Genomic DNA, 55,969 nt, shown 5'->3' with positions numbered 1-55,969 from the left:
GGTCGGCTGGGCGCTGGCCGCGATCGTCTACACGGTGGTCTTCTCCTTCGCCGGCGACGACCTGGCCTGGCGCATCATGTTCTGGACCGGCGCCCTGCCCGCGCTCCTCGTGGTGTGGCTGCGCCGCCGGGTGCACGACGCGCCCGAGGCGACGGCGGTCCGCGAACAGAGCCCGCAGCGCGGCTCGTTCAGGGCGATCTTCCGCCCTGCCCGGGACGGCGATCCGGGCCTGCTGCGTACGACGGTCTTCGCCGGGCTGCTGTCCACGGGCGTGCAGGGCGGCTACTACACGCTGGCGACCTGGGTGCCGACGTACCTGAAGACCGAGCGCGGACTGTCCGTCGTCGGCACCGGCGGCTACCTGACCTTCCTGATCTCCGGCGCCTTCCTCGGCTACCTGACCGGCGGCTACCTGACCGACCGGCTGGGCCGACGCCGCACCATCTGGCTGTTCGCGCTGCTCTCGGCGGTCTGCGTCCTGGCCTATGCGAACATCCCGCAGGGCGCCAACACCCTGCTGCTGGTGCTCGGTTTCCCACTCGGCTTCTGCATGTCGGCGATCTTCAGCGGCTTCGGCTCCTACCTGAGCGAGCTGTACCCGACGGAGGTGCGCGGCACCGGGCAGGGCTTCACGTACAACACGGGCCGCGCGGTGGGTGCGGTCTTCCCGACCCTGGTGGGCTTCCTGGCCGACGGCTGGGGTGTGGGCGGCGCGCTGGTCTTCGGTGCGATCGGCTACGGGCTCGCGGCGCTGGCACTGCTCGGGCTGCCGGAGACACGCGGGAAGGAGCTGGCGTGATGCGGGCGGACCGCAGCGGTGACCGGCCCGTGGCCCTCGTCGACGCGCACGCGCGCGCGTGGCGGCCGCAATCCGCGCGGGCCCGCTTCCGGGAGGGCCTGGCGGGCCCCACGGCGGGTGTCGCGGCGGGCCACACGCAGGCGAACCTGATCTCGGTGCCGGCCGACTGGGCCTACGACATGCTGCTGTTCTGCCAGCGCAACCCGAAGCCCTGTCCGGTGCTCGACGTCACGGACGCCGGTTCGCCCACGACGGTACTCGCGGACGGCGCCGACCTGCGCACCGACCTGCCCCGCTACCGGGTGTGGCAGGACGGCGAGATGGTCGGGGAACCCACGGACGTACGGGCGCACTGGCGGGACGACCTGGTGTCGTTCCTGCTCGGGTGCAGCTTCACCTTCGAGTGGGCCCTGGCAGGCGCGGGCGTCCCGATCCGGCACCTGGACCAGGGCCGCAACGTGCCGATGTACACGACCGACCGAGCATGCCGCCCGGCGGGCCGGCTGCGCGGACCGATGGTGGTGTCGATGCGCCCGGTGCCGCCCGAGCACCTGCGGGCCGCGATCCGGGAGAGCAGCCTGCTGCCGGCCGTGCACGGCGGTCCGGTGCACCACGGCGATCCCGGGGTCCTCGGGGTCGAGGACCTCGGCCGGCCCGACTTCGGCGATCCGGTGGATGCCGCACCCGGCGACATCCCGGTGTTCTGGGCGTGCGGGGTGACCCCGCAGGCGGCGGTGATGGCCTCCCGGCCGCCGTTCGCCATCACCCACGCCCCGGGCCAGATGTTCCTGACCGACGCCCGCGACGAGCAGTACCGGATCGCCGGCGTCGACTGACGGCGAGCGGTGCACCCGACACGAGGACCGGAGACACGGAAAACCATGACTGCGATCGATCTGAACGCCGATCTCGGCGAGGGCTTCGGCCGCTGGCGGCTGACCGACGACGAACAGCTGCTGTCCGTCGTCACCAGCGCCAACGTGGCCTGCGGATTCCATGCCGGGGACGCGGCCACCATGCGCCGGGTGTGCGAGCTGGCCGCCGAGCAAGGGGTGACGATCGGCGCGCAGGTCTCCTACCGGGACCTCGCCGGGTTCGGGCGGCGCGCGATGGACGTGCCGCCCGCCGAACTGACGGCCGAAGTGGCCTACCAGATCGGCGCCCTGGAGGTGTTCGCCCGCGCGGCCGGCGCGCGCGTGGCGTACGTCAAGCCGCACGGCGCCCTCTACAACCGGGTGGTGCGCGACGAGGAGCAGGCGCGCGCGGTGGTCGACGGCGTGCTCCTGGCGGACGCCTCGCTGCCGGTGCTGGGCCTGCCCGGCTCACGCCTGCTGGCGCTGGCCGGGAAGGCGGGCCTGCCCGCCGTCACCGAGGCGTTCGCCGACCGCGCCTACACCGACGGGGGCACCCTGGTGCCGCGTGGCCGGGACGGCGCCGTGGTGACCGACCCGGACGCGGTCGTGGAGCGCTCGGTGAGCCTCGCACGTTTCGGCGCGGTGATCGCGCACTCCGGCGCGCGCATCCCGATGCGCGCCCGCTCGCTGTGTCTGCACGGCGACACGCCCGGCGCGGTGGAACTGGCCCGCCGGGTGCGCGAGCAGCTGGTGGCGGCAGGTGTGCGGGTGGAGGCCTTCGCATGAGGGCGCTGCCCGTCGGCGAGGACGCGCTGCTCGTGGAGGTCTCCTCGGGTGCGCAGGCGCAGGCCCTGCACGAGGGGCTGCTGCGCCTGCGCGCCGAGGGCTCGCTGACCGTCCGCGAGATCGTTCCGGCGGCGCGCACCGTCCTGCTCGACGGCCTGGACGACCCGGTCCGCTGGGCATCCGAACTGACCTCGTCCTACACGCCTCCCGCTCCCCCGCGCGTGCGTGAGCTGATCGAGCTGCCCGTGCGCTACGACGGTCCGGACCTCGCCGAGGTCGCAGCCCACTGGCGGATGTCCGAGCGCGAGGTGGCCCGGATCCACGCGGGCACCGAGTTCACGGTGGCCTTCTGCGGGTTCGCGCCGGGCTTCGGCTACCTCACCGGACTGCCCGCCCGGTACGACGTCCCGCGCCGGGCCACTCCGCGCACGGCCGTCCCGGCCGGTGCCGTGGCGCTGGCGGGGCCGTACACGGGCGTGTACCCGCGTTCCTCACCGGGCGGCTGGCAGCTGATCGGCACGACGGAGGCAGTGCTGTGGGACCACGCGCGCGTACCGGCCGCGCTGCTCTCCCCGGGCACACGCGTGCGCTTCACACCGATGGAGGGTGCATGACGAACCGGCCGTGCTCGCTGCGCGTTCCCGTGGAGGACGCATGACCGACCGTGCGCTCGTCGTCGTGCGGGCCGGGGCGCTGACCACCGTGCAGGACCACGGACGGCCCGGGTACGCGCACCTCGGTGTACCCCGCTCCGGAGCGCTCGACCCGCACACGGCCGCCCTGGTCAACCGGCTGGCCGGCAATCCGCCGGACGCGGCCGTTCTGGAAACCACGCTCAACGGCTGTGCGCTGCGCCCCCGTTCGAGGGTGACGGTGGCGGTCGGGGGCGCGCCGTGCCCGGTGACGGTGGGCGGCCGCCCGGCGGCGTGGGGCGCCCCGGTGGTCGTACCCGCCGGTGAGCTGCTGGAGGTGGGAAAGGCCGCGGCCGGCGTGCGCAGCTACGTGGCCGTCTGCGGCGGCATCGCCGTGGAGCCGGTCCTCGGCAGCCGTGCCACCGACCTGCTGTCCGGCCTCGGCCCGGCGCCGCTGGCGGACGGCACGGTGCTGCCGCTCGGCGCCCCGGCGGGCCCGCCCGCGCGCGTGGACGTCGTCCCGCAGCCGCGGCCGCCGGCCGAGCTGGTGCTCCGGGTGGCCCTGGGGCCGCGGGACGACTGGTTCACGGCGCGCGCGGTCCGGGACCTCACCACGCGCGCGTACCGGGTGTCCTCGGCGAGCAACCGTATCGGCCTGCGCACGGAGGGCCCCGCGCTCGAACGGGCCCGGCCCGGTGAACTGCCGAGCGAGGGCATGGTGCTCGGCGCGGTCCAGGTCCCACCGGACGGCCGTCCGGTGGTGTTCCTGGCCGACCACCCGACCACCGGGGGCTACCCGGTGATCGCCGTGGTCCGCGCAGCCGACCTGTCCGCCGCCGCACAGGCGGTGCCGGGCACCCCGGTCAGGTTCGTGGCCGCACGGCGCCGCGGAGCCTCGACGTCGTCGGCGGTGCCCGGCGGCTGACCGGCCACCGGCAGGGCGGCCAGTGCCGCGGACACCGCGGCGCCGGCGCGCAGGTCGAGGCGCGCACTGGTGCCCCGCGCGCGGTGCCTCATCTCGTCGGCGGCCAGGTGGAGCAGTTGCGGCAACAGGTCCTTGCACCGCCTGATCACCCAGGCGGTGCCCGCGGTGGCCAGCCACAGCAGGCTCGCGGACCTCGTCGGGGCGGGGAACTCCGGCTGGTCGGAGGGCGGCGCGCCCGTGCCCATGCCCGCCTGTGCGAGCAGGGCGTGGAAGCGGACGGCCAGCTGCCGGTGACCGCGCTCACCCGGGTGCAGCCGGTCCGCGCTCCACAGGGTGCGATCGGTGAGCCACTCGGCCTCCGAGGCGTGCAGATGGACGGCCCCGTACCGGTCGGACAGCGCGTGGACCACCGCGTTGACGGCCCGCTGCCGGCGGGCCAGCGGGCGGGCCAGAGCGGCCGGCAGCCGCAGCATCGCGCCGGGATCGGGCAGACAGGCGGTGAGCAGGGTCGCCCCCTGTCCGGTGAAGGCCGCGTACACCTGGTCGAGCCGGGCGGCGACCGCGTGGATGTCGAAGGTGGCGCGCAGGGTGTCGTTGACGCCGATGACCACGGCCACCAGGTCGGGGTGGAGCGCGAGTCCGGCCGGAGTCTGCCGCTCCAGCACGTCCCGCGTCTGGGCCCCGCTGACGGCGAGGTTGGTGAACTCCACGCGCCCGGCGTCCGGGGCGAGGCCACCGGCCAGCAGCGCGGCCCAGCCCCGCCGGCCGTCCCCCACGGGATCGCCCACGCCCTCGGTCAGCGAGTCGCCGAGGGCCACGAAGCGGACGGATCTCATGCCACGCCCTCCCGGGCGGCGGGACGGACCGGGGTGGCGTCGCGCCTGAGCACCTCCGTGTCGTGGGCCGCCAGGAAGGCCTCCACGGCCGCCGCCCACCCGAAGCACTCCGCACGCGCGCGTGCCGCCTCCCGCCGCTCGTGCTCGGGGCGCGACAGGAGCATTTCCACGGCGTCCGCGAACGCCTCTCCGCGGTCTGCGGCCGTCGCCCCCGCGGACCCGATCACCTCGGGCAGCGCGGACGAGGCACTCGCCACCACGGGCGTCCCGCACGCCATGGCCTCCAGGGCGGCCAGGCCGAAGGTCTCGGCCGGCCCGGGCGCCAGGCACACGTCGGCGGACGCCTGGAGCCCCCCTAGGACGGACCGGTCGGAGACGTGCCCCAGGAAGGTCACCGGCAGCCCGCGCTCCCGCGCACGCTGCTCGAGGCGTATCCGCAACGGCCCGTCCCCGGCCACCACCAGCACAGCCTGCCGCCCGCGCCGCAGCAGGGCCTCCAGGGCGTCCAGGGCCGTGCCGGGCCGCTTCTCCACGGACAGCCGGGAGCACATCACGAGCAGCGCCTCGGGCACGCGCGCGTGCAGTGCCCGCAACCGCTCGTCACGCAGCGCGGGATGCCGTTCCATGAGGTCGACCCCCAAAGGGGCGCGCACGACGTTGCGCGCCCCGATGCGGACGAACTCGCGCTCGGCGAACTCCGTGGTGCACACGACCCGCGAGTAGACGTGCGCGGTACGGGTGTTGAGGGCGTCGGCGGCCCGGCGGGAGAGGTTCTCGGACAGGCCCCAGGTGCGCAGCACGCCGTCGGCGGTCTCGTGGGAGACCATCACGGCGGGCACCCGGGCGCGCCGGGCCCAGCGTCCGGTCCAGCGCAGGGTCGTCCGGTCCGAGACCTCCAGGCGGTCGGGGGCCAGCTGCTCCAGGAGCGCGGCCACGCGCCGTTTGTCGGTCAGCACGCGGTACCCGCCGGTGCCGGGCAGCACCGGTCCGGGCAGGGTGATGACCCGGCCCTGCTCGGTGTCGCGGTCGGTGTACCGCTCGCCCGGGACGACGAGCACCGGCTCGTGGCCCGCGGCCACGAAGCCCCGGCCCAGTTCGCGCAGGGCCGTGCGCAGGCCGCCGGAGGACGGGGCGACGAAGTTGGCGAGCCGCACGATGCGCAGCGGTGTGCCGGTCATACCGCCACCGCCGTCCTGCGCGCCGCGAGTACGTCCTCGTAGTGCGCGATCAGCTGGTCACCGACGGCGGCCCAGGTGCGGCCCTCGACCGTGGCCCGCGCGGTGGCACCGTACAAGGTCCGCAGGCCGGCGTCGGCCGCCAGGGTGTGCACGGCCTCCCGTACGGCGTGCGCGTCGTGCGGCGGGACGAGCAGCCCGGTGCGGCCGTGGTCGACCAGGTCGAGCGGGCCTCCGGCGGCGGGGGCGACCACCGGGATCCCGCTGGCCATGGCCTCCTGAACGGTCTGGCAGAAGGTCTCGAAGGGGCCGGTGTGCGCGAACACGTCCAGCGAGGCGAAGATCCGGGCGAGCTCGTCGCCGGTGCGGCGGCCCAGGAAGACAGCGCCGGGCAGGGCCTCGGTGAGGTGCGCGTGGCTGGGCCCGTCGCCCACGACCACGACCCGTACGCCGTCCAGGCCGCAGACTCCGGCGAGGAGTTCGATGTGCTTCTCGGGGGCGAGCCGGCCGACGTAGCCGACGATCAGCTCACCGTTCGGGGCGAGTTCGCGGCGCAGCGCCTCGTCTCGGTGATCCGGCCGAAAACGAACGGTGTCCACGCCGCGTGGCCACAGCCGTACCCGGGGCACGCCGTGCGTCTCCAGGTCGTTCAGGGCGGGGCTGGACGGTGCCAGGGTGCGGTCGGCGGCGGAGTGCACGGAGCGGATCCGGCGCCAGGCGGCCGCCTCCCCGGCGCCCATGTACGTGCGGGCGTAGCCGGCCAGGTCGGTCTGGTAGACGGCGACGGCGGGGATGCCGAGCCGGGCGGCGGCCGCCATTCCGCGGACGCCGAGGACGAAGGGACTTGCCAGGTGAACGATGTCGGCGCGGTGCTCGGTGAGCGCCGCGGCCAGGCGCCGGCTGGGGAGCGCGACGCGCACCTGGGGGTAGCCGGGGAGCGGGAGGGAGGGGACACGGACGACGGGACACGGCGCTTCGAGGGCGTCGGCCCTGGTGCCGGGCGCGGGGGCCGGCGCGACGACGAGCGGGAGGTGGCCGCGATCCACGAGGTGCCGGGCGGTCTGGAGCGCGCAGTGGGCAACGCCGTTCACATCGGGGGGAAAGGATTCGGTCACGATGACGACACGCATACGGGTGTTGTCGCCGCGCCGGACGTGGCCGCGTCAACGTCGATCTTTCCGGTTGGGGAACGTCCCATGAGCGTTGGTCTGCACACCCGAGCAGGTCAGACAGCCGTCATGACCGACTGACCTCCGGGTCACCCCCCGTTCACCCGACGGGCGGTCTCCCGCCCGTCCGTGCACGACGGTGCCGGTGAGGTCACATGGCCTGGGTGTCCGGTCCGAAGCGACTGCGGACCGCCGTCTGCACCTCGTCCTCCTCGGCCGGGTCGGCGGCGAGGCGGCGCAGGCGCTCGACGACCCGGGCGTCACCGGTCTCGGCGTGCCGGGCGGCGATCTCGCGGGTGCTCTCCTCGCAGTCCCACAGGCATTCGACGGCGAAGCCGGCGGCGAAGGAGGGGTCGGTGGCGGCCAGGGCGCGGGCGGCACGGCCGCGCAGGTGGGAGGAGGCCGTCTCCCGGTAGATGTGGCGCAGGACGGGGGCGGCGCAGGCGATGCCGAGCCGTCCGGTGCCGTCGACCAGGGTCCACAGGGTGGGGGCGTCGGGGCCTTCGCCGCGTACGGCCTCGCGCAGGGCGCCGAGGACGAGATCGCGGTCCTGGGCTCCGCCGCGGCAGGCGAGCATGCGTCCGGCGGCGGCGCCGAGGGCGTCGGGGCGCTGGGCCCAGCTGCGCGCACGGTCGACGGCGGCGATGCTGCGCATCCGCTCGAAGGCGTCGACGGCGGCCTCCCCGACGAGCGACGATCCGTCGGCGACGGCGGCCTCGATCAGATCGAGGGCGTCGGGATCGCTGCTGTCGGCGAGATAGCGCAGTGCGGTGCAGCGGGCGCCGTCGTCGCCGGTCCTGGCGGCCTGGAGGATCTCCGGCCGGTCCTCGGGGCCGGCCACGGCGACCAGGCAGCGGGCGGCCGGCACATGGAGGGCGGCGCCGCGTTCGATGCCCTGCTGGGCCCACTCGAAGACGGCTCGCACGCTCCATCCCGGGCGGGGCCCGGTGGGCCGCATCTGGCGCTGCCAGCGGTCGAAACAGCCGGCTTCCTGCGCGGCACGCACGCGTGTGGCGATCGATTCGCGCAGATCCTCGGCCCACAGGCGCCACGGCCTCGGCTCGAAGGCGTCGCGCACGGCGACGGCCAGCTCGGCCTCGCCCTCGGCGTCGGTGGCGAAACGGGCCAGGACGGGGGCGGCGAGGGCGCGCAGGCCCGCGTCGTCGTCCCTGAGGGCCAGCTCGTCCAGGGCCCAGGCCCAGTTGGAGCCGTGGGCGGCGTACCTGCGCAGCAGTTCGAGCGCGTCCAGCCTGCCGTAGGAGGCGAGGTGCCCGAGGACGGCCAGGGCGAGGCCGGTACGGGACTCCTCGGAGTCGAGGACGTCCTCGGGGTCGAAGAGATGCGCCTCGATGGCGTCCAGCTCGCCGTTCAGGTCGAGGTAGAGCCGGGCGTAGTAGAGGGAGCGGTTCTCCACCTGCCAGTCGTGGCGGGGGTCGCGGAGCACGCAGTGGTTCAGGGCCGCGAGCGCTTCGGCGCGCGGGGCGGTGAGCGCGTGCAGCGTGCCGTCGCCACGGCCGCGCTGGAGCAGGCCGAGCAGCGTACCGCTGGGCGCTATGACCGGATCGAACATGGGAAACAGCCTCACATCAAGCGTCGACGCAACCGGGAAACACGCACTACCTGGCCGCGTGACACAACGTCGGAGCGCCCGCCGTCTCTTGCTTGCTGTAGACCATCTCTCTCTGCCTCTCGTCGGTGGCCCATGCGGACCGCATCACGGTCCGCGCGGTGCGGCAACACCTGCCCAGCCATCGCGTCCGTGAATCACGTCGTCATGATGACCCGCGGTGTGTGCTGCCGCGACCGTATTTCCGGCGGCCCTTTACCGCCTCCCCCGTTTTCCGTGTCGTACCTGGTCAGGATGTATGCATCACTGCACGCCGAACAGTTCCAGGAGTTCCGTCCTGGCGAACATGCGCGCCGTGTCCACGGCCGAGGGGGTACCCGCGGCGGGGTCGGCGCCGCCCTCCAGGAGGGCCTTGATCACTTCTGTCTCGCCCTTGAAGGCCGCACCCGCGAGCGGGGTCTGGCCTCGGTCGTTGATCCGGTCCGCCTCCGCGCCCCGGGCGAGCAGGGCACGTACCGCGTCGGCGTGACCGTGGTAGGCGGCGAGCATCACGAGAGAGTCGCCACGGTCGTTGGTGAGGTTGGCCGGAACGCCCGCGTCGACGTAAGCCACCAGCTCCTCCGTCCGCCCCTGCCGGGCCAGATCGAAGATCTTGGTCGCCAGCTCCACGACCTCGGGGTCGGGGGCTTCACTCATGGACCGGACCGCCTCTCCATTACAACCGTTCAGGTGAATCGCAAGGGTACTGGCTCGCGCCTCACATGACCCGTTGTGCCCGAGGTAAAGATCACTGCAGAGCCCGCGGGACGCAAGCGCCCCGCCCAACCGGACCATGGTCGGCTCCACCGCGCGGGGGAAATGCTCAAATATTCACCCAGTTGCACCTTTTATCGTATAGACACATCCTGTGATCCTGGAAGTACTCATGGTGACTGTCCCCTCCCGACACCAGGAGACCTCAAATGATCCTCTCCATCTCAGGCGTCATGCTGCTCGGCGTGGTCGTCTTCCTCTTCTTCCGCAAGGACGGCCTCAAGGGCACGCACGCCTGCACCTCGGCCCTGTTCGGCTTCTACCTGGCCAGCACGGGCATCGCCCCCAGCATCAAGGCGGGCGGCGAGAGCCTGGCGAGTCTCCTCGGCGGCATCAAGTTCTGACGCCCCGTCTCACGCCCGTACGCACCGTCAGGAGACAGCAGTGGCCCGGCGCCCTCTCCCCCGCATTCTGAGCAAAGACAGCGCGCAGATCGCCCGGATGCAGATCGCCCGGAGCCGGGAGCTGGCCCGGACGGCGGCCGACAGCGCCACCGACGTCCTCCACCCGCTGATCACCGTCTCGCGCGGGCTGCGCAGGCTGGCCTCGGTCGCCCGGAGCAAATGGGCCGACACCCCCAAGGACAAGCGCGGGCCGCTGCTGTTCCTGACGGCCTCCGTGGTCCTGGTCGTGTCGTTGATGCCGTACGGGCCGCTGCTCGCCGCCATCACCGTGATGGCGGCGGCCGCCTGGTACGGCCGCGACCGCACCCCACCGGCACCCGAGGGACCCGACGAGTCGCAGACCGAGCGGCTGCGGTCCCTCTACGAGGCCCTGGTGCCGCACTTCTCCCACTCCGAGGATCCGGCACCGCTGTACACGCACGGCGGAGAGTGGGAAAAGGCCTTCGCCGAGCACGAGTTCAACGACGCCGGACGCGTGGGGCACCTCGTGATCCGCTACCCGGCGTACTTCCCGGACGGCGAGCCCGAGGCCCGCGCGCGGATCGAGCACCTGCTCACCACGAAGGCCGGGCGCGGCCGCGAGTACCACTTCGAGTGGGACGAGGAGGGCAACCTGCTGACGGTGACCGCCCTGGCCCCGCTGCCCACCGGCATCGCCGCCCAGCGCTTCGTCACCGCGCCGGGCGAAACCGTCCTCGGCTTCACCGACCCGAGCGAGGTACAGCGCACGCTTCCGCTCTCCTACGGCGAGGAACAGTGCGACGTACCGCCGGTCGTCTGGCGCACCGGCCTGCGCTCCACCGAGCCGCACCTGCTGGCCATGGGCCACCCCGGCAGCGGCACCTCGACCCTGCTGCGCTCGATCGCCCTGCAGGCCCTCCAGTACGGCGACGTACTGATCGTCGACGGCGGCGGCACCGGCGAGTATTCCTGCCTGATCGGCCGGGACGGCGTGCTGGCCGTGGAGTGCGCGCCGACCGGGGCGCTGGCCAGCCTGGAGTGGGCCGCGCAGGAGACCGAGCGGCGGCTCGTCGCCATCAACCGGGCGCGGCAGGCGGGCGATCCGCCGCCCGAGGACACCCGGCGACCGCTGTGGATCCTCCTGGACCGTCCGACCGTCTTCACCCACCTCGCCGCGACCGACGGCCGCAAGGATCCGCAGGTGCTGCTCCAGCTGCCGCTGCGGCACGGCCGCGCGGCGAACGTCACCGTGGCCGTGGCCGAGCAGTTCGACAGTGCCGAGGTCCTGAGCGAGGTGGTGCGGCAGCACACGCGGGCGCGGGTCGTGCTGGGGCCCGCGGCGCCCGAGCAGGTGGCCGCGGTGCTCGGAGTACCGCCGCACACGACGCCACTGGCGCAGATGCCGCCCGGGCGGGGGTATGCGCGGCTGGGGTCCGGGGCGGTGCACCGGCTGCAGGTGCCCTCGACCCCGGACCCGTACGACGATGCGACCAGCGAGGCGGACCGGCAGGCCGTGCTGGGGTTGCTGCCGCCGAGGACGACTGCCGTCGAGACCGAACCGCTGCCTGCGGAGGCCGTGGCGGCCGAGAGTTCCTGAGCCGCCGGGCGGGCAGCGAAGCGCCCCGGAGGGGCGCGGGGCACTGCACGACCAGCCACAAGCCACGACGGACCCGCAGCCGGGCAACGGCGCGCACCCCGACGGAACACGGCGGATCACGTACCTCCGACCGCACACACCCGATCGTTCCCGCACTCCCGACCGCACACGGCCGATCCCGCACCCCGACCACGCACAGCCGATCCCACACCCCGACCGCGCACGGCCGATGCGGTCACCGCTCCTACGCGACGAACGTCCGCGGCGCCTCCGTCCCCCCGGTCGCCCCCGTCTCCACAAGGTGCGCCGCTGCCGCCAGGCGAACCGCCGCCTCCTCGGCGACCGCTCCGCCGACCGTGAACGGGAGGCGTACGTACCCCTCGAAGGCGCCGTCCACTCCGAAGCGCGGGCCCGAGGGGACGCGGACACCGACCCGCTCCCCCGCTTCGGCCAGCCTCGATCCCGAAAGGCCGCCCGCGCGGACCCACAGGGTCAGCCCGCCCCGGGGTACCTCGAACTCCCAGCCGGGCAGTTCGCGGCGCACCGCGGCCACCAGGGCGTCGCGGTTCTCCCGGGCCTGGCGGCGCCGCAGATCGACCGCCTGTTCCCAGCCCCCCGTGCTGAACAGCCAGTTCACGGCCAGCTGCTCCAGGACCGGGGTGCCGAGGTCCGCGTACGCGCGGGCCGCGACCAGGCTGCGGATCACGTCCGGGGCCGCCCGCACCCAGCCGATCCGCATGCCGGCCCAGAACGCCTTGCTCGCCGAACCGACCGTGATGACGGTGGAGCCGGCCGGGTCGAAGCCGCAGACCTGACGCGGCATCCCGGCGTCCCCGAGCTCCTCGTCGAGCCACAGCTCGTGCATCGTCTCGTCGGCGACGAGGACGGTCCCGGCCGCGCGGGCCGCGTCCACCAGCCGGCGCCGCTGGTCCTCGTCGGCGAGCGCCCCGGTCGGGTTGTGGAAGTCGGCGACGACGTAGGCGAGCCGGGGCGCGGCCTCGCGCAGGACCTGCCGCCAGCGGTCCAGGTCCCAGCCGGTCAGCCCCTCGGCCATCGCGACGGGCACGAGCCGCGCCCCCGCCTCCCGCATCAGCTGGAGGATGTTGGCGTAGGACGGCGACTCGACGGCGATCCGCTCGCCGCGCCCCGCGAAGAGGTGGCAGATCGCGTCGATGGCGCCCATCGCCCCGGTCGTCACCATGATCTGCTCGGGCATCGTGGGGATCCCGCGCGCGGTGTAGCGCTCGGCGATCATCGCCCGCAGGGCCGGCAGTCCGGCCGGGTAGTCGCCGTGCGTGTGGGCGTAGGGAGGCAGTTCCTCCAGCGCGCCCTGGACGGCGCGGGTCAGCCACGGCTCGGGAGCGGGGAGCGAGGCACAGCCCAGGTCGATCACCGAGCCGAGGGACTCCGGGGGCAGCGGTTCCAGGCCCCGCGCGGGGAGCGGATTGCCCGCCGGTACGGCCGTCCAGCTGCCCGCGCCGCGCCGGGACTCCAGGAAGCCCTCGGCGCGCAGTGCCTCGTAGGCGGCGGCGACCGTGGTGCGGCTGACCGAGAGGGACAGGGCGAGTTCACGCTCGGCGGGAAGGCGGGCCGCCACGGGGACGCGCCCTTCGAGCACCAGCAGCCGGACGCCGTCGGCGAGGGCGCGGTAGGCGGGCGGGCGGCGTGTGCCGGGGCCGGCCGGACGGTCCTGCTGGGAGTTGAGGAGCCGGGCCAGCTGCGCGGCTCCCACCGCTGAGGTCCACTGCGCCATGACGATCAGTCCACCTTCCCCGAATTGGCCATGGATGGGATTTCCTCCCAAGCCACAGAGTGTCATGAATCAGGCCACCGCCACCACCCAGGGGGGTATCTCGTGTCCACTCCGAGCCGACTCGGACTCCGCTTGTTCCAGCTGTACGCGGGGCTCGCGCTGTACGGCGCGAGTTCCGCTCTTCTGGTGCGGGCGGGTCTCGGGCTCGAGCCCTGGAACGTGCTGCACCAGGGCCTCTCCGAACTCACCGGACTCAGCATGGGCCTGGTGCTGACGATCGTGGGGGCGGCCGTCCTGCTGCTGTGGATCCCGCTGCGGCAGCGTCCCGGGCTCGGCACCGTCTCCAACGTCCTGGTGATCGGCTTCGCGATGGACGCCACCCTGGCCGCACTCCCGCAGGCGCACTCCCTGGCGGTCCGGGTGCCGCTCCTCCTCGGAGGCGTCGTGCTCAACGGCCTGGCGACCGGCCTGTACATCTCCGCCGACTTCGGACCGGGCCCGCGCGACGGCCTGATGACCGGACTGCACCGGCGCACGGGCCGCTCGATCCGGCAGATCCGCACCACGGTGGAGATCACCGTCGTCGCGACCGGCTTCGCCCTCGGCGGCAGCGTGGGCGTGGGGACCGTCCTGTACGCGCTGTCCATCGGCCCCCTCGCCCAGTTCTTCCTGCGCGTGTTCGCCGCCCCTTCGGCACCGGGGCGCAGCACGGTCGTTGCCGCCGGGCAACCGGAACGCGCCATACTGCGTCCGTGACCATCGCAATACGCCACCCTTATCTCGACCATCCCGGCCCCATCCCCTTCGCCCACCGCGGCGGGGCGGCAGACGGGCTGGAGAACACCGTGGCGCAGTTCCGGCGCGCGGTGGAGACGGGCTACCGGTACATCGAGACCGACGTGCACGCGACGGCGGACGGCACGCTCGTCGCCTTCCACGACTCGACGCTGGACCGGGTCACCGACGGGGCCGGCCGCATCGCCGACCTGCCGTGGGAGGACGTGCGGCACGCGCGCGTGGGCGGGAAGGAACCCGTCCCCCTCTTCGAGGAACTGCTGGAGACCTTCCCCGAGGTCCGCTGGAACGTGGACATCAAGGCGGAGCCGGCCCTGCGCCCCTTCCTGGAGCTGATCGAGCGCACCGACGCCTGGGACCGGGTCTGCGTGGGCTCCTTCTCCGAGGCGAGGGTGCTGCGGGCCCAGCGGCTGGCCGGGCCGCGGCTGGCCACCTCCTTCGGCACGCGCGGGGTGCTCAGCCTGCGGCTGCGCTCCTGGGGGCTGCCGGCCGCGGTGCGCCGGTCCGCGGTCGCCGCGCAGGTGCCCGAGGCCCAGTCGGGCGTCCCGGTGGTCGACCACCGCTTCGTGCGGGCCGCCCACGCGCGCGGACTGCAGGTGCACGTGTGGACCATCAACGAACCGGAGCGGATGCACCGGCTCCTGGACCTGGGCGTCGATGGCATCATGACCGATCACATCGACATGCTGCGCAAGGTCATGGAGGACCGCGGCGTCTGGGTCTGAGGCCCTGACCGCCCGGGCCGCACCTTCGCCGCACAGAACTTCAGCGGGGAAGCGAGGCGCGGGTGGACATCGACACCGTGCGGACACAGGCGGCCGACGAGGCCGCCGGACTGCGGCGCGAACAGCGCGGCTGGTACGTCTACGACTGGGCGTGCTCGGTCTATTCGACGAGCGTCCTGACCGTGTTCCTCGGCCCCTATCTCACCGCGGTCGCCCAGCGGGCGGCGGACGCCGACGGCTATGTCCACCCCCTGGGCATACCGGTACGGGCGGGCTCCTTCTTCGCCTACTCGGTGTCCCTGTCGGTGATCCTGGCGGTCGTGGTCATGCCCATGGTGGGCAGTGCGGCCGATCGCACGGGCCGCAAGAAGCCGCTGCTGGGAGCGGCGGCGTACACCGGCGCGGCCGCGACGACGGGCATGTTCTTCCTGGACGGCGACCGGTATCTGCTCGGCGGGCTGCTCCTCATCGTGGCCAACGCGGCGCAGTCGGTCGGGATGATGCTCTACAACTCCTACCTGCCGCAGATCGCCCCGCCCGAGGAGCGCGACGCCATCTCCTCCCGGGGCTGGGCCTTCGGCTACGCGGCGGGCTCGCTGGTCCTGGTGGCCAACCTCGTCCTGTACTCGGCGCACGACTCCTTCGGCCTCTCCGAGACGGCCGCGGTCCGCATCTGCCTGGCCTCGGCCGGACTGTGGTGGGGCGCCTTCACCCTCGTACCGCTGCGGTGGCTGCGCGACCGGCACGCACGCGCGGAGCACTCCACCTCGCCCGGTGTGGAGCGCTCCACCTCACCAGGGCTGCGGCAGCTCGCGGCGACCGTCCGGGACATGCGCCGGCATCCGCTGACGCTCGCGTTCCTGCTGGCGTACCTCGTCTACAACGACGGCATCCAGACGGTGATCTCCCAGGCCTCGGTCTACGGCTCCCAGGAGCTGGGCCTCGGTCAGTCGACGCTCATCGGGGCGGTGCTGCTGGTGCAGGTGCTGGCCGTGGCGGGGGCGCTGGCGATGGGGCGGCTGGCCCGGACCTACGGCGCGAAGCGGACGATCCTCGGTTCGCTGGTGGCCTGGACGGTCACGCTGGGCGCCGGGTACTTCCTGCCCGCCGGGGCACCGGTCTGGTTCTTCGTGCTGGCCTCCGGGATCGGGCTGGTCCTCGGCGGCAGCCAGGCGCTGTCCCGGTCGCTGTTCTCGCATCTGGTGCCGCCGGGCAAGGAGGCCGAGTACTTCTCCGCGTACGAGATGAGCGACCGCGGGATGAGCTGGCTCGGCCCGCTGCTGTTCGGGGTGACGTACCAAATGACCGGAAGCTATCGCTCGGCGATCATCTCCCTGGTGGCCTTCTTCGTCATCGGCTTCGTCCTGCTCGCCCGGGTTCCGGTGCGGCGCGCGATCGGCGAGGCGGGCAACCCGGTTCCGGAAATGATCTAGCAGCGATTTAGCACTCGGCACGAAAGGGCGGTAGTGTACGCGTTTGGCCTGCCAGGCGTACCGTTACTGCGCGTCAAAGATGCCGAAACGCTGGGTGACATCTGCTAGCAGATGTGACAAACCGGGCGCCGGTGGGTAGAACAAGGGGCGGCTACGACGGCGACGCATGACCCGGAACGGGACTCGGAACGGGAATCTTTACCGCCGACCGGACGTTGACCGGATGACGACGACAGCGACACCTGTCCTGTGGGCGACAAGCCCGGGAGGCACGATTCATGAGTGAGCGAGCTCTTCGCGGTACGCGCCTCGTGGTGACCAGCTACGAGACGGACCGCGGCATCGACCTGGCTCCGCGCCAGGCCGTGGAGTACGCATGTGAGAAGGGACATCGCTTTGAGATGCCCTTCTCGGTCGAGGCGGAGATTCCGCCGGAGTGGGAGTGCAAGGTCTGCGGGGCCCAGGCACTCCTGGTAGACGGCGACGGCCCGGAAGAGAAGAAGGCCAAGCCCGCGCGTACCCATTGGGACATGCTGATGGAGCGGCGCACCCGTGAGGAGCTCGAAGAGGTCCTCGAGGAGCGCCTGGCGGTTCTGCGCTCGGGGGCGATGAACATCGCCGTTCACCCCAGGGACAGCCGCAAGTCCGCTTAGTCCCTGCGGGGCTGGGCCGGAGACACAGCGCACGTAATCACCGCGGGCGCCGTACGTGAGGTTGACGTACGGCGCCCGCGGTGTCGTGTTCGGGTGCGGGTGTGGTGGCAACCGGCACCGGGGGCTGCGCCCCCGCACCCCCGCTTCGGCCCAAAGGCCTCGTCCTCGAACGCCGGACGGGCTGAATGCGGTGACCGCTCGCACCCGCGCACCGACGGAACGGGCTGAATGGCGTGACCGCTCGCCCCAGGCACCAAACCGGCTGGATGGTGTGGTCACTCGCTCTCGGACCGGACCGGGTGGGTGGTGTGGCCGCTCGCCCCGGGCATCGGATCGAGTGGGTGGTCGAGCCTCCCGCCGCCCGACCCGGACGTGGTGGATGGCGTGACCGATGGGCGCCCGGACATCGGACCGGATGAATCACGCGGCCGCTCGTCCCCCAGACACCAGACCGGCTGAACCCGGTGGCCGCTCGCCGCTTTCCCACGCCGGACGGGGTGCATCGTCCGGCCGGCCGTCCCCGCGCACCCGGCGGCCCGGGTATGCCGAGCGGAGTCCGGAGGCTCGGGCGGTCAGCCGGTCAGCCGGTCAGCGGGTCAGTGGCGGCCACTGCTCGCCCGGCTGCGACCTGTCCTCCCTGATGACCTCGCCCTGGACCACCTTGCCGTCGGGGCGGTGCATACGGGCCTGCTGGAAGGCATCGCCGAGGCTGCCGGGGACGGCCCCTCGCAGCCTCCTGTCCAGGGCGCTCTCCGCCGAACGGCTCACTGCCTTCTGGACCGGCGGGAGCAGCAGGAGCAGGCCCGCCACGTCGGAGATCAGGCCAGGGATGATCAGCAGCAGGCCGCCGAGCATCATCCAGCCGTTGCCGCCGCCCCCGGACGGGGAGCCGCCCCTCTGCAGCGCCTCGTTCAGGTTCTGGAAGGCGCGGCGGCCCGCCCTCTTGATGACCACGGAGCCGGCGACGAGGCCCGCCACCAGGAGCAGGAACACGGTCACGCCGCCCGCCGCGCCCGCGACCTGGGTCAGCAGCCAGATCTCCAGCACCAGCCAGGCGGCGGCCCCCAGCGGCAGATACCTGCGCAGGCGGGAGCGCCGGGGCCGGGCGGTGGGCGGAGCGGTGGGAGCACCAGTCGTCATGCCCCCAGTGTGCCTGGACGCGGCTCAGCACGGGATAAGGGGCCGAACGGCCCCGGCCGCCGAGGCGGGGTCAGGCCCGCTTGTTCTTGCCGGTGAGCTTGCCGACGCGGTCCCCGACGCCCCAGGCGGTGACGCGCCACAGTGCCTCGACGAGGATGTCGCGGCTCATCTTGGAGTCGCCGAGTTCACGCTCGACGAAGGTGATGGGGACCTCGACCACGTGGTAACCGGCCTTGACCGCGCGGCGGGCCAGGTCGACCTGGAAGCAGTAGCCCTGCGAGGCGACCTCGCCCAGCCCCAGGCCCTCCAGGGTCTCGCGGCGGAAGGCGCGGTAGCCGCCGGTGATGTCGCGCAGCGGCAGGTCCAGGGCGAGGCGGGAGTAGAGGCTGCCGCCGCGGGAGATGAACTCACGGGACTTGGGCCAGTTGACCACCCGGCCGCCGGGCACCCAGCGGGAGCCGAGCACCAGGTCGGCGCTCTTGAGGGCGGTGAGCAGGCGGGGCAGCTCCTCGGGCTGGTGGGAACCGTCGGCGTCCATCTCCACCAGCACGCCGTAGCCGTGCTCGATGCCCCAGCGGAAGCCCGCGAGGTAGGCGGCGCCCAGGCCCTCCTTGCCCTTGCGGTGCAGTACCTGGACGTGGTCGTCGTCGGCGGCCAGCTCGTCGGCGAGCTTGCCCGTGCCGTCCGGGCTGTTGTCGTCCGCCACCAGCACGTGCGCCTCGGGGACGGCACTGCGCACCCGGCCGACGATGGTCTTGATGTTCTCCGCCTCGTTGTAGGTCGGAATGATCACCAAAGCCGTGCCGAGGGGGCCGTACTGCCTCCCCTGAGCCTTGGCCGCGAGGGTCCCGTCGCCGTCGTTCACTGCTGCCCCTTCTGGTCGTACGCAGGCGTCCCACCTTAGTGGCCGCGGCCTGCAATGACGTGCCTGCACGTTCGTACGCTGGTGTCTATTCCACAAGAGTGGGGTAAGACCGTGCTTTTCGGCACGTTCGTCCGCGGCGGATGGGGGCCCGGCGCCCTTCGGGCCGACCTGGGACCCGCTGGCTGCGGGTCGACCGAAAGCCGTTGTCTACTGAGCACCGGGCCCCACCCGGGTCACACCTTGCCGTCCGGTACGAACGTTCCCCCGCCGGCGCGGGCGCTGAGCCTGGCTCCCAGTGACGGTGCCCCGGTGCGGCACACCGTCCCTGACCCAGCGGCGCTGCGACGAGTTGCACGAACGCTCCCCGGTCGGGCGTCCGGTGGTGGACTCGGCCGAACCTACCGGCCCCCGGCCGCCGACTGTCAACAGCCTCCTGACCTGCACAGACATACTTCCGAGAGCACTGAGCCCGGAGGATGCGCAGGTCGGGCGACGCGGCGGGCGAACACGATCACCGCCGCGCCACCCCGGGAGATCACTCGCCCGGGCGTACGAACACCGTCCGTCCGCCCACCACGGTCCGCAGGCAGACGGGCAGGTCACGGCCGGGGGTCAGATCGGGCAGGCCGGGGGTGCCGGAACGGGGGTCGGTCGACCAGCGGGCGACGCGGTCGTCGGGGGCCTGGACGACCAGCTCGTCGGTTCGCCAGACGGCGTAGTCGGCGGGCGCACCCGGCACCAGGACGCCCGCGTCGTCCCGGCCGACCGCCCGCCAGCCGCCGCGCGTGTGAGCGGTGAAGGCGGCGCGCACCGAAACCCGGTGCTCCGGGGTGTGGTGGAAGGCGGCGGCGCGGACCGTACCCCAGGGGTCGAGCGGGGTGACCGGGCTGTCGGAGCCGAAGGCGAGCGGCACCCCGGCGCGCAGCAGGGCGGCGAAGGGGTTGAGGGTGCGGGCCCGCTGTCCGCCCAGACGCTGGGCGTACATGCCGTCCTCGCCGCCCCACAGGGCGTCGAAGGCGGGCTGGACCGAGGCGATCAGGCCCAGCTCGGCGAAGGCGGCTACGGCCCCGGAGGTGAGCATCTCGGCGTGTTCCGCGCGGTGCCGGGCGGCCCGGACGCGGGCGAGGCCGACCTTCTCGGCGGCGGCGCGCACGCCCTCCACCACCGCGCCGACGGCGGCGTCGCCGATGGCGTGGAAGCCCGCCTGGAGCCCCGCCTCGGTGCAGGCGGTGACATGGGTGGCGACGTCGGCGGCGTCGAGGTAGGCCCTGCCGGTGTGGCCGGCGTCGGCGTACGGCTGGTGCAGGCAGGCGGTGTGCGAGCCGAGGGAGCCGTCCACGAAGAGGTCGCCGGCGGCGCCGTGGGCGCCCAGGGCGAGGGCCTTGGCCACGCCTTCGTCGGCCTGTTCCGCCCAGTAGCCGATCACGCGCGGCCCCGGCACCTCGCCGGCGAGCTTGAGCAGGTCCGTGAAGTCGTCCTCGGAGGAGATCTGCGGGCCGCCGCACTCGTGCACGGAGCCGATGCCGAGGGAGGCGGCGTGGGCGAGGGCGGTGCGCTGGGCCTTCGCGCGCTGGGCGGGGGTGATGGCGCCGAGAGCGGCCTCACGGACGACGTGGTGGTCGTCGGCGGTCAGCGGGCCGTCCACCGGGCCGAGACCGGGCACGAGGTCCAGCAGGGCCGTGGTGACGACCGCCGAGTGGACGTCGATGCGGGAGAGGTAGAGCGGGCGGTGGCCGGTGGCCGCGTCGAGTTCCGCGCGCGTCGGCGGGCGGCCGCCGGGCCAGCGGGCGGCGTCCCAGCCGTGTCCGAGCAGGACACGGTCGTCCGGGCGGGCGGCGGCGAAGTCGCGCACGAGGGCGAGGGCCGCCTCCAGGGACGGGGCGTCGGACAGGTCGAGGCCGGTCAGGGCGAGGCCCGTGGCGGTGGTGTGCACATGGGCGTCGGTGAAGGCCGGGGTGACCAGGGCGCCGTCGAGATCGACGACCTCGTCCACCCCGTCGGTGAAGGCGTCGGCGGCGCCCTCGGAGCCGACCCAGGCGACCTGGCCGCGCTCCACCACCATCGCGGTGGCGAAGGGGTCGGCGGGACTGTGGACCTCTCCGCGGCGCAGGAGGACGGTCTCGGGGTCGGCGGACTGCTCACTCATGCCCGACAGTCTCTCGCGTTCGCGCAGGACGCCGGGCATCGGGGCGGCCGGTTCAGATCTTCGGGGGACGCGCCTCGTACGGGGTCGACAGCACGACGGTGGTCCGGGTGGAGACCCCGGCCAGGGAGCGCAGCCGGGCGAGCAGCTCCTCCAGTTCGTGCGGGGTGGCCACGCGCACCTTGAGAATGTAGTTCTCGTCGCCGGCGACGCTGTGGCACGCCTCGATCTCGGGGACGCCGGCCAGGCGGTCCGAGATGTCGTCGGGTGCGCTCGGGTCGAAGGGCTTCACCGAGATGAACGCGGTGAGCGGCAGCCCGATGGCCTCCGGGTCGACGACCGCGGCGTACCCGCGGATGACGCCACGCTGCTCGAGCCGGCGCACCCGCTGGTGCACGGCCGACGTGGACAGACCCGTGGCCTTGCCCAGGTCCGTGTAGCTCATCCGCCCGTCCTTGACGAGCAGCTGCACGATTTGACGGTCCAGCTCCTCCATGGCGCCAAAACCTACAGTGCTCGTGATCTCCTCGGATACCTGAGCAACGCAGGTCACACCCGGTTGGCGATGTGCACGGGCACCGCCTGTGGGCCGTAGAGGGGATGCGGGGGCCGTCCGGGCGCGGACAAAGGTGCAGCGCACGGGGCATCTGCGGGCGGCATGTGACGAACGCCACAGCGTTCGAGCGGGCTCCGTGATGTTCTCGTGATTACCGCCGAGAGCGGACGGGAAGTGCTTGCTGTGGTCGAGGCCGCAGTGCCTTCACGGCCCAGCCTTAGGGGGAGAATCCCATGCAGAGTCTCAAGCGCCCTGGTCGTTCCGCGTCCAAGCGCCAGCAGCCGGTCGTCGAGCCCGAGCCGGAGGGCGTCGAACCCGACGCCCACGAGGCCGAAGAACTCGACGCCTACGACACCTTCGAGATGTACCGGGTGATCTGCCCGGACTGCGCGCAGCCGATCGCGCTGCTGGCGGACGAGGAGATCCTGCCGGAGCACGCGCTGTGCGCCTCCCCGTGGAACCCGTTCGGACTCACGGTGTGTGCCGGCACGGGCCGCAGGGCGGTCGAGGCCGACCCCGCGGACGAGTCCCTCGCTCCGCAGGAGCAGGACACCGCCCTGCTGCTCACGCTCCCCCAGGGCCTGGACTGGCGGACTCAGCCCTTCTCGCACGTCGGCGGCCCGGGCTCGCGCCCGATGCGCGTGCCGACGAGCCGCCAGGCCGCCTGAGTCCCTGCGGACCGGCCCGCCTCAGCCCCAGTAGCTGCCCTGCACCATGGCGCGCAGACTGTCGTGGTGCAGGATCAGTGCGTCCGGATCCGCCGGCAGGGCGACCTCGCCGAAGTACGCCTGCCGGTAGGCGATGCGCAGCATGACGATCGCGTGCCGCAGAGCGGCGTACAGGGTGTAGAAGTCCATGTCCTGCGGGGTGTGCCCGGTCAGGCGTGCGTAGCGGGCCTCGACGCGGTCGCGGCGCAGGAAGTCCGGCAGTCCGCGCTGTCCGGAGGCGACCGTGAGGTCGTGGAAGAAGCGGTGCAGGTAGACGGTCCAGCCGAGGTCCACCTCGCGCGGGGCCGGGGCGGCCATCTCCCAGTCGAGGACGGCGACGGGGTCGAAGCCGTCGTAGACGACGTTCCCGATGCGCGCGTCACCCCAGTTGAGGACGGGCGGGCCGGGCTCGCGCGGCCACAGCTGCTCCAGGCGGTCGAACGCGGTCTCGATCAGCGGTGAGCGGGCGAGTCCGTCGACCACCCAGTGGTAGTAGGCCCGTTGGGCCGTCACATGGCGGCGCAGGGCGTCCCCTTCGCCCGGCAGAGCCAGGAACTCGGCCTCGCGCGGCGGGACCTGATCGTGCAGCCGGGCGAGCAGGGCGACCGTGGCGGCTTCCAGGCGCTCACGCTCGGCGTCGCTCGCCGCGTGCAGCCAACTGCCCTCGTAGGTGTACGGCATGACGTCGGGAGGCACGCGCCCGGCGACCCTCTCCATGACGAAGAACGGCGCCCCGAGCGGTCCCGGGTCCTCCTCCAGCCACAGCACCCGGGGCACCGGAAGGTCGGTGCGGTCGGCCACGAGCCGCAGGGTGCGGTACTGGCGGGCCATGTCGTACTCGGGGAAGACGGTGTACGCCGCCGGGTCCGCCGCGAGGCGCAACGCGCAGGAACGCACCGGCGGTTCGGGGTGCTCGATGTCGAACAGCAGGGTTTCGCTGGACATGCCGTTGGAGGCCGGGACGGTGACACCGGCGGCCTTGGCGCCGGGCAGCCTGGTGCCGAGCCAGGCGGTGACGCGCCGGGCGAGTTCCCCGGGGTCGCGGGTGCTGGTGCGGGGACGCGGTGCCGTGGCCATCTCGTCCTCCTCAGGGGGCGACCGAGTCGAAGCCGGTGAAGCCGCTCGGGTCGTGCCGGCCGAAGGAGCCGTGCTCGAAGATGCCGTAGCCGGTCTGTCCGTCGAGCCGGAAGCGGGCGGCGTGGTCGGTGACGCCGTAGGCGGCCAGGGGGTGCGGCGACGCCATGTCGTAGGTGCGGCGGTCCACCCACCCCCGGCCCTGCCACGTCCCGTGCTGCCAGTCGTCGGCCGGCGGATAGCCGGCGCCGATCGCGAGCGGCGAGGAGGCCAGGATCTCGGCCTCCAGCTCCATGGGTTTGCGCGGGTCACCCAGGTGGATGACGGCGCGCTGCGGATGGCGGGTGCCGGAGCGGTAGGTGATCTCGGCCTTTGGCCAGCCCAGCTGGAGGTCACGCAGGCCGGGGCGGACCAGGGTGGCGTCGTTCAGGGAGCGGTGGCCGTCGGCGTCCTCCTGGGTGATGACCATCAGGAAGCGGTCCTCGAAGCGGACCGGGCACCAGATCCAGTGGAAGCCCTCGGCCGGGTGCTCCGCGGCGAGCCGGCCGCCGTCCTCGCCCGGAACCGGCCGCACGCCCCAGCTGCGGTCCCGGGTGCCCGTCCAGTGCTCCGGGCAGACGTCGAACTCCGTGCCGCCCGCCCGGACCACCCCCTGCACCGTGCCCGCCTGGACGTACCGGCGCCCCTCCAGGGTGAGCCTTGTGCCCCGGTGCTGGAGGTGGTGGGGCTCCCACAGGGCCGGGAAGGCGGCGGTCCACGTGAGGTCGTACGACAGCTCGTCCTCGCAGACCAGTCGCAGCCGGCGCAGCGGCTCCTGGACCTCGATGCGCAGTGGGCCGACCTCCAGCCGCATCCGGTCCTCGCCGAGGGCGTCCGAGGCCCGCACGGCGTGCAGGGTGTCCCCGGTGCGCAGGGTCGCGTAGGAGTCGATCACGCCCAGGTTGGGGTAGACCCCGAGGCCCAGGATGAGCAGGGCGCGGCCGGAGTGGTCGAGGACGTGGAAGATGCAGCGGTCGTAGGCGTTGCGGTCCCCGGTCGCCACGTGCTTCATGGACAGCGGCACCTGGTGCACGGGGTACTCGTCGAGCGGTACGGGACGGTCGTCGGCCACGGACACCCCCTGGAGGACAGTCCGCTGACGGTACGTCAGACAGCCGGAGGAGGCCAGAGCGGGAACCGGACGCCGGTGAACTCACGCTCGATTCCGGGGACGGGTGACCTGCCCGGCACCTTCCGCGTTGTCCGGGTATGACCCCCACGTACGCGGCGACCGGGCGTCAACGCCGCATCTTCGTGCCCCGTCCGGCAGAATCGGTTCCGCCGCCGGCGCCGCAGGACCCGCCCATCTACCGCGACCTGATGCGCACCTGGGCCGACCGGGGACGCACCCTGCCGGGCCGCCACGACCCGGAATGGATCAGGCTGGCGGCCCCGACGGTCCTCAGGGGGCAGTTCAGCGACCCTCCGGTCCTGCCACGTGACGGGCGATGACCATCCGCTGGATCTGGTTGGTGCCCTCGACGATCTGCAGCACCTTGGCCTCGCGCATGTAGCGCTCGGCCGGGAAGTCGGCGGTGTAGCCGTATCCGCCGAGTATCTGCACGGCGTCCGTGGTGACCCTCATGGCCGTGTCGGTGCAGTGCAGCTTGGCCATGGCGGCCTGCTTGGAGAACGGCTTGCCCGCATCCCGCAGCCGGGCGGCCGCGAGGTAGAGCGCCCGGCCCGCCTCGATCTGCGTCGCCATGTCGGCGATCATGAAGCGCAGGCCCTGGAAGTCGGCGATGGGGCGGCCGAACTGGCGGCGATCCGTGGCATAGCCGACCGCCTCGTCCAGCGCCGCCTGGGCCAGGCCTATGGCGCAGGCGGCGATGCCCAGCCGCCCCGAGTCGAGCGCGGACAGGGCGATCGAGAAGCCCTGGCCCTCCTCGCCCACGCGGCGGTCGTCGCCCACGCGCACGCCGTCGAAGTGGACCTGGGCGGTCGGGCTGCCCTTCATGCCCATCTTCTTCTCGGGCGCCGCGCCGCTCAGCCCCTCGGCGTCGCCCGGCACCAGGAAGGCGGAGATCCCGCGCGGGCCGTCCTCGCCGGTGCGGGCCATCACGGTGTAGAAGTCGGCGATGCCGCCGTGCGTGATCCAGGCCTTGGTGCCGGTGATCACCCAGCCCTCGCCGTCGCGTACGGCCTTGGTGCGCAGCGAGGCCGCATCCGAGCCGGAGGACGGCTCGGACAGGCAGTAGGCGCCGAGCAGGCCGCCGCCGAGCATCGCGGGCAGGTGCTCGACCTGCTGCTGCTTGGTGCCGTGGGCGGCAAGAGCGTAGGAGGCGAGCGTGTGCACGCTGACGCCGAGGCCGACGGTGAGGCGGGCCGCTGCCAGCTCCTCCAGGACCTGGAGGTAGACCTCGTACGGCTGGTCGCCGCCGCCGTACTCCGAGTCGTACGGCAGGCCGAGCAGGCCCGCTTCGGACAACAGGGTGAAGACCTCACGCGGGAAGCGCCCGGCGTCCTCCTCCTCGGCCGCCCTCGGCGCGATCTCGCGCCGGGCGATCTCCCGGACGAGCGCGAGCAGATCCCTCGACTCTTCCGTCGGCAGTTGACGCTCCACCGGCTGCGGGTCGCGCTCGGACATGACGTCGGTCTCCTCCCTGTCGGGCACTGGCGGTCCGGCCCTTGGGGTGGGGGCGGCCCCGTCTGATCGTTCCGATTCGGCCGAAGATCCACCCCCGGGTCTCGGAAGCTGCTGACCAGCGGCTCTGTGCCGTGAGTATGCCCGATCAGCGACCTCTCGTCACCAGTTAACGACCGCTTACTTCAAGATTCCGGCCGGAACTCCCCGCACTCCGGAAATTGGTCCGAACCATTGACGCAGTGGTCTAGTCCTCCTACTGTGCATGACCAACGCTTTACCGCGTTCATGCCAATCGGCGCGCGTTCCCCTCTCCCCCACGAGGAGACACCGGATGCACACTCCCCACCGTCCCCGCGCCCGGTTCCGGGCGCTCCTCGCCGCCGCCTGTTCCGCCGCCCTGGGCGCCGGGCTGCTGGCCGGCGCGGGCACCGCGACCGCCGCCTCCCCCGCGACCGCCGCCTCCCCCGCGGCCCCGCAGACCAGGGCCGGCTCGAAGGTCGTCGGCTACTTCACCGAATGGGGCACCTACGACCGCAAGTACTACGTCAAGAACGTCGAGACCTCGGGCTCCGCGGCCAGGCTGACGCACATCAATTACGCGTTCGGCAACGTCACCGGCGGCAAGTGCGCCATGGGCGACTCCTACGCGGCCACCGACCGCGCCTACACCGCGGCCGAGTCCGTCGACGGCGTCGCCGACACCTGGGACCAGCCGCTGCGCGGCAACTTCAACCAGCTGCTGAAGCTGAAGAAGAAGCACCCGGGCCTGAAGATCCTGTGGTCCTTCGGGGGCTGGACCTGGTCCGGCGGCTTCGGCGAGGCCGCGAAGAACCCGGCCGCCTTCGCGCAGTCCTGCTACGACCTGGTGAAGAACTCCAAGTGGGCGGGCGTCTTCGACGGCATCGACATCGACTGGGAGTACCCGAACGCCTGCGGCAACAGCTGCGACACCAGCGGCCGGGAGGCCTTCAAGAACGTCATGGCCGCCCTGCGGTCGAAGTTCGGCTCCGGCAGCCTGGTGACCGCGGCGATCACCGCGGACGCCTCCGGCGGCGGCAGGATCGATGCGGCGGACTACGCGGGCGCGGCCCAGTACGTCGACTGGTACAACCCGATGACCTACGACTACTTCGGCGCCTGGGACGCGGCCGGCCCCACCGCGCCGCACTCCCCGCTGACCTCCTACTCCGGCATCCCGAAGGCGGGCTTCAACACCTCGGCGACCGTCGCCAAGCTCAAGGGCCTCGGCATCCCGGCCACCAAGCTGCTGCTCGGCATCGGCTTCTACGGGCGCGGCTGGACCGGCGTCACCCAGGCGGCGCCGGGCGGCACGGCGACCGGTCCGGCAGCGGGGACGTACGAGCAGGGCATCGACGACTACAAGGTGCTCAGGACGAAGTGCCCGGCGACCGGCACGGTGGGCGGCACCGCCTACGCCAAGTGCGGGAACAACTGGTGGAGTTACGACACCCCGGCGACCATCGCCACGAAGATGACGTACAAGAACCAGCAGGGCCTCGGCGGCACCTTCTTCTGGGAGCTGAGCGGCGACACCGCGAACGGTGAGCTGATCAAGGCGATCAACTAGCCCCGCACACGGGGGCGGGAGCGGGGGACCACGAGCCTCCGCTCCCTGCCGTCCCTGCCGTCAGCCGTCCCTGTCGTCCCTGCCGTCAGCCGTCGCGGCGGGCCGGCGGCGGGGCCGCGTAGGACGGCTCCAGTTCCTCGACGGCGCGCAGGGCTCCGCCGAGGGTCTTCACGAGCAGGTCGCGCATGGTGTCGCGGGAGATTCCGGGGTGGTCGATCCAGTCGAGGGTGGCTCCCTCGACGCTGCACACCCAGGAGAGCAGACCCATGCGGGCCAGCGGGGCGATGTCGCTGCGGCCGTAGGCCCCTTCGGCGATGGTGGCGATGATCGCCTCCCGCACCCCGCCCCGTATGGCATGGACCTCGGCGTCGAAGCCGACCCCGCCGCTGACGATGGTGCGGTAGGCGGCCTGGTGGTGCTCGGCGAAGCGCAGGTAGCTGTCGATGGTGCGGTGGACGCGGTCCACGGCGGGCAGTTCGAGGCCGCTCGCGGCGAAGGTGACCAGATCGGCGACGGAGTCCTGGATGATCGCCAGGTAGTAGCCGCGCTTGGACTGGAAGTAGTAGTAGATCAGCCCCTTGGCGACATGCGCCTGCCGGGCGATGTCGTCCATGGACAACGCGTCGTAGGACGTGTCGGCGAACAACTTCCGCCCGATGGCGATGAGTTCGGCACGGCGCGCCACGGAGCGGTCGGTGCCGCGCATCTGGGGACGGACGGCGGCACGCTGTTGACGCATATTCAAATTCGACCCTGGTCTAGGAGGTCGGTGGGACCTCCGCAGTATGTCAGAACAACCAGGGCCGGTCGGGTGAGGCGCCGGCGGCCCGCCGCGTACGCGGCCGCCGGGTCAGAGCAGCGTCGGCCGGGTCAGAGCAGCCCCAGCCGGGTCACGAGCATCGCGACGACCACGACGAGCACCCAGCCCAGGACGTGCTCCAGGATCTTCGGGCCGTCTTCCTGGGGGCCGCCGGTGCGGACGCGGGTGGCGGTGGCCGGGTGTGCGGTCATGGTTTCTCGCAGAGGTCGGACGTACGGAGTGGAATCCCCCACCCATTTGTCCACCTTGCCACCCGCGACGGCGTTTGCGGCAGAGACGTTGCTCACACAGGTCGGGTCAGCGCACCCCCACCGCCGCGAGCGCCTTGCGCTGACGCTGGGTCGGGTGGGCCGGGAAGTAGAGGTAGCAGACCCCGCCGGTGCCGGAGACGACGTTGCCGGAGGCGTTGTACCGCTTGGTCCGCAGCCAGATGTTCTCGAACTCCCGCCGCAGGTACACCCGCCGCACCGCCGAGTCGTCCGCCGAGGCCGGGTCGCCCGCGATCACGTCGCCGTCCGCGGTGAAGCCGATCACGGTCATCAGGTGCCCCGAGGTGCCGTACCCGGCGCCGGTCAGCTCGGTCTTGAGGAAGGACTGGGACGTTATGGCCGGGATGCCCGCGGCGACCAGGGTCTCCAGGTCGGCGAGCGAGGCCAGCCTCGTGACCACGCCCTGCAGGCCGTGGAAGGTGGCCGCGTAGGCGGCGTTGAACGGCCAGTTGCCGCAGCCCTCGTACTGGTAGTCGTAGGTGAAGCGGGCCGCGTGGTCGACCTGCGGGTCGGCATAGGAGGGGTCGACCCAGGAGAGCTGCTCCGGGGTGAGCCGGCCGCCCCAGTACTCGACGATCATCTGCGAGGAGGTGGGGCTGCACCAGGCCTCTCCACCGTTGTCGTACTCCGGGTACTGGCCCTTGTGGATCTCCTGCGAGTAGCGCGGGACGCTCAGCTCCTGGGCGAGGCCGGGGCTCGAGGCCGGGACGGTGAAGCGGTCGGGGATGTCGGAGCCCATGGCGCCGAGCCGCCACACGGTCGGGGTGAGACGGGTGCCCGGCCTGCGGTAGAGGGTGAGACGCAGCCGGTAGGAGGCCAGGCGCAGGCCGGTGCTCGCGTCGTCGATGGCGAAGGTGTCGGTCCAGACGGTGCTCCTGCCGTCCTTCTGGCCGTCCACCGAGGTCCGCTTGATGTCCTGGTCCCCGGCCGCCCAGCGGCCCATGACGTACCAGGGGGTGGCGGTGCCGTCGGAGTAGGTGCCCTGCAGCTCGGCCTGCAGCCAGGTGCCGGCCGGGGTGTCCGCGTTCCAGGAGGCGACGACCTCGGTGGCGGGCACGGCGAGCCGGTGGACCGGGCCGGTCCAGGTGGCGTACTCCCAGGTGGCGGTGGTGCCGGTGTGCGGATCGGTGTAGTCGGTGCGGCCCGCGGGAGTGCCGATCACGACGCCGGGGCGGTGACCGGGGACGGCGCGGACGCCCTGGGTGGTGCCGCTGCGCCAGTCGTGGTGCGTCGTCCAGGCGTGGTAGTCGATGGGGCGGGCCGCGGCCCGGCCGGGGTCGTCGGCGTCGGTGGCGGGAGCCGGTGCGGTGGCGGCGGCCGCGGGTACGGCTCCCGAGGAGACCGCCGCGGCCACGGCGGCGGCGAGGACGGTTCTGCGGGACGGCTGCTGGGCTCTGCTCATGGGCGCGGATACCCCCAGGTGTCCGGGTCGTGGCTGGTCCGGTGCACGGTCGTGCGCCAACTATGAAGCAGACGGCATGCCCCTGCCAGCACTTCCACGCATGCCGCGACACGAATATTGGTCTGATCCTCTGAAAGCGGCGCCGACCGGTGCCTCACGGCTCCGGCGCGGGCGCGTCACGGCTCCGGCGCGGGCGCGTCACGGCCCCGGCACCGGCGCGTCGCGGCCCGGGCACCGGCGCGTCGCGGCCCGGGCACCGGCGCGTCGCGGCCCCGGCGCGGGGCCTGGTGCCCTGCGCCGGGGCCGTGGCGGCGGGTGCGGTCAGATGAGGTCCATCGCGGCGACCTCGTCGGGCCGGCCGTAGCTGACCGGGCCCTGGAAGCGGCGGCGGGCGGTGGCGAACCACCAGACCGTGGCCACGAGCAGGACGGCGGCCAGCGCGATCGGCGCGTAGTTGAAGGAGTCGACGGTGATCGGCGAGGCCTGCGGCAGCATGAACAGGACGCTGCTGAGCAGGATCCAGATGACCGCGAGCCAGCCGACCGGCCTGCCCCAGCGGCCCAGGTGCCAGGGCCCGGCCTGGAACTCGGCGCCGAGCCGCAGCCGCAGGAAGATCGGCACGGCGTAGGCGAGGAAGAGCCCGACCACGTTGACGCTGACGATGGCGGTGAACGCCGTGTGCGACCACCAGCCCGGCAGCACCAGGGCGAGCGAGCAGATCACCGCGAGCCACACCGCCTTGACCGGGGTGCGGGTGCGCAGCGAGACCGAGTGCCACCAGCGGGACCCGGGCATGGCGCCGTCCCGGGAGAAGGCGAAGATCTGCCGGGTGTTGCTGGTGAGGTTGGCGAGACCGCAGAAGAGCATCGCGCCGATCACGATGAGCAGCATCACCTTGGCGACGCCGAGGCCGAGGCCGTCGATGAGAATCTGGACGGGCGGCCCGACGGGCGAGCCGACCACCTTGCGGTAGTCGCTAATGCTGTAGACCAATGCAAGCATCAGGATCAGGCCGGTGATCGCCGAATAGCCGACGGCACGGGTGATCCCCTTCGGGGCGTTGACCGTCGCGCGGACCGTTTCCTCGGACATGTGGAAGCTGCCGTCGAACCCGGTGAAGGTCCAGCTGGTGACCAGCAGGCCCAGCATGCCGCCGTAAAGCCCGCTCGTGAAGCCGGTGTTGTTCTCGAAATGCGTCACGAAGGACGCCGACTGATGATGATCGGGCATCACTATGAGTGCGCCCACGATCACCACGAGTCCGATCAGCAGCCACCACACGGAAATCCGGTTCAGCAGGGCGACCAGTTGGACGGTGTAGGTGTTGGCCAGGCCCTGCAGCACGATGATCAGAGCCGTGATCAGGACCGTCTGGTGGGCGGTGGGCCGGTACGAGGTCCACTGCAGCTGGACGAACGCCTGGATGAAGGTCGCGGCTGCGTAGCCGGTGGCCGCGGTGCCGCCGATCTGTCCCACGAAGTTCAGCCAGCCCGTGAACCACGACCAGGCGCCCTTGTGCCGTTTGGCGAGTTTACCGGCGGAGAAATACAGCGCACCGCTCGTCGGATAGGCGGAGGCGACTTCCGCCATGGCGGCGGCGATGAAAAGCACCATGACGGAGACGCCGATCCAGCCGAACACGAGAATACGGGGGCCGCCCGCGTTCATGCCGAATCCGAACGACGAGAAAATACCCGAGAGGATATTGATGATGGTGAAGGAGATCGCGAAATTGTCGAACGCCTGGAAGCGTCGGGTAAGTTTCCGCGGATAACCCATTGCATGCAGGGTCGCGTCATCGTCCAGTGCGATCGGGTCTTCTCCCCCGCGGGCTTTCGCCCGTGGAGCCGGTATCCGTTCCGACACAGGTCGACCTTTCTCTTGGTGGGGGCAGAGCAGGTACGGGGGGTCAGGCGGGTCCCGGGACGGGCAGGCCGCAGGCGCGCCGGGCCCGGGAGAGCTGCTCGGCGGGGTCGCCGAAGGCACTCCAGGGCATGCGCGAGGCGTACGGGCCCATCGCCGCGAACACCGCCCGGGCCTCGAACTCGCGCTGGCCCATGACCAGTGCGTGTGCGAGGTAGGCCAGGTCGAGCACCGGGGTGAAGCGGTAGCCGGCCGCCGTGGGCAGCCAGTTCTGGTAGATCGCCAGTGCGGTGGAGCGCCATTGAGGCTGTTCCCAGACGCGGTCGGCGAGCAGTTGGGTGGGGTTGTAGCTCTCCACGAGGGCCACCAGCGGCAACAGCCTGAGGGCGGAGTCGACAGGAGCCCGCTGACTGAGGAAGGCGGCCACGTCCCAGGCGGCGTTGACCGAGCCGCCGTGACGTGCGAAGAAGCACGACAGGAAGCGGTGGTGGCCTTCGCGGTGCCACGGGTCCAGGGACAGGACATGTGCGAACAACCGCCAGGGGCCGGGCGGCGCGGTGAGCAGCCCCTGCGGGGCGGGGTCACGCAGCCGGTGCAGCCGGGCCATGGCGAGCTTCGCGACCCAGGGGGTGGGGTCGTCGGGGGCCATGACGGCGGCCCGGTCGCAGGCCGCCAGCGCTATCCGCTCCAGCGCCTCGGCGCGCTCGTCGTTCGCATCGGCGGCGCGCACCGCCCGCTGCACCGCCACCCGGGCCCACATCAGCGTCGCCTCGGGGGTCGGCTCCTCGGCCAGCCAGCGCTCGACCAGGTCCGTGCCGGCCGCCTCGGAGGCCAGCACGAGCGAGCGGTGGGCGCGCAGGGCGAAGTCGGATCGGGTCTCGGCGAGGACTTCGCAGGCGCTGAGATAACGCCCGGCGCGCACATCGACGCATACACCCGCCAGGACACGGTCGTCGGCCGCCGGGTGCCATACATAGTGCCCTTCGAATAACTCCGCGGCCATGTTCCCCTGTCCGTCCCCGTTTGACGCAGCGCTGTTGCGCAGGAGGCACCTTACTCAGCAGTCGGCGCGCCGGGAACGCCGAGCTGCACATATCGGTCAACCGATTTGGCAAGTTAATCCGTTAGATTGACCGGCGGTCAGCCAGTGGTTCAAGGGGGGACGTTTCCCGGCCCGCCGGTTCCGTCACTATGTGCCGCTACTAGACTGTTTCCGAAAAACACCCCACACCGCACCACACCTCAGGAATCGCCATTCACGACCTCGCCGCCCGGCTGCGCCGGCTTCCCCCCTCCCTGGGACCGGTCCGGCTCATCGGTGTCGACGGGCACGCCGGCTCCGGAAAGTCCACCTTCGCCGGGCGCCTGGCCGCCGCGCTGGACGGGGCGCCGGTGCTGCACCTCGACGACATCGCCAGCCACGAGCAGCTCTTCGACTGGACGGAGCGGCTCCTGGCCCAGGTGATCGGCCCGCTCTCCCGCGGCGAGACCGCGCACTACACCCCCTACGACTGGACGGCCCGCGCGTTCGGCGCGCCGCGCCCGCTGCCGCCCGGCCCCGTGGTCGTGATCGAAGGGGTCGGCGCCGGACGGCGGGCGCTGCGCCCGTTCCTGGCGCGGCTGCTGTGGATGGAGCTGCCCCACGAGGAGTCCTGGGCGCGCGGACGGCAGCGGGACGGCGCGGAGCAGCGGGAGTTCTGGGCCGGATGGGTCGCGGCGGAGCACGCGCACTTCGCCGCCGACCCTTCGCGCCCCCATGCCGATCTCCTGGTGCTCCAGACGCGGGAGGGGTACGAGGTGCTGCCGGGGCCCGCGACGACCGTTGGACCGGACCATGACGTCACCCACCGTGATGGACCGTCCTCAGTGTGGTGAACGTGTGAAGACCCTTGCGGGGGAACTTTCTTGAGTGCCTCGAGGCTGCTTGACCCGGGGGCCGTACAGGTCTTACGTTCTGAATGTGCGGCCATGAAGAGCCGCCCGAAGACGCGAAGCCCCCGGTTGTTCCCCCGTGATCGGGGGCTTCGTTCTGCCCTCAGTCCGTTTTCCGGGCGCCCGGCGCACCGATCCGCTCACCCTCGGTCACCACCGGCTGTGCGCCCCGTCTGCTCCCACCTCGTCAAAGGGCCCGTGCGACACCCTTCGGCACGCGGTCGTCCCACGGGTACGATGCCCTCGGTGCGACCTTCGAGCAACTGCCTCGCGCACCTGCAACTCCGGTCCGCGGCAAGCCGGTTCGGCCGCGGCGGCCGTCGGGCACCTGCCCGGTGGTGAACCGACGGGGGCACGGTTTGTGGGGGACGTGATGGACTTCGGCACGCAGGGCCCCGAGGCCCCGGCCGACCTCGCCTGGTTGCGGGGTGTGGACGCCTACACGATGGGTGCCTATCCGCAGGCGGAGGAGGAGTTCCGCGCCGCGGTGCGGATGGATCCGGGCATGGCGGACGCCTGGCTCGGGCTGCACGCGTTACGGGTCGACACGACGACCGCGCTGCTGCGGATGTTCCGGCACCGGGACCGCTTCGGGGAGCAGCGCGCCCGGCACCGCCGGACCCTCAACTCCTGGTACTGGCTGGGCTGGTGGGTGCAGCCGGTCCTGGAGAGCCCGCGCGACCTGCTGCTCGCCCATGCCTCCCACTGGCTGGACGGCCGGCACGTACCGGAGCTGGACCGGGCCCTGGCCGGGCTGCCGCCGGTGGACACCGACCCGCAGGTGCGCTTCCTGCACGCCTGCCGTGCCTATCTGGTCAAGGACTGGGACCAGCTGGTCAGGCACACCGACCCGCTCCTCGACGACGCCATGCTCGGCATCGAGGCAGGCCTGTTCGGCGGCATGGCCCGGGTACGGCTGGAGATGTACGGGCAGGCCGAGCCGCTGCTGTCGGCGGCCCTGATGCGCTGCCGCAGCGAGCAGCCGCAGCGCAAGGAACTGCGGTACTGGCTCGCACGGGCGCACGAGGGCACGGGGCGCAGTGCCGCCGCGCTGCCGCTGTACCGGGCCGTGCACCGGGTGGATCCCGCCTTCATGGACACCTCGGCCCGGCTCGCCGCGATCGCCGAGGGCGACGGGTACGACGATCCGGCCGACTTCGCCGCGATCACCCTGACGGGTGCCGGGCAGGACTCGGTGGACGGGCCGGACACGCTCGATCCGCTCTTCGGCACGGAGGCACGGGACCTGCGGCTGCCGGAGCCCGATCTGCCGACCGGGCCCCTCCCGTCGGTCTCCGATCCGGGCGTCCGGGTGAAGAGCGGTGTGCCGTCGCCCTCCTCGCCCCTGCCGGCGGGCCCGACCGATCCCGCACTGCTCGAGGAGGCCCTCGCCGAGCTGGAGCGGATGGTGGGGCTGGAGCCGGTCAAACGCCAGGTCAAGGCCTTGTCCGCGCAGCTGAACATGGCCCGGCTGCGGGCCGGGCAGGGCCTGCCCGTGCAGCCGCCCAAGCGGCACTTCGTCTTCTCCGGTCCCTCGGGCACCGGGAAGACCACGGTCGCGCGGATCCTCGGCCGGGTCTTCTACGCGCTGGGGCTGCTCGGCGGCGACCATCTCGTGGAGGCCCAGCGGGCCGATCTGGTCGGCGAGTATCTGGGGCAGACGGCCGTGAAGGCCAACGAGCTGATCGACTCCGCGATCGGCGGGGTGCTGTTCGTCGACGAGGCGTACTCGCTGTCCAACTCCGGGTACGGCAAGGGGGACGCGTACGGCGACGAGGCGCTGCAGGTGCTGCTGAAGCGGGCCGAGGACAACCGCGACCACCTGGTGGTGATCCTGGCCGGCTACCCGGAGGGCATGGACCGGCTGCTCGCCGCGAACCCCGGGCTCTCCTCCCGGTTCACCACGCGGGTGGACTTCCCCTCCTACCGGCCGCTGGAACTCACGGAGATCGGCAAGGTGCTGGCGGCGGAGAACGGGGATCTGTGGGACCCCGAGGCGCTGGAGGAGCTGCGGTCCATCGCCGGGCACGTGGTGGACCAGGGGTGGATCGACGAGCTGGGGAACGGACGGTTCCTGCGGACGCTGTACGAGAAGAGCTGTGCGTACCGGGATCTGCGGCTGTCGACGTACCCCGGGGCACTGTCCCGGCAGGACCTGGCCACGCTGCGCCTGCCGGACCTGATGCAGGCGTACGGGGAGGTCCTGTCGGGCCGGGGGCCGCAGGATCCCTCAGCGACGTAGGTACCCGGGGCTGCTGCCGGGCGCGGATGACATGGCTCGCCCAGCGCTTGCGATGCCCCCAGGAGCGCCCCGCAGGGGCGCGGGGAACCGTGCGACCAGCTCCCGCGCACCCGCGGACGGGGACGCTCCTACGTCGCCAGTGCCCCCTCCGGTTCTCCGCTGGCTCTCGGCTCGGAGAGCCTTGGCTCCGCGCTCTCCCGGTGCGCCGGATCCCGTACCTCGCCCACCAGGAGTTCGAGTACGTCCTCCAGGGCCACCAGACCGAGCACCTTGCCGGAGCCGTCCGCGACCTGGGCCAGGTGGGTGGCCGCTCGGCGCATGACCGTCAGGGCGTCGTCGAGCGGGAGTTCCGCGCGCAGGGTCGTCATCGGACGCCAGACGCGCTGGGGGACGGCACGCTCGGAGTCCTCCAGGTCCAGGACGTCCTTGACGTGGACATATCCCATGAAGGCGCCGGTCCCCGCCGTCACCGGGAAGCGGGAGTAGCCCGTACGGGCGGTGAGCCGGACGATCTCCCCCGGGGTGACCGACGGAGTCACCGTCACCAGGGACTCGCTCGGCAGCAGGACGTCCGTCACCGGGCGCGAGCCCAGTTCCAGCGCGTCCTCCAGCCGCTCCTGCTCCTCGGGGTCGAGCAGGCCCGCCTGGCCGGAGTCCTCCAGCAGCCGGTTCAGCTGTTCGCTGGTGACGACCGCCTCGACCTCGTCCCGGGGCTCGACGCGGAAGAGCCGCAGGATCCCCTGGGCGCAGGCGCCGAGGGCCACGGTGATCGGCCTGCAGAGCCGGGCGAAGTACACCAGGCCGGGGCTGAGCCACAGCGCCGCCTTCTCGGGCGCCGCCATCGCGAGGTTCTTCGGGACCATTTCGCCGATCACCAGGTGGAAGAAGACCACTCCGGCGAGGGCGATCACATAGCCCAGCGGGTGGATCATGCCGTCCGGGAGATGGACGGCCTCGAACACCGGTTCCAGCAGATGGGCCACGGTCGGCTCGGCGACCGCGCCGAGCGTCAGGGAGCAGACGGTGATGCCGAACTGTGCGGCAGCCATCATCTGCGGCAGGCGCTCCAGGCCGTACAGCACCTGGCGGGCCCGGGCGGTGCCGAGCGGTTCGATCTGGCTGCGGCGGACGGAGACGAGCGCGAACTCGGCGCCGACGAAGAAGCCGTTGGCGAGCACGAGCAGCGCGGCGAAGACCAGCTGGAGGACGCTCATCGGACGGCCTCCATGACGCCGGCCGCCGGGGCCGTCCTGACCAGGCGGACCCGTTCGGCGCGGTAGTGGCCGACCTGGCGGACGGAGACCCGCCAGCCGGGCAGGTCGGCGCGGTCGCCGGGGGCCGGGATACGGCCGAGCAGGTCGGCGACCAGGCCGGCGACGGTCTCGTACGGCCCCTCGGGCACGTCGAGGCCTATGCGCTGCAGGATGTCCACGCGGCAGCTGCCGTCCACGTCCCAGGCGGGCCTGCCGTCCTCCGGCGGGGCGGAGGCCAGCTCGGGCATGTCCTGGCCGTCGTGCTCGTCGCGGACCTCGCCGACGAGTTCCTCGACGATGTCCTCCAGTGTGACCACACCGGCCGTACCGCCGTACTCGTCGACGACGACCGCGATGGGCTGCTCGCTGCGCAGCCGGGCGAGGAGCGGCTGGACCGGCAGGGTCTCGGGGACCAGCAGCGCCTTGCGGGCGATGCGGCCGACCGGGGTGCGCAGCCGGTCGGAGGCGGGGATCGCCAGCGCGTCCTTGAGGTGGGCCATGCCGACGATCTCGTCGATCTTCTCCCGGTAGACGGGGAAGCGGGACAGCCCGGTGGCCCGGGTGAGGTTGACCACGTCCTCGGCGGTCGCCGAGTCCTGGAGGGCGCTGACCTTCACGCGGGGGGTCATGACGTGCTGCGCGGTCAGGTCGCCCAGGGACAGGGTGCGCACGAACAGGTCGGCCGTGTCCTGCTCCAGGGCGCCGGCCCGGGCCGAGTGCCGGGCGAGGGAGACCAGTTCACCCGGGGTGCGGGCGGAGGCCAGTTCCTCGGCGGGTTCGACGCCGAGGGCACGCACCAGGCGGTTGGCGACCGTGTTGAGCGCGGCGATCACCGGGCGGAACAGGCGGGAGAAGTGGTGCTGCGGGCCGGCCACGAACCGGGCGACCTGCAGGGGCCTGGACACCGCCCAGTTCTTGGGCACGAGTTCGCCGATCACCATCTGGATCGCGGAGGCGAGCAGCATGCCGACGACCACGGCGACACCGGAGGCGGCGCCGTCCGGGATGCCGAGCGCGCCGAACGGGCCGCGCAGCAGCCCGGCGAGCGCCGGTTCGGCGAGCATGCCGACGACGAGAGAGGTGATGGTGATGCCGAGCTGGGTGCCGGAGAGCTGGAAGGAGAGTTCCTTCAGCGACTCGACGACCCTGGGCGCGCGTTTGTCGCCCTCGGCGGCCGCCTTCTCGGCGTCCGGCCGCTCGACCGTCACCAGGCCGAATTCCGCCGCGACGAAGAAGCCGTTGGCGAGAATCAGCAGGAACGCGGCTCCGAGGAGCAGCAGAGAGAGGTTCATGGTGCCACCGCCTCCGCGGCAGCGCGGAGGCGGTCCGCGCTATGTCGGGAGGGGGCGGCGCAGGTACTACAGGACGATCCGTCCATCGCCGGAGAGGGTCACTCCTCGGGTAGCAGGAGCCCCTGTGCACCGGGGGGAGCGCAGGGGCGGAGGCGCAGTGAATCGCGCCTCCGCCACCAGATTAATCAAGACAGGGGCAGCTGTGGCAGGGTGGACGGCCCCGAGTCAGCCCTGATCTTGTGCGATGCGGGCCGCCGAGCGGGCCTCGGCGAGCGCCCGGAGGGCCTGTGCGTCGGCTATGGCGCGCTGCTTGGCGATGCCCGGCTGGATGCCGAGCGCGGGCAGGCTGGTGCCGTCACTGAGGTTGAGAAACACCCAGGGGTCGCCCGGACGGAGGTTCACCTGGAGGATCTCCGCCCACTCCAGGCGCCGCCTGGTGACGATGTTCACGACGGTGACGCCGGTCTCGTCGGCGACGACCTTCACCCGGGCGAGCTGCGCGAGCGCCCAGAAGATGAGCGCCCCGGTGATCACGAAGGTGAGCCGGTCCCCCGGGCCGAACTGCTCCAGGAGCAGGGCGATCCCGGATATCACCAGGAAGATCACGACGCCGGCGGTGAGCAGGATCGCCCGGGTGAGGCCCGGCCGGAAAGTGACCGGGAGGCTGGGCACAGGGGTCTGGTCGGACATGGCGGTGCGGCCCCTCAGAGGCGGCAGGCGTGGATCGCCGTGGTCAGGATGGCCCGGGCACCGATCTCGTACAGGTCGTCCATGATCTGCTGCGCCTCCTTGGCGGGGACCATGGCGCGGACGGCGACCCAGCCCTCGTTGTGCAGCGGGGAGACGGTCGGCGACTCCAGGCCCGGGGTCAGCGCGACGGCCTTCTCCAGCTGCTCGACCCGGCAGTCGTAGTCCATCATCACGTACGTCCGGGCGACCAGGACGCCCTGGAGGCGGCGCAGGAACTGCTGAACCTTCGTCTCCGCGGCCTCGTCGGCGTCGGCGCCGGTGCGGCGGATGACGACGGCCTCGGACTTCATGATCGGCTCGCCGAAGACCTCGAGGCCCGCGTTGCGCAGCGAGGTGCCGGTCTCGACCACGTCGGCGATGACCTCGGCGACGCCCAGCTCGATCGCGGTCTCGACGGCGCCGTCGAGGTGGACGACGGACGCGTCGATGCCGCTGTCGGCGAGGTGCCCGGCGACGATGCCCTCGTAGGAGGTGGCGACCGTCCTGCCCTTCAGGTCCTCGAGGGAGTCGGCGGTGCCCGGCTTGGCGGCGAAGCGGAAGGTGGAGCGGGCGAAGCCGAGCGGCAGGATCTCCTCGGCGTCGGCTCCGGAGTCGACGAGGAGGTCGCGGCCGGTGATGCCGATGTCGAGCCGGCCGGAGGAGACGTAGATGGCGATGTCGCGCGGGCGGAGGTAGAAGAACTCGACCTCGTTCACCGGGTCCACGATCCGCAGCTCTTTGGACTCGCGGCGCTGCTGGTAGCCGGCCTCATGCAGCATCTCCGCCGCAGGGCCGGACAGTGAACCCTTGTTGGGGACGGCGATGCGCAGCATGAGGTCGGCTTCCTTTGTTCGATCTCTGTGGGAGGGTGGTGCGGTTCGGCTCAGAGGTGGGCGTACACGTCGTCCAGGGAGATCCCGCGGGCGACCATCATCACCTGGACGTGGTACAGCAGCTGCGAGATCTCCTCGGCGGCCGCCTCCTTGCCCTCGTACTCGGCGGCCATCCAGACCTCGGCGGCCTCCTCGACGACCTTCTTGCCGATGGCATGGACACCCTTGCCGACCAGTTCTGCGGTGCGGGAGGTGGCGGGATCGCCGTGGGCGGCCTTGTGCTGCAGCTCGGTGAAGAGCTGCTCGAACGTCTTCTTGGACATGGTGGGCCCCACCCTACGCGCTTCGGGTGGTACCTCAGTGCCAGGGTTCAGATACTGAGCGGAGCGTGGCCGCCGTCGCCACCGCGGCCGTCACGGCCTCGTGTCCCTTGTCCTCGTTGGAGCCCTCCAGACCGGCCCGGTCCAGGGCCTGCTCCTCGGTGTCACAGGTGAGCACGCCGAAGCCGACGGGGACGCCGGTCTCGATCGAGACCTGGGTGAGGCCCTGGGTGACGCCCTGGCACACGTAGTCGAAGTGGGGGGTGCCACCGCGGATGACGACACCGAGAGCGACCACCGCGTCGTAGCCGCGCCCGGCGAGGACCTTGGCGGCGACCGGAAGCTCGAAGCTGCCGGGGACCCGGATCAGGGTCGGCTCGTCGATCCCCAGGTCGTGCAGGGCGCGCAGGGCGCCGTTGACCAGACCGTCCATCACCTTCTCGTGCCACTGCGCCGCGATGACGGCGACCCTGAGGTCGCTGACATTGCGTACGGACAGTTCCGGTGCACCCTTGCCGCTCACGTCTCTCCTAAGTGCTTTTCGCTTACTGGTTGCCACACGTGGCCGCGGACGCGGCCGCAGAGGCCGACACGGCGGGCGTGTCCAGCCAGGGCAGGTCGTGACCCATCCGGTCCCGCTTGGTGCGCAGGTAGCGGAGGTTGTGCTCGCCGGCCTGGACCGGCATCGGCTCGCGGCCGTTGACCTTCAGGCCGTGGCGCAGCAGCGCGTCGGTCTTGTCGGGGTTGTTGGTCATCAGGCGGACGCTGCGCACGCCGAGGTCGGCGAGGATCCGCGCGCCGGCGCCGTAGTCGCGGGCGTCGGCGGGCAGGCCGAGTTCGAGGTTCGCGTCGAGGGTGTCGCGGCCCTGCTCCTGAAGCTCGTAGGCGCGCAGCTTGGACAGCAGTCCGATGCCGCGGCCCTCGTGTCCGCGCAGGTAGACCACGACGCCGCGGCCCTCCTCCTGGATGCGCTGCAGGGCGGTGTCCAGCTGGGGACCGCAGTCGCAGCGCAGGGAGGCGAAGACGTCGCCGGTGAGGCACTCGGAGTGGACGCGGACGAGGATGTCCTCGCCGTCGCCGATCTCGCCGTGGACGAGGGCGACGTGCTCGACGCCGTCGACGGTGGACCGGTAGCCGTAGGCGGTGAAGGTGCCGTGCGCGGTGGGCAGGCGGGTCTCGGCCTCGCGGCGGACGGTGGGCTCGCTGCTGCGGCGGTAGGCGATCAGGTCCTCGATGGAGATGATCGTCAGGCCGTGCTTGCGGGCGAACGGGATCAGTTCGGGCAGGCGCAGCATGCGGCCGTCCTCGCCGGCGATCTCCACGATGGCACCGGCCGGGCGCAGTCCCGCGAGCCGGGCGAGGTCGACGGCGGCCTCGGTGTGGCCGTTGCGGACCAGGACGCCGCCGGGCTTCGCGCGCAGCGGGAAGACGTGCCCGGGGCGGACGAAGTCGTCGGCCCCGGCCGTGCCGCCCGCCAGCAGCTGCAGGGTGGTGGCCCGGTCGGAGGCCGAGATGCCGGTGCTCACGCCGTGCGCGGCGGAGGCGTCCACGGAGACGGTGAACGCGGTCTTCATGGACTCGGTGTTGTCCTCGACCATCTGCGGCAGCCGCAGCCGGTCCAGCTCGTCGCCCTCCATGGGGGCGCAGATCAGGCCCCGGCACTCGCTCATCATGAAGGCGACGATCTCGGGGGTCGCCTTCTCTGCGGCGACGACGAGGTCGCCCTCGTTCTCCCGGTCCTCGTCGTCGACGACCACGACCGGCCGGCCGGCCGCGATGTCGGCGATGGCCTGTTCGACGGGGTCGAGCCTGAAGTCCTCGATGCGGTCGGTGCCGTGGAGCAGGGATGCCGTGGTCATGCCGGCGCTCCTTCCAGAACGGGCTGCGGGCTCCTGCGGGAGCGCAGCCACCAGTCGCGCATGCCCCACAGGACGAGTGCGCCGTAGATGACGTAGACGAAACCGGAGAAGGCGTAGCCGTTGGCGAAGTTGAGGGGTACGCCGACGAGGTCGACGAGCAGCCAGGCGAACCAGAACTCCACCATGCCCTTGGCCTGGGCGTACATGGCGACGATGGTGCCGACGAAGATGTACGCGTCCGGCCAGGGGTCCCAGGACAGGGACGGGTAGGCCTTGAAGAGCAGAGCCACGGCGACCGTGCCCACGGCGGCTGCGGCGATCATCGCGCCGCGCTCGGTCCACGTGGCGAACCGGGGGGCGATGTGGCCGTCCGTGGCCTTGTCCTTGCCGCGGTTCCACTGCCAGAAGCCGTAGGCGGCGACGGTCATGACGACGACCTGCTTGCCCGCACTGCCGGTCAGGTGGTCGAAGAAGGCCGCGAAGAGGATCAGGCCGGAGACGAACTGCACCGGCCAGCTCCACAGTGAGCGCCGCCAGCCGAGGGCGAGGGCGGCCAGGCCGAAGATGTTGCCGACCATGTCCGACCACAGGATGTGCTGGCCGAAGAGCGTGAACGCCTCGGAGTTCAGCCAGTTCACTTGCCGGCCCCCTGACCGGCCGCGAGCAGCCGCTCCACGTACTTGGCGATGACGTCGACCTCGAGGTTGACCGGGTCGCCGGGCTGCTTGTGGCCGAGCGTGGTCAGGTCGAGGGTGGTCGGGATGAGGCTGACCGTGAAGAAGTCCGGGCCGGCCTCGACGACGGTGAGGCTGATGCCGTCGACGGTGACGGAGCCCTTCTCGACGACGTAGCGGGCGAGGTCCGCGGGCAGCGAGATCCTGACGATCTCCCAGTTCTCGGACGGCGTGCGCGCCAGCACCTGCCCGGTGCCGTCGACGTGGCCCTGGACGATGTGCCCGCCGAGTCGCGCGCCCACGGCGGTGGGGCGCTCCAGGTTGACGCGGGAGCCGACGGCCAGCGCGCCGAGACTGGAGCGCTTCAGCGTCTCGGCCATGACGTCGGCGGTGAACTCGTCGCCCTCGTGCTCCACCACGGTGAGACAGACCCCGTTCACGGCGATGGAGTCGCCGTGCTGCGCGCCCTCGGTCACGACGGGTCCGCGGAGCCGGAAGCGGGAGGCGTCGCCGAGGTTCTCGACGGCGGTGACTTCACCCAGCTCTTCGACGATTCCGGTGAACACTTCCCGGGTCCTCCTGCCTCATTCGGGCACGGACTCCGGGGCCTGTCGATGACGACAGAGTGAAACGGGTGAGCACACCGGGACGACGCCGAAGAGGACCCGTCCGCATGCCGACGAGCCCAGAGACGGCGGCGCGCACAGGTACATGCCCGCCCGCCGCGCACTGCCTCCCATCCGGACTTTAACCGTCGGTCCAGGAATTTCACCTGGTCAACCGGCCGCTGGAAGCGACCGGGTCGCGGACTGTAACCGCCGGTTCGGACTTTCACCGACCCCGGAGTGCGCTGCTTCTGGTACAGGGCCAGTGTGCCACGCCGGGCGGGCGTGCAGACAGGCGAGCCGTGTGGGCTCCCTCACAGTACGTGTCGCTGGACTTGCGCGGTGCAGCCGCACCGGTCAACTGCCCTGCGAGGAAGCCTGGTTGACCTTGGTCCGGACCCATTGACCGTACTGGTCTAGTCCTTTTAGGGTTCGGGCGGGCCCGGTGGCGGTGACGACGGCCCTTGCCCGCCGCCGGGCCGTCATGCCTCTGACAAGGTGGACGCATGACGACACTCCGGCCCGCCGACGAGTTCGAGACCCACCGCCCGCGGCTGTTCGGCCTGGCCTACCGCCTCCTCGGCTCCGCGCAGGAGGCCGAGGACGCCGTGCAGGACGCGTATCTGCGCTTCAGCGGCGCCGACCGCACGGCCATCGAGCACCCGGCGGCCTGGCTCGCCAAGGTCGTCACCAACCTCTGCCTGAACCGGCTGACCTCGGCCCGGGCGCGCCGCGAGCAGTATGTCGGGACCTGGCTGCCGGAGCCGGTGGTCACCTCCGACGGCGCGCTCGGGCCGCTGGAGTCCGCACAGCAGCGGGAGCAGGTCTCGCTGGCGATGCTGGTCCTGCTGGAGCGGCTGACCCCCACCGAGCGGGCGGTGTACGTGCTGCGCGAGGCGTTCGGGTACGGCCACCGGGAGATCGCGGGCCTCCTGGACCTGGGCGAGGCCAACTGCCGTCAGTTGTACCGGCGGGCGGCGCAGCGGGTGACCGTGCCGGAGTCCCGGTTCGAGGCCGCCCCCGAGCGGCAGGAGGAACTGGTCACGTCGTTCATCACGGCGGCCCGGGAGGGCGACCTCGCGGGCCTGGAGAAGCTGCTCACGGACGACGTGGTCTGGTGGAGCGACGGCGGCGGGAAGGTGTCCGCGGCCCGGCGGCCGGTCGAGGGCCGGGACAAGGTCATGCGCTTCCTGGTGGGCGGGGCACAGCGGTTCGCGGCGGATCTGGAGTTCACCGTGGTGGAGATCAACGGCACGCGCGGGCTGGCCGCATGGCTGGGCAGCACGCTGACCGGGGTCGTCGAGTTCGAACTGTCGGACGGGCGGATCGCGCAGGCGCGGGCCGTGGTGAACCCGGACAAGCTGGACTACGTACGGCAGCAGCTCACGTGCCCGTAACCGGGCCGCCCGGGGGCTTGTCACATTTCACGGGGGCCGGGCGGTCTCATCCGGCGAACGGCGCTCCGACCGGGGCGCCCCATGTCCGGAGGGACGGAACAGTATGACCACGATCCTGGTGACCGGCGGAACCGGCACGCTCGGCAGGCTCGTCACCGAGCGGCTGCGGGCGGACGGGCACGAGGTGCGGGTGCTCAGCCGGCACGCGCAGCCGTACGCCGTCGACCTGCGTGAGGGCGGGGCGGGTCTCGACGCGGCGCTCGCGGGCGTGGCCACGGTCGTGCACTGTGCGAGCAGTCCGCGGGGCGGGGACGAGCAGGCGGCGGACCATCTGATCGCTGCGGCACAGCGGGCCGGGGTGGGCCACCTGGCGTACATCTCCATCGTCGGCGTCGACCGGGTGCCGTTCGGTTACTACCGGTCGAAGCTCGCGGTGGAGCGCCGCATCGAGGAGTCGGGGCTCGGCTGGACCGTGCTGCGTGCGACGCAGTTCCACGACCTGCTGGTGACGCTGTTCCAGGGCCTGTCCAAGCCGCCCCTCATGCCGGTCCCGGCCCGGGTGGCGGACCAGCCGGTGGAGGTGGCCGAAGTCGCGGACCGCCTGGCCGAGTTGGCCGTCGGAGCGCCGGCCGGGCGGGTCCCTGACATGGCCGGCCCGGAGGTGCGGTCGTTCGACTCGCTGGCCCGTGCCTACCTCAGGGCGACCGGGCGCCGCCGGGCCGTGGCGAACGTACCGCTCCTCGGCGGGACCTACCGCGCCTTCCGCGCCGGTGGGCATCTCGCTCCGGACCGGGCGGTGGGCAAGGTGACCTTCGAGGAGTACCTGGCACGGCCGTTCGGGCAGGGCTGAGCGCGGCCGGTTCGGGCAGGGCTGAGCGCGGCGGTTCGGGCAGGGCTGAGCGCGGCGGTTCGGGCAGGGCTGAGCGCGGCGGTTCGGGGCCGCGACGGGGACACAGAGCCGTCAGAGCGGGTTGAGGCGGGCCTTGAGCAGGCAGAACTCATTGCCCTCGGGGTCGGCAAGGACGTGCCATTGCTCCTCGCCGGTCTGGCCGATGTCGGCCGGGCGCGCACCGAGCTTCAGGAGGCGTTCAAGCTCGGCGTCCTGATCGCGGTCGGTGGCGTTGACGTCGATGTGCAGCCGGGGCTTCCCCTGCTCCGGCTCGTCCCTGCGGCTGAGGATGATCGTCGGCTGCGGGCCGCCGAACCCTTCGCGCGGCCCGATCTCGAGGGTGCCGTCGTCTTCGCGATCGAGCACCACGAAGTCCAGGACCTCGCACCAGAACCGCGCCAGCACCTCGGGGTCGCGGCAGCCGAGCACGAGCTCACTGATACGACATGCCATGGACGAAACCTGCTCTCGGCGTGGGAACTGCGGGGGCGGCCGCGCGCGGAGCGCTTGGGCTTCCCGCAGTGGGAACAGGCTCGAGACCGTACCGGGCGAGGCGAGCAGGTGCGAAGGGTTTTGGGGGTCCTCGCCCCGTCCGGCCGGGCAGCCGGGCGAGGACCGAGGGCCGCGCAGTGGGGCAGGCAGCCGACTTCGGACGCACCCCAGGTGCATTGACCTGAGGCGTTGTTCACACAGCTGGCGGGTGGGTGGCCGCCGAGTGCGGGTAGGCAAGCGGTGGTGGCTGCAGGTGCGGAGGAAGTCTGCCAGTGCGGCGGCGCGTTCGTCGTTGCCGGTGTGCAGGGTGGTCCATGGTCCGCATCGCTCAGGCACATCCCGCCAGACCGTACCGGTGCGGAACTCTCACACGGTCCCGTCGAGGACCTTCCGGTCGTCCAACCGCTTCCGCCCCCGCAAGGACTCGGGCAGGAGCGGCCGGACGAACTCCCACTCGGCATCGGACAGTTCGGGGCGACGTATCAGCCGACCGTGATCCACCACTCAAGATCAGCACTCGACGACACGATGGGGGGCCCAGGGGCGCTCGGGCGGCGCGAACAGTTCGTCCTGGGCCCGCTCCCGGGCGCTCAGCAGTGCTCCGCGCAGCACGGCGGTCCCGCCGAGGCTGCTCGGCCGCACCTCGGTGGACAGGGGCGAGATCCCGCACAGCCGCTCCGCCACCAGCCCTGCGAGTACGGCTCCCCCGGCCTGCCCGACCTCCCCGCCGAGCACCACGCAGCCGGGGTCCAGGACGGCCACCACGGAGGCGACCCCGACGGCGATCCGGTCGGCCAGGGTCCGCAGGAAGCGGTGGGCGGGCGGGGCAGTGGCCGGCTCGGCGTTCCCGAGCGGGTCGCGCGTCACCCGGGCCACGGCGTCGCGCACCGCCACGGCCGCTCCGGGCCCGTCCGTCGTGGCCGGCACCGGCAGGCCGCACTCCGCCGCCAGGGTGACGATCGCCGCCGCCCCCGTCAGCGAGTGGAAGCCGCCGTCGCAGTCCTTCGCCGAGGGCAGCGACGCCGTTCCCGGGACCGGCAGGAAACCGATCTCGCCCGTGCCGCCGGAGGCGCCCCGGCGCAGGGTGCCGTCCAGGACGACGGCGGCACCGACGCCGTGGCCCAGCCAGAGCAGGACGAAGGTGTCCCGGTCACGGGCGGCGCCCTCGCGCTGCTCGGCCACCGCGGCCAGGTTGGTCTCGTTCTCCACGGTGACCCGGGCCTCGGGCAGCCGTTCCTGCAGGGCCGCGGCCAGGCGGCGGTGCCAGGCGGGCAGGCCGCCGGAGTCACGGAGATCGCCGGTGGCCGGGTCGATCAGGCCGGGCGCTCCGATCCCGAGGGTGTGCAGCCGGTCGGCTCCCGCCTCCTTCGCGGTCCGCTCCACCGCCGCCACCGCCTGCTCGACGGCGGGCCCGGTCCCGGTGTCCCCGCCGATCGGCACGGACGCCTCGGCGAGCACCCGCCCGACGAGGTCCGAGACCAGCACGAGGACACCTTCGGTGCGGACGTCGAGCGCGGCCAGGTGGGCGCGGTCGGCGACGATGCCGTACAGCCGGGCGTTCGGGCCCCGGCGCAGCTCGCCGGACTCCCCCACCACGGTGATCAGGCCGGAGGCGGTGAGCCGTTCGACGAGGTCCGCGACGGTCGGCCGGGACAGTCCGGTCAGCTGTTTCAACTGCCCTGCCGTCAGCGGGCCCTCCTGCTGCAACAGCCGCAGGGCGAGCCGGTCGTTGATGGCCCGGGCGGTGCTCGGTGATGCGGGCATGACGGGAATCCTCCCAGACGTGGGCGGCCGTAATACTCCCTATCTATCAGGCAGGGTCCCTGATAGTTTACGGCGATGCCATGAGGGCGCGGTGGGGCAATCCTGGGGAGGGGCCGGAACATGAGCGACGTGAGCTGCACACGCGACGACGTCAGGCACGCCCGGTACGCCGTGGCGGCCGTGTTCGCCGTGCACGGCGCCGTGACGGGCTCCTTCGCGACCCGGGTGCCGTGGATCCAGGAGCACGCCTCGCTCGGCGCGGGACAGCTCGGGTTCGCGCTGGCGTTCACGGCCTTCGGCGCCTCCTGCGCGATGCCGCTGGCGGGCCGGATCAGTCACCGCTTCGGCAGCCGCACGGCCCTGCGCGGGCTGATCGCGCTGTGGACGCTGTCGCTGGTCCTGCCGTCCCTCGCGCCGAACCTGTACACGCTGTGCCTGGCGATGTTCGCCTACGGCGCGAGCTCCGGCATGGCCGATGTCGCGATGAACGCGCTGGGCGTCGAGGTCGAGCGGCGGCTCGGGAAGTCGATCATGTCGGGCCTGCACGGCATGTGGAGCGCGGGCGCGCTCGTCGGCTCGGCGGGCGGCACTCTCGCCGCCCACCTCGGCTCGGACGCGCGTGTGCACTTCGCGCTCGCCGCGGCCGTCCTCACCGTGCTCGGCCTGCCGGCCTGCACCTGGGTCCTCGACGTGCAGCCCGCCGAGGACGAGGAGCCGCCGCCGCGGTTCGCGCTGCCGCCCCGCTCCGCGCTGCTGATCGGCGCGGTCGGCTTCTGCGCGGTGTTCGCGGAGGGCGCGAGCCTCGACTGGTCCGCGGTGTACCTGCGCGACCGGCTGGACAGCTCGGCCGGTCTGGCGGCGGCGTCGACGACCGGGTTCATGCTGACCATGGCGGTGGCCCGGATCGCGGGCGACGCGGCCGTGAACCGCTACGGCGCCGTCCGCACCGTCCGGTCGGGCGGCGTGCTCGCCGCACTGGGCGGCCTGCTGGTGGTCGTGGCAGGGCACCCGGCGGTGGCGATGACCGGCTTCGCGCTGATGGGGCTCGGGATCGCCGTGGTCGTCCCGCTGTGTTTCGCGGCGGCCGGACACGCCGGACCCAACCCCAGCCTGGCCATAGCGGGCGTGGCGACGATCACCTACACCTCGGGGCTGATCGCGCCGAGCCTGATCGGCGGGGTGGCCCAGGCGACCAGCCTGACGGTCTCGTTCGGCGTGGTGACCGCGCTGGCGGCCGGACTCGTGGTGTGCGCGGGGGTGCTGCGCACCGCCGGGCGCGGCGGCCGGACCGAGGTCAGCCGGCCGGCCGCAGCAGTTCCCGACCCGCGGCCCTGAAGGCGTCGCTCCACGGCGCGGGGCGCATGGTCGTCGCGTCCAGCCGGACCAGGACCCGGGTGCCCTGCGCGTAGGTGCGGGTCCCGTCGGCCGAGCAGAAGCGGAAGCCGTAGGTCAGGCCGGTGGTGCCGAGCCGTTCCAGCCAGAGGTGGACGGCGTAGGTGCCCGGGCTGGTCACCGGCGCCTCGTAGCCGATGCGCAGTTCACGGACGGCGTTGCAGGCGTCGCCGGCCGCCTCCCAGTCGCCGTCGAAGCGGACGCCGTGCTCGTTCCACAGCTCGGTCCAGGCGCGCTCCACCAGCAGCGGGTAGCGGGCGTTGTGGAGCAGCCCGAGCGCGTCCAGGTCGTCGAAGTGGACGGTGACGGGGATCAGCCGGCCGTGGGCGACGGCTGGGGCGATCGGGGCTTCGGCGGTCACGGGAGGGGCTCCTGAGCGACGGGTACGGGGCCGTGGGGACACCCACATACTAAGCGACCGCTCAGGAGCCCCGGCCGGCAAGCCCCTGACGGGCCCGGTCAGCCCGTGATGGAGTCCAGCTGCTCGGCGGCGGGCCTGAGCGCCCACAGGTCACCGCCGTCGGGCGCCTGGAGCCTCGGCACGGCCGCCTCGGCCGCCGCGTCCCCCGCGTCCGCCGCCGCATGGACGACATCGCTCGCCGCGTACCGGTGGAACTCCAGCTCGGGATGCGGCCAGGCGGCGGCGCCGGTCGCGGCCGGCAGCAGATAGTCCACCGCCTTGAACAGGCTCTGCCCGTCCGGCCCCTTGTACGACCACAGGTCCACGCCCACGTGCCGGCCGATGGCGGCCAGCCGGGTGTAGGCGACGAGGTCGAAGGTCGAGTAGTGCCAGCTGCGGGTACGGGCGAGTTCCTGGGGCTGGCTGCCGTCGGCGGCGATCTGCGGGGCGATGCGCCTGGTGCGCGCGTCGAGCACGGTCCGCCGGGCCAGGGCGGTGTCACCGGTGGCGCAGGCGAGGGCGGCCAGCTGCATGTCGTAGAAAGTGCCGTGGTTGTTGGCGGCCGCCCCCTCCTCCTTGCCGAAGTCGCTGTTCTTCAGCCAGCCGAGGAAGTCGGCGTTCCACTTGCCCATCGCGGACCGGTCCTTCGCACTCCAGCCGGGAGCGCCGGCCGCGAGGACGGCCTGCGCGTCGAGCACGCTCGTGTACGACTGCGAGAAGTCGATGATGCCGATGGCCCGGCCGTCGTACTTGCACGGGATGAACTGGGCGTGGTCCAGGTCGGGGTTCATCCGGGTGGCCGGGTCGAGGAACCAGGTGCGCAGGATCTGCCCGGCCTTCTCGGCGTAGCTCCTCCTGCCGGTGTAGTACCAGGCGAGTGACAGGTCGTAGGCCGAGTCGAAGACCTTCTCCGCGTCCTGGCGGTCCGTGCCGCTGTCGACCTCCGGATTGCGCTGCCCGTCGCGTTGGACGTACGGGCAGCCCCAGGGGTTGCCGGCGGTGGGGGCCGTGGTGGGCCACCAGTAGGGGGCCTGGCTCAGGTACTCGTGGACGTCGCCGCCGGGGGCCGGCCTCGGCTTGTCGACGACCGTCCAGGGGCCCTGGTCCAGCCAGCCGTCCGCGCGGGCGGTCAGGTCCTCGAGGGCACGCCGAAGCCCGGGGTCGTGGTCCAGCCGGGCCCGGGTCCGCTGGAGGCGGGCGCCGTCGAGGACGACCGTCCGCGGCGTCCCGGGTGCCGCGTGGACGGAGGGGACGAGCAGGGCCGAGAAGGTCGCCACCACGGCCAGGAGCACGGCCGCACGGGAACTTCCACTCATCGGGCACTCCGATCTTCGGGAGTCAGATATGTGAATACTGTTCACGAGGAGGACCGTGCGAGCGTAGAACGGCCAGGTACCCGTGACAATGGTTCGGACCGTCTTCACGTACAGAGAAAGCGAAACCCCACCATGAACCTCGGCGTGCGCTGGAAGCTGCACGGTGACGGGCGCACGCCCGCACCCGGAGCGGTGGTACGCCCCGACGAACGGCTCTCCTGGCCGCGCACGGTGGGCCTCGGCGCCCAGCACGTGGTCGCCATGTTCGGAGCATCCTTCGTCGCCCCGGTGTTGATGGGTCTGGACCCCAACCTCGCGATCATGATGTCCGGTGTCGCGACCGTGATCTTCCTGCTCGCGACCCGCGGCCGGGTGCCCAGCTACCTGGGCTGCTCGCTGTCCTTCGTCGGGGTGGCCGCCGTCATCCGCGCACAGGGCGGTACGAGCGCCACGGTGACCGGCGCGGTCTTCGTCGTCGGCGTCGCACTGTTCCTCGTGGGCCTCGCCGTCCGGCGCTTCGGGGCGCGGATCATCCACGCCACCATGCCGCCGGTCGTCACCGGCGCGGTGGTCATGCTGATCGGCTTCAACCTGGCCCCGGTGACCGCCTCCACGTACTGGCCCCAGGACCAGTGGACGGCCCTGCTGGTCATGTTCTTCACCGGTCTGGCGGTCGTCTGTCTGCGTGGTTTCTGGTCCCGCATCGCGATCTTCCTCGGGCTGGTCTTCGGGTACGGCATCTCCTGGGCCTTCGACCGGGTCTTCGGGAAGATCCACTCCATGAGCCCGGGCGGCAAGGTCACCGACCACTGGCGCCTGGACCTCTCCGCCGTCTCCAAGGCCGACTGGATCGGGCTGCCCTCCTTCCACGGACCGTCCTTCCAGTGGTCGGCGATCCTGGTCGCGCTGCCCGTGGTCATCGCCCTGGTCGCGGAGAACGCGGGACACGTCAAGGCGGTCGGCGAGATGACCGGAGCCCCACTGGACGACAAGCTCGGCACCGCCATCGCCGCGGACGGCGTCGGCTCGATGCTCTCGACCGCGGTGGGCGGCCCGCCCAACACCACCTATTCCGAGAACATCGGCGTGATGGCCGCGACCCGCGTCTACTCGACCGCCGCCTACTGGGCCGCGGCCGGCTTCGCGCTGCTCTTCGGCGTCTGCCCCAAGTTCGGCGCGGTGGTGGCCGCGATCCCCGGCGGCGTCCTCGGCGGCATCACCGTCATCCTCTACGGCATGATCGGCCTGCTCGGCGCGCAGATCTGGCTGCACGCCGAGGTGGACCTGCGCAATCCGCTGAACCTGGTCCCGGCCGCGGCGGGCATCATCATCGGCATCGGCAACGTGAGCATCAGGTTCACCGACACCTTCTCCCTCAGTGGCATCGCCCTCGGCACCCTGGTCGTCATCACCGGCTACCACACCCTGCGGGCCCTCGCTCCCGCCCATCTCAAGACGCAGGAGCCGCTGCTGGACGAGGGCACGTCCGCCTACGACGACGAGGACGGTCAGCGCGCCAGGTCGTAGGCGTAGGACGGGGTGAACGTGCCGGCCGCGCCCTTGCAGCCGTCCGACTCCCCCGGCAGCTTCACCCACAGGTAGGCGTCGATCCGGGCCTCGCCGGTGTCGAGGGTCGGCGCCCTGCCGATCCTCCGCCCCGCCGGGTCGCACCACCGGCCGTCCGGCGGGGCGCCGTTGCCGTTGCGGCTGGTGTCGATCACCGCGCCGAGGGACGCCGACCCGCCCAGGGCGTCGAGCACCCGCCGGTCGTAGGCGATCTCGTCGGCGGTGGTGCGGAAGTTGGAGACGTTGCTGAAGATCCCGTCGAAGGACGCGGCTCCCGCCTCCCGGAGAAGGGCGGCCTGCTTCTCGGGCGGGTTCCAGCCGGAGTGCCCCGCGTCGAAGTACACCCGCGCGCGGGGGTTGGCGGCCTTCAGGGTGCGGCCCGCCCGGGCGAGCGAGGCGAAGCGCGCGGCGCGGGCGGCGTCCGACAGGCAGCCGGACAGGGCGATCGAGTCCGGCTCCAGGATCACGATCACCTCGCCGGAGCCCAGCCCCCGGGCGAAGGCGTCGATCCAGGCGTCGTAGGCCGCGAGATCCGGCGCCCCGCCGCGGGAGGCGCCGCCGCAGTCGCGGCCGGGGATCGCGTACGGCACCAGCACCGGGACCCGGCCCTCGGCCGCCGCGCCCGCGGTGACCGCGCGCACCCGGGCGGCCACGGTGTCCGGACCGGGGTCGGCGAACCAGACCGCGGCCGGCCGGTCGGCGATCCGGGACGCGATGAGGGCGGTGCGCGGGTCGTCGGGGTGGGCGCCGACCCAGTCCAGCACCTGGGAGCCGGGGTGGCGGTACAGCAGGGGCGTCACGGTCGTCCGCGGCTTCCTCTCGGCGGCGCGGGTCGGGGCGGTGGCGGAAGGCCTGCGCTCCGGGGCGGCCGTGGGAGTCGGCGCGGTCCTCGACGAGGACGGGGACGGCGGCGAGGGGACGGCGGGCGGCGGCGCGAGAGTCGGTGTGCGGGTCACCTCCGGCCGACGGGCCTGGTCCGAGCCGCCGCCGTGGTCGAGCGCGGAGATCGTCCCGGTCACGGCTCCGGCCACGGTGACGACCGAGGCGACCGCGACCATCGCCGCGCGCCGCAGAGCCCGCCGGCGCGCGGCCCGGCGCGCCGCAAGGCGCTGGACACGTAAGCCTGACACGCTGTTGATCCCCCTCCTCACGCGCGGTGCCGCACCACGTCCCCGCCGTGCCGCTCCCGCCCGCACTCCCTGCACCACTCCCGGCCGCAATCTCTGTGCCGCTGCGGGCCGCGATCCCTGTGCCACTGCCGGCCGGGATCCCTGTGGCGCTCGAGGCCGCCATCGCTGTGCCGCTCCGGCCCGCCGTGTGCCGCTCCCGCCCGCATCGCTGTGCCGCTCCGGCCCGCCCCTGCGTTCCCCCGTTCCGGCGAAGCACCGGGCCGGTCGGCGCGCCGGTCGGCCCAGGGCTGGGACCCTTCCCCCATGGCGCAGCTGGAACACTTCACCACGCCCGTCGATGCCGTCCTCGCGCGGATGCGCGCCCTCGCCGCGGAGCTGCCCGCGCGGGACGGGGTCGCCGTGTTCAACCGCGTCTACCTCGCCGTCACCGAGGAGGTCGACCGGCGCCTGGACGCCCGGGAGTTCCCGGACCCGCGGGCGGCGAGTGCGCTGGACGTGCGGTTCGCCGAGCGGTACCTGGCGGCGGTCGACACGGTGGCCCGGGACCGCCGTCCGCCCGCCTGCTGGCGGCCGCTGTTCCAGTTCCGCCGCCATCCCGGCGTACGGCCGCTGCAGTTCGCGCTGGCGGGCATCAATGCGCACATCGGGCACGATCTGGCGCTCGCCGTGGTGGACACCTGCCGTACGCTCGGCTGCGAACCGGCCGACCTGGAGGACGAGTTCGACCGCGTGGGCGATCTCCTCGTCTCGCTGGAGGAGCGCATCCGCGAAGATCTGATGCCGGGTCCCGACCTGCTCCAGATCGCCGACCCGCTCACCCATCTGCTGGGCTCCTGGAGCCTGGAGCGGGCGCGGGAGGCGACCTGGGCGGCGGCCAGGGCCCTGTGGGCGCTGCGCCACTGCGAGGACGTCGTCGAGGAGTTCACCGAACGCCTGGACGCGGGGGTGGGCTTCGCGGGCCGCATGCTGCTCACACCACTGGCCGACTGAACCGCCCCGATCCGGCCAACCCCGACTCGCCTCGCAGGAACTGCGGTGTGATCGCTGTACGTTGAAGCGGCAACCGATCGCGAAGGAGCACTCCGCACATGGCGACCAGGCTCGGACTCAGTCTTCCGCAGAATCGGCAGTACAACCTCGGCAAGGACGTGCCCGACGTGGCACGCACCGCCGAGCAGATCGGATACGACAGCCTGTGGGTCTACGAGCGGGCCCTGTTCCCGGAGCCCGCGGCCCAGGGCCTCTACGGCATCGAGGGCCTGCCGTGGCCCGACTCTTACCGAGGCGTGGCGGAACCCCTGGTCACGCTCACCCTGGCCGCCGCGGCCACGGAGCGGGTCCGGCTGGGCTCCAGCGTGCTGGTCGCACCCCTGCACCAGCCCTTCCAGCTGGCCAAGTCCCTGGCCACGCTGGACGCGGCGAGCGGCGGCCGGGTGATCGCCGGCTTCGGCACCGGCTGGTCGCTGGACGAGTACGCGGCGGCGGGCATCCGGCCGATCGCGGAGCGCGGCAGGGTTCTGGACGAGATCATCGACGTGTGCCGCGCGGTGTGGGGCCCCGACCCCGTGCGCCACAGCGGCCGTATCACCACGATCGAGTCCGCCGTGGTGGGCCCGAAGCCGGCCCGGCCGATCCCCATCATGCTGGCGGCGAGCAACAGGAAGGCGCTGATCCGGCTCGTCGACCGCGCCGACGGCTGGCTGCCGGTGGGCATGGGCGTGGAGCAGATCGCCGCACAGTGGCAGCAGCTGCAGGACCTCGCGGCCGAGCGCGGTCGCAAGGAACCCATCCAGACGGTCCTGCGGGTGAACACGGCGTACTCGGCGAAGGCGTTCGACGGGGAGGGCCGCCAGCCCTTCCACCGGATGTCCTGCGAGACCGGCTCTGACACGCAGCTGTGGACCTCTGTGGAGCGGCGACGGTCTGACAAGAACGCCACCCGGGACAGCTGTCG

At 72.4% G+C, this 55,969-nt stretch carries 52 protein-coding genes, 1 pseudogene and 1 riboswitch (1 of these 54 cut by a window edge); of the genes and pseudogenes, 21 read left to right on the top strand and 32 right to left on the bottom strand.

All coding sequences use genetic code 11. From position 1 onward, the window contains the following. The 5 genes in view from AB0H32_RS17095 to AB0H32_RS17075 are tightly spaced (at most 45 nt apart) and all read left to right on the top strand, a layout consistent with a single transcriptional unit that may run on beyond the window. Positions 1-799, top strand: partial view of an MFS transporter gene (locus tag AB0H32_RS17095; RefSeq protein WP_361120403.1) — the 3' portion only. It extends 521 nt beyond the left edge of the window; the window shows 799 of its 1,320 coding nt (coding positions 522-1,320); its start codon lies off the left edge, out of view; it ends in the stop codon at positions 797-799. Then, positions 799-1,635, top strand: coding sequence for a putative hydro-lyase (locus AB0H32_RS17090; RefSeq protein WP_361120418.1), 837 nt, complete (start codon positions 799-801; stop codon positions 1,633-1,635). Before AB0H32_RS17095 ends, AB0H32_RS17090 begins: the two co-directional genes overlap by 1 nt. A 45-nt stretch (positions 1,636-1,680) precedes the next feature. Further along, positions 1,681-2,439, top strand: coding sequence for a 5-oxoprolinase subunit PxpA (locus AB0H32_RS17085; protein ID WP_361120400.1), 759 nt, complete (start codon positions 1,681-1,683; stop codon positions 2,437-2,439). After that, positions 2,436-3,053 carry an allophanate hydrolase subunit 1 gene (locus AB0H32_RS17080; protein ID WP_361120397.1) on the top strand — a complete coding sequence of 206 codons (618 nt, stop codon included), beginning with the start codon at positions 2,436-2,438 and terminating at the stop codon, positions 3,051-3,053. The genes AB0H32_RS17085 and AB0H32_RS17080 overlap by 4 nt, the downstream gene beginning before the upstream one ends. A 40-nt stretch (positions 3,054-3,093) precedes the next feature. Then, complete coding sequence (locus tag AB0H32_RS17075; protein WP_361120394.1) at positions 3,094-3,996, top strand: biotin-dependent carboxyltransferase family protein; 903 nt, start codon at positions 3,094-3,096, stop codon at positions 3,994-3,996. 5 nt (positions 3,997-4,001) lie between these two features. On the opposite strand, the pseudogene AB0H32_RS17070 reads toward AB0H32_RS17075, so the two are convergent. The 5 genes and pseudogenes from AB0H32_RS17070 to AB0H32_RS17050 form a co-directional block, all read right to left on the bottom strand. Then, positions 4,002-4,832: pseudogene (locus tag AB0H32_RS17070) on the bottom strand (SGNH/GDSL hydrolase family protein); the annotation flags it as partial. Then, the gene (locus AB0H32_RS17065) at positions 4,829-6,010 is read right to left on the bottom strand and encodes a glycosyltransferase (RefSeq protein WP_361120391.1); all 1,182 of its coding nucleotides are present in this window, start codon (positions 6,008-6,010) and stop codon (positions 4,829-4,831) included. The pseudogene AB0H32_RS17070 and the gene AB0H32_RS17065, both read right to left, overlap by 4 nt. After that, positions 6,007-7,137 carry a glycosyltransferase family 1 protein gene (locus tag AB0H32_RS17060; protein WP_361120388.1) on the bottom strand — a complete coding sequence of 377 codons (1,131 nt, stop codon included), beginning with the start codon at positions 7,135-7,137 and terminating at the stop codon, positions 6,007-6,009. The genes AB0H32_RS17065 and AB0H32_RS17060 overlap by 4 nt, the downstream gene beginning before the upstream one ends. Before the next feature lie 190 nt (positions 7,138-7,327). Beyond that, the gene (locus AB0H32_RS17055) at positions 7,328-8,746 is read right to left on the bottom strand and encodes a HEAT repeat domain-containing protein (RefSeq protein ID WP_361120385.1); all 1,419 of its coding nucleotides are present in this window, start codon (positions 8,744-8,746) and stop codon (positions 7,328-7,330) included. Between the two features lie 300 nt (positions 8,747-9,046). Further along, positions 9,047-9,439: an ankyrin repeat domain-containing protein gene (locus AB0H32_RS17050; protein ID WP_361120382.1), complete on the bottom strand. Its 393-nt coding sequence runs from the start codon at positions 9,437-9,439 to the stop codon at positions 9,047-9,049. A gap of 266 nt (positions 9,440-9,705) precedes the next feature. On the opposite strand from AB0H32_RS17050, the gene AB0H32_RS17045 reads away from it, so the two are divergent. Together AB0H32_RS17045 and AB0H32_RS17040 are read left to right on the top strand one after the other, a co-directional pair. Beyond that, the gene (locus tag AB0H32_RS17045) at positions 9,706-9,900 is read left to right on the top strand and encodes a hypothetical protein (RefSeq protein ID WP_361120379.1); all 195 of its coding nucleotides are present in this window, start codon (positions 9,706-9,708) and stop codon (positions 9,898-9,900) included. A 40-nt stretch (positions 9,901-9,940) separates the two neighbouring features. Then, entirely contained in the window at positions 9,941-11,518 is a 1,578-nt protein-coding gene (locus tag AB0H32_RS17040; RefSeq protein ID WP_361120376.1) for an ABC transporter ATP-binding protein, read from the top strand. Positions 11,519-11,762: 244 nt separating this feature from the next. Here the strand turns inward: AB0H32_RS17040 and AB0H32_RS17035 are convergent, their stop codons facing one another. After that, positions 11,763-13,271 (bottom strand): PLP-dependent aminotransferase family protein, encoded by a 1,509-nt coding sequence (locus tag AB0H32_RS17035; protein WP_361120374.1) that lies wholly within the window; start codon positions 13,269-13,271, stop codon positions 11,763-11,765. 102 nt (positions 13,272-13,373) lie between these two features. Between AB0H32_RS17035 and AB0H32_RS17030 the strand changes: the two genes are divergently transcribed. The 4 genes from AB0H32_RS17030 (at position 13,374) to AB0H32_RS17015 (ending at position 16,877) form a co-directional block, all read left to right on the top strand. Beyond that, on the top strand, positions 13,374-14,027 hold the full coding sequence (locus AB0H32_RS17030) for a hypothetical protein (protein WP_361120371.1): 654 nt from the start codon (positions 13,374-13,376) through the stop codon (positions 14,025-14,027). Then, entirely contained in the window at positions 14,024-14,791 is a 768-nt protein-coding gene (locus AB0H32_RS17025; RefSeq protein ID WP_361120368.1) for a glycerophosphodiester phosphodiesterase, read from the top strand. The genes AB0H32_RS17030 and AB0H32_RS17025 overlap by 4 nt, the downstream gene beginning before the upstream one ends. A 62-nt stretch (positions 14,792-14,853) precedes the next feature. Further along, positions 14,854-16,224, top strand: a complete 1,371-nt coding sequence (locus AB0H32_RS17020) for an MFS transporter (protein WP_361120366.1) — start codon at positions 14,854-14,856, stop codon at positions 16,222-16,224. 278 nt (positions 16,225-16,502) lie between these two features. Next, positions 16,503-16,877, top strand: a complete 375-nt coding sequence (locus AB0H32_RS17015) for an RNA polymerase-binding protein RbpA (protein WP_003977404.1) — start codon at positions 16,503-16,505, stop codon at positions 16,875-16,877. 588 nt (positions 16,878-17,465) lie between these two features. On the opposite strand, the gene fxsA is transcribed toward AB0H32_RS17015, so the two are convergent. From fxsA to AB0H32_RS16995, 4 genes are all read right to left on the bottom strand, one after another. Continuing rightward, positions 17,466-18,017 carry an FxsA family membrane protein gene (gene fxsA / locus AB0H32_RS17010; protein WP_361120363.1) on the bottom strand — a complete coding sequence of 184 codons (552 nt, stop codon included), beginning with the start codon at positions 18,015-18,017 and terminating at the stop codon, positions 17,466-17,468. Positions 18,018-18,087: 70 nt separating this feature from the next. Next, complete coding sequence (locus AB0H32_RS17005; RefSeq protein WP_361120360.1) at positions 18,088-18,882, bottom strand: polyprenol monophosphomannose synthase; 795 nt, start codon at positions 18,880-18,882, stop codon at positions 18,088-18,090. Between the two features lie 535 nt (positions 18,883-19,417). Then, complete coding sequence (locus tag AB0H32_RS17000; protein WP_361120357.1) at positions 19,418-21,028, bottom strand: amidohydrolase; 1,611 nt, start codon at positions 21,026-21,028, stop codon at positions 19,418-19,420. A gap of 52 nt (positions 21,029-21,080) precedes the next feature. Then, positions 21,081-21,521 carry an Lrp/AsnC family transcriptional regulator gene (locus tag AB0H32_RS16995; protein WP_361120354.1) on the bottom strand — a complete coding sequence of 147 codons (441 nt, stop codon included), beginning with the start codon at positions 21,519-21,521 and terminating at the stop codon, positions 21,081-21,083. A gap of 293 nt (positions 21,522-21,814) precedes the next feature. Here AB0H32_RS16995 and AB0H32_RS16990 point away from each other — a divergent pair, with 293 nt between their 5' ends. Then, entirely contained in the window at positions 21,815-22,249 is a 435-nt protein-coding gene (locus AB0H32_RS16990; protein WP_361120351.1) for a hypothetical protein, read from the top strand. A 21-nt stretch (positions 22,250-22,270) separates the two neighbouring features. Here AB0H32_RS16990 and AB0H32_RS16985 read toward each other — a convergent pair whose 3' ends face one another. The 3 genes from AB0H32_RS16985 to AB0H32_RS16975 form a co-directional block, all read right to left on the bottom strand. Continuing rightward, positions 22,271-23,365: a phosphotransferase family protein gene (locus AB0H32_RS16985; protein ID WP_361120348.1), complete on the bottom strand. Its 1,095-nt coding sequence runs from the start codon at positions 23,363-23,365 to the stop codon at positions 22,271-22,273. 10 nt (positions 23,366-23,375) lie between these two features. Beyond that, the gene (locus AB0H32_RS16980) at positions 23,376-24,473 is read right to left on the bottom strand and encodes a hypothetical protein (protein ID WP_361120345.1); all 1,098 of its coding nucleotides are present in this window, start codon (positions 24,471-24,473) and stop codon (positions 23,376-23,378) included. Positions 24,474-24,815: 342 nt separating this feature from the next. Then, positions 24,816-25,988: an acyl-CoA dehydrogenase gene (locus AB0H32_RS16975; RefSeq protein ID WP_361120342.1), complete on the bottom strand. Its 1,173-nt coding sequence runs from the start codon at positions 25,986-25,988 to the stop codon at positions 24,816-24,818. A 331-nt stretch (positions 25,989-26,319) separates the two neighbouring features. Here AB0H32_RS16975 and AB0H32_RS16970 point away from each other — a divergent pair, with 331 nt between their 5' ends. Further along, positions 26,320-27,576 (top strand): glycoside hydrolase family 18 protein, encoded by a 1,257-nt coding sequence (locus tag AB0H32_RS16970; RefSeq protein ID WP_361120339.1) that lies wholly within the window; start codon positions 26,320-26,322, stop codon positions 27,574-27,576. Between the two features lie 85 nt (positions 27,577-27,661). Here AB0H32_RS16970 and AB0H32_RS16965 read toward each other — a convergent pair whose 3' ends face one another. The 5 genes from AB0H32_RS16965 to AB0H32_RS16945 all read right to left on the bottom strand — a co-directional run bounded on the left by AB0H32_RS16965 (position 27,662) and on the right by AB0H32_RS16945 (position 32,933). Next, positions 27,662-28,321: a TetR/AcrR family transcriptional regulator gene (locus AB0H32_RS16965; protein ID WP_361120336.1), complete on the bottom strand. Its 660-nt coding sequence runs from the start codon at positions 28,319-28,321 to the stop codon at positions 27,662-27,664. A 125-nt stretch (positions 28,322-28,446) separates the two neighbouring features. Further along, the gene (locus AB0H32_RS16960) at positions 28,447-28,587 is read right to left on the bottom strand and encodes an SCO1431 family membrane protein (protein ID WP_361120333.1); all 141 of its coding nucleotides are present in this window, start codon (positions 28,585-28,587) and stop codon (positions 28,447-28,449) included. Positions 28,588-28,693: 106 nt separating this feature from the next. Continuing rightward, positions 28,694-30,067 carry a peptidase C39 family protein gene (locus tag AB0H32_RS16955; RefSeq protein WP_361120331.1) on the bottom strand — a complete coding sequence of 458 codons (1,374 nt, stop codon included), beginning with the start codon at positions 30,065-30,067 and terminating at the stop codon, positions 28,694-28,696. A gap of 321 nt (positions 30,068-30,388) precedes the next feature. Continuing rightward, positions 30,389-31,933 (bottom strand): amino acid permease, encoded by a 1,545-nt coding sequence (locus AB0H32_RS16950; RefSeq protein WP_361120328.1) that lies wholly within the window; start codon positions 31,931-31,933, stop codon positions 30,389-30,391. 43 nt (positions 31,934-31,976) lie between these two features. Then, positions 31,977-32,933: a hypothetical protein gene (locus tag AB0H32_RS16945; protein WP_361120325.1), complete on the bottom strand. Its 957-nt coding sequence runs from the start codon at positions 32,931-32,933 to the stop codon at positions 31,977-31,979. Between the two features lie 251 nt (positions 32,934-33,184). On the opposite strand from AB0H32_RS16945, the gene AB0H32_RS16940 reads away from it, so the two are divergent. Together AB0H32_RS16940 and AB0H32_RS16935 are read left to right on the top strand one after the other, a co-directional pair. Then, positions 33,185-33,805: a hypothetical protein gene (locus AB0H32_RS16940; RefSeq protein ID WP_361120415.1), complete on the top strand. Its 621-nt coding sequence runs from the start codon at positions 33,185-33,187 to the stop codon at positions 33,803-33,805. Between the two features lie 430 nt (positions 33,806-34,235). Further along, a complete protein-coding gene (locus tag AB0H32_RS16935) occupies positions 34,236-36,104 on the top strand; it encodes an AAA family ATPase (protein WP_361120322.1) in 1,869 nt (622 codons plus the stop codon). 128 nt (positions 36,105-36,232) lie between these two features. On the opposite strand, the gene AB0H32_RS16930 is transcribed toward AB0H32_RS16935, so the two are convergent. The 9 genes from AB0H32_RS16930 to AB0H32_RS16890 all read right to left on the bottom strand — a co-directional run bounded on the left by AB0H32_RS16930 (position 36,233) and on the right by AB0H32_RS16890 (position 43,630). Continuing rightward, on the bottom strand, positions 36,233-37,318 hold the full coding sequence (locus AB0H32_RS16930; RefSeq protein WP_361120319.1) for a hemolysin family protein: 1,086 nt from the start codon (positions 37,316-37,318) through the stop codon (positions 36,233-36,235). Beyond that, positions 37,315-38,649, bottom strand: a complete 1,335-nt coding sequence (locus tag AB0H32_RS16925) for a hemolysin family protein (RefSeq protein ID WP_361120316.1) — start codon at positions 38,647-38,649, stop codon at positions 37,315-37,317. The genes AB0H32_RS16930 and AB0H32_RS16925 overlap by 4 nt, the downstream gene beginning before the upstream one ends. Positions 38,650-38,874: 225 nt before the next feature. Further along, positions 38,875-39,339, bottom strand: a complete 465-nt coding sequence (locus AB0H32_RS16920) for a PH domain-containing protein (protein WP_361120313.1) — start codon at positions 39,337-39,339, stop codon at positions 38,875-38,877. Between the two features lie 14 nt (positions 39,340-39,353). Further along, positions 39,354-40,211 carry an ATP phosphoribosyltransferase gene (hisG, locus tag AB0H32_RS16915; RefSeq protein ID WP_361120310.1) on the bottom strand — a complete coding sequence of 286 codons (858 nt, stop codon included), beginning with the start codon at positions 40,209-40,211 and terminating at the stop codon, positions 39,354-39,356. A gap of 50 nt (positions 40,212-40,261) precedes the next feature. Continuing rightward, on the bottom strand, positions 40,262-40,534 hold the full coding sequence (locus AB0H32_RS16910) for a phosphoribosyl-ATP diphosphatase (protein WP_059248197.1): 273 nt from the start codon (positions 40,532-40,534) through the stop codon (positions 40,262-40,264). A 34-nt stretch (positions 40,535-40,568) separates the two neighbouring features. Next, positions 40,569-41,054 (bottom strand): 6,7-dimethyl-8-ribityllumazine synthase, encoded by a 486-nt coding sequence (gene ribH, locus AB0H32_RS16905; RefSeq protein ID WP_201843578.1) that lies wholly within the window; start codon positions 41,052-41,054, stop codon positions 40,569-40,571. Positions 41,055-41,076: 22 nt separating this feature from the next. After that, positions 41,077-42,390, bottom strand: a complete 1,314-nt coding sequence (locus AB0H32_RS16900) for a bifunctional 3,4-dihydroxy-2-butanone-4-phosphate synthase/GTP cyclohydrolase II (RefSeq protein ID WP_361120305.1) — start codon at positions 42,388-42,390, stop codon at positions 41,077-41,079. Next, positions 42,387-43,028 (bottom strand): nicotinamide mononucleotide transporter family protein, encoded by a 642-nt coding sequence (locus tag AB0H32_RS16895; RefSeq protein WP_361120302.1) that lies wholly within the window; start codon positions 43,026-43,028, stop codon positions 42,387-42,389. The genes AB0H32_RS16900 and AB0H32_RS16895 overlap by 4 nt, the downstream gene beginning before the upstream one ends. Then, positions 43,025-43,630 carry a riboflavin synthase gene (locus tag AB0H32_RS16890; protein WP_361120299.1) on the bottom strand — a complete coding sequence of 202 codons (606 nt, stop codon included), beginning with the start codon at positions 43,628-43,630 and terminating at the stop codon, positions 43,025-43,027. The genes AB0H32_RS16895 and AB0H32_RS16890 overlap by 4 nt, the downstream gene beginning before the upstream one ends. Before the next feature lie 156 nt (positions 43,631-43,786). Continuing rightward, positions 43,787-43,917, bottom strand: a riboswitch (FMN riboswitch). A 258-nt stretch (positions 43,918-44,175) separates the two neighbouring features. Between AB0H32_RS16890 and AB0H32_RS16885 the strand changes: the two genes are divergently transcribed. Both AB0H32_RS16885 and AB0H32_RS16880 read left to right on the top strand, forming a co-directional pair. After that, positions 44,176-45,066, top strand: a complete 891-nt coding sequence (locus tag AB0H32_RS16885; RefSeq protein WP_361120296.1) for an RNA polymerase sigma-70 factor — start codon at positions 44,176-44,178, stop codon at positions 45,064-45,066. Between the two features lie 103 nt (positions 45,067-45,169). Beyond that, positions 45,170-45,916: an NAD(P)H-binding protein gene (locus AB0H32_RS16880; protein WP_361120293.1), complete on the top strand. Its 747-nt coding sequence runs from the start codon at positions 45,170-45,172 to the stop codon at positions 45,914-45,916. A gap of 111 nt (positions 45,917-46,027) precedes the next feature. Here AB0H32_RS16880 and AB0H32_RS16875 read toward each other — a convergent pair whose 3' ends face one another. Both AB0H32_RS16875 and AB0H32_RS16870 read right to left on the bottom strand, forming a co-directional pair. Beyond that, entirely contained in the window at positions 46,028-46,408 is a 381-nt protein-coding gene (locus AB0H32_RS16875) for a VOC family protein (RefSeq protein ID WP_361120290.1), read from the bottom strand. Between the two features lie 549 nt (positions 46,409-46,957). Then, positions 46,958-48,211: an ROK family transcriptional regulator gene (locus tag AB0H32_RS16870; protein ID WP_361120288.1), complete on the bottom strand. Its 1,254-nt coding sequence runs from the start codon at positions 48,209-48,211 to the stop codon at positions 46,958-46,960. A 120-nt stretch (positions 48,212-48,331) separates the two neighbouring features. Between AB0H32_RS16870 and AB0H32_RS16865 the strand changes: the two genes are divergently transcribed. Continuing rightward, entirely contained in the window at positions 48,332-49,546 is a 1,215-nt protein-coding gene (locus tag AB0H32_RS16865; RefSeq protein ID WP_361120285.1) for an MFS transporter, read from the top strand. Here AB0H32_RS16865 and AB0H32_RS16860 read toward each other — a convergent pair. Together AB0H32_RS16860 and AB0H32_RS16855 are read right to left on the bottom strand one after the other, a co-directional pair. Continuing rightward, positions 49,506-49,964, bottom strand: a complete 459-nt coding sequence (locus AB0H32_RS16860) for a thioesterase family protein (protein WP_361120282.1) — start codon at positions 49,962-49,964, stop codon at positions 49,506-49,508. The genes AB0H32_RS16865 and AB0H32_RS16860 overlap by 41 nt on opposite strands. Positions 49,965-50,062: 98 nt before the next feature. Next, entirely contained in the window at positions 50,063-51,319 is a 1,257-nt protein-coding gene (locus AB0H32_RS16855) for an alginate lyase family protein (RefSeq protein WP_361120279.1), read from the bottom strand. Positions 51,320-51,451: 132 nt separating this feature from the next. Between AB0H32_RS16855 and AB0H32_RS16850 the strand changes: the two genes are divergently transcribed. After that, positions 51,452-52,846, top strand: a complete 1,395-nt coding sequence (locus AB0H32_RS16850; RefSeq protein WP_361120275.1) for a solute carrier family 23 protein — start codon at positions 51,452-51,454, stop codon at positions 52,844-52,846. Here the strand turns inward: AB0H32_RS16850 and AB0H32_RS16845 are convergent. Continuing rightward, positions 52,828-53,943, bottom strand: coding sequence for a glycoside hydrolase family 6 protein (locus AB0H32_RS16845; RefSeq protein WP_361120413.1), 1,116 nt, complete (start codon positions 53,941-53,943; stop codon positions 52,828-52,830). The two genes, AB0H32_RS16850 and AB0H32_RS16845, sit on opposite strands and share 19 nt — an antisense overlap. Before the next feature lie 375 nt (positions 53,944-54,318). Here AB0H32_RS16845 and AB0H32_RS16840 point away from each other — a divergent pair, with 375 nt between their 5' ends. Together AB0H32_RS16840 and AB0H32_RS16835 are read left to right on the top strand one after the other, a co-directional pair. Next, complete coding sequence (locus AB0H32_RS16840) at positions 54,319-55,005, top strand: DUF5995 family protein (protein ID WP_361120272.1); 687 nt, start codon at positions 54,319-54,321, stop codon at positions 55,003-55,005. Between the two features lie 98 nt (positions 55,006-55,103). Beyond that, positions 55,104-55,969, top strand: an 866-nt coding sequence (locus AB0H32_RS16835) for an LLM class F420-dependent oxidoreductase (protein ID WP_361120269.1), incomplete at its 3' end; no start/stop codon positions are given.

Source organism: Streptomyces sp. NPDC020362, assembly GCF_040642095.1.
Classification (GTDB): Bacteria; Actinomycetota; Actinomycetes; order Streptomycetales; family Streptomycetaceae; genus Streptomyces.
The sequence above is the reverse complement of the archived record's forward strand: the minus strand, read 5'-3'. Positions and strand labels throughout refer to the sequence as shown.

Coding starts and splice junctions, on each gene's coding strand:
- AB0H32_RS17090 (WP_361120418.1), top strand. CDS start 799: ATGCGGGCGGACCGCAGCGGTGACCGGCCCGTGGCCCTCGTCGACGCG.
- AB0H32_RS17085 (WP_361120400.1), top strand. CDS start 1,681: ATGACTGCGATCGATCTGAACGCCGATCTCGGCGAGGGCTTCGGCCGC.
- AB0H32_RS17080 (WP_361120397.1), top strand. CDS start 2,436: ATGAGGGCGCTGCCCGTCGGCGAGGACGCGCTGCTCGTGGAGGTCTCC.
- AB0H32_RS17075 (WP_361120394.1), top strand. CDS start 3,094: ATGACCGACCGTGCGCTCGTCGTCGTGCGGGCCGGGGCGCTGACCACC.
- AB0H32_RS17065 (WP_361120391.1), bottom strand. CDS start 6,010: ATGACCGGCACACCGCTGCGCATCGTGCGGCTCGCCAACTTCGTCGCC.
- AB0H32_RS17060 (WP_361120388.1), bottom strand. CDS start 7,137: ATGCGTGTCGTCATCGTGACCGAATCCTTTCCCCCCGATGTGAACGGC.
- AB0H32_RS17055 (WP_361120385.1), bottom strand. CDS start 8,746: ATGTTCGATCCGGTCATAGCGCCCAGCGGTACGCTGCTCGGCCTGCTC.
- AB0H32_RS17050 (WP_361120382.1), bottom strand. CDS start 9,439: ATGAGTGAAGCCCCCGACCCCGAGGTCGTGGAGCTGGCGACCAAGATC.
- AB0H32_RS17045 (WP_361120379.1), top strand. CDS start 9,706: ATGATCCTCTCCATCTCAGGCGTCATGCTGCTCGGCGTGGTCGTCTTC.
- AB0H32_RS17035 (WP_361120374.1), bottom strand. CDS start 13,271: ATGGCGCAGTGGACCTCAGCGGTGGGAGCCGCGCAGCTGGCCCGGCTC.
- AB0H32_RS17015 (WP_003977404.1), top strand. CDS start 16,503: ATGAGTGAGCGAGCTCTTCGCGGTACGCGCCTCGTGGTGACCAGCTAC.
- fxsA (WP_361120363.1), bottom strand. CDS start 18,017: ATGACGACTGGTGCTCCCACCGCTCCGCCCACCGCCCGGCCCCGGCGC.
- AB0H32_RS17000 (WP_361120357.1), bottom strand. CDS start 21,028: ATGAGTGAGCAGTCCGCCGACCCCGAGACCGTCCTCCTGCGCCGCGGA.
- AB0H32_RS16995 (WP_361120354.1), bottom strand. CDS start 21,521: ATGGAGGAGCTGGACCGTCAAATCGTGCAGCTGCTCGTCAAGGACGGG.
- AB0H32_RS16990 (WP_361120351.1), top strand. CDS start 21,815: ATGCAGAGTCTCAAGCGCCCTGGTCGTTCCGCGTCCAAGCGCCAGCAG.
- AB0H32_RS16985 (WP_361120348.1), bottom strand. CDS start 23,365: ATGGCCACGGCACCGCGTCCCCGCACCAGCACCCGCGACCCCGGGGAA.
- AB0H32_RS16975 (WP_361120342.1), bottom strand. CDS start 25,988: ATGTCCGAGCGCGACCCGCAGCCGGTGGAGCGTCAACTGCCGACGGAA.
- AB0H32_RS16970 (WP_361120339.1), top strand. CDS start 26,320: ATGCACACTCCCCACCGTCCCCGCGCCCGGTTCCGGGCGCTCCTCGCC.
- AB0H32_RS16960 (WP_361120333.1), bottom strand. CDS start 28,587: ATGACCGCACACCCGGCCACCGCCACCCGCGTCCGCACCGGCGGCCCC.
- AB0H32_RS16955 (WP_361120331.1), bottom strand. CDS start 30,067: ATGAGCAGAGCCCAGCAGCCGTCCCGCAGAACCGTCCTCGCCGCCGCC.
- AB0H32_RS16945 (WP_361120325.1), bottom strand. CDS start 32,933: ATGGCCGCGGAGTTATTCGAAGGGCACTATGTATGGCACCCGGCGGCC.
- AB0H32_RS16935 (WP_361120322.1), top strand. CDS start 34,236: ATGGACTTCGGCACGCAGGGCCCCGAGGCCCCGGCCGACCTCGCCTGG.
- AB0H32_RS16930 (WP_361120319.1), bottom strand. CDS start 37,318: ATGAGCGTCCTCCAGCTGGTCTTCGCCGCGCTGCTCGTGCTCGCCAAC.
- AB0H32_RS16925 (WP_361120316.1), bottom strand. CDS start 38,649: ATGAACCTCTCTCTGCTGCTCCTCGGAGCCGCGTTCCTGCTGATTCTC.
- AB0H32_RS16920 (WP_361120313.1), bottom strand. CDS start 39,339: ATGTCCGACCAGACCCCTGTGCCCAGCCTCCCGGTCACTTTCCGGCCG.
- hisG (WP_361120310.1), bottom strand. CDS start 40,211: ATGCTGCGCATCGCCGTCCCCAACAAGGGTTCACTGTCCGGCCCTGCG.
- AB0H32_RS16910 (WP_059248197.1), bottom strand. CDS start 40,534: ATGTCCAAGAAGACGTTCGAGCAGCTCTTCACCGAGCTGCAGCACAAG.
- AB0H32_RS16900 (WP_361120305.1), bottom strand. CDS start 42,390: ATGACCACGGCATCCCTGCTCCACGGCACCGACCGCATCGAGGACTTC.
- AB0H32_RS16885 (WP_361120296.1), top strand. CDS start 44,176: ATGACGACACTCCGGCCCGCCGACGAGTTCGAGACCCACCGCCCGCGG.
- AB0H32_RS16880 (WP_361120293.1), top strand. CDS start 45,170: ATGACCACGATCCTGGTGACCGGCGGAACCGGCACGCTCGGCAGGCTC.
- AB0H32_RS16875 (WP_361120290.1), bottom strand. CDS start 46,408: ATGGCATGTCGTATCAGTGAGCTCGTGCTCGGCTGCCGCGACCCCGAG.
- AB0H32_RS16870 (WP_361120288.1), bottom strand. CDS start 48,211: ATGCCCGCATCACCGAGCACCGCCCGGGCCATCAACGACCGGCTCGCC.
- AB0H32_RS16865 (WP_361120285.1), top strand. CDS start 48,332: ATGAGCGACGTGAGCTGCACACGCGACGACGTCAGGCACGCCCGGTAC.
- AB0H32_RS16855 (WP_361120279.1), bottom strand. CDS start 51,319: ATGAGTGGAAGTTCCCGTGCGGCCGTGCTCCTGGCCGTGGTGGCGACC.
- AB0H32_RS16850 (WP_361120275.1), top strand. CDS start 51,452: ATGAACCTCGGCGTGCGCTGGAAGCTGCACGGTGACGGGCGCACGCCC.
- AB0H32_RS16845 (WP_361120413.1), bottom strand. CDS start 53,943: ATGGTCGCGGTCGCCTCGGTCGTCACCGTGGCCGGAGCCGTGACCGGG.
- AB0H32_RS16840 (WP_361120272.1), top strand. CDS start 54,319: ATGGCGCAGCTGGAACACTTCACCACGCCCGTCGATGCCGTCCTCGCG.